Below are 56742 nucleotides of genomic sequence, written 5' to 3'. Positions count from 1 at the left end.
CTTCTGCTATTGCAGCTGATAGCGCAAGGCTTGTAATCCGGGTGGTTCCGCGAGCCCCGCGTTTGTGACCGAGAAGGCACCGCCACATTGGCCGACATGACCGAAATTGCCGCCTCCGACTTTCGCCCTTCGCAGAGGCATATCCGCCTGGACACGATCCTGCGGTTGCGCTGGCTGGCGGTGCTCGGGCAGCTCGCCGCGATCTTCATCGTGGCGCAGGGGCTGGAGTTCAACGTCGAGATCGTCCCCTGCGTCAGCATCATCGCCCTGTCGGCCGCGCTCAATCTGGCACTGCAAACCGTTTCCAATCCGATGCAGCGGCTGGAGCCGATGCAGGCGGCCGGACTGCTCGCGCTGAACATCGTGGAGCTGGCCGGCCTGCTGTTCTTCACCGGCGGGCTGCAGAACCCGTTCTCGTTCCTGTTTCTCGCACCCGTGCTGATCTCGGCCACCGCGCTGCCGGCCCGCTTCACCTTCGGCCTCGGCGTGCTCGCCGTGGCCTGCGCTTCCGCCCTGTTCTTCTTCCATCTGCCGCTGCCCTGGGATTCCGACGATCCGCTGGTGCTGCCGCCGATCTATCTCGTCGGCGTCTGGCTCTCGATCGTGCTCGCGATCGGCGTCACCAGCCTTTATTCGTTCCAGGTGACCGAGGAGGCGCGCAAGCTTGCGGACGCGCTGGCGGCGACCGAGCTGGTGCTGACGCGCGAGCAGCATCTGACCCAGCTCGACGGCCTGGCCGCGGCGGCCGCGCACGAGCTCGGCACGCCGCTCGCGACCATCTTCCTGATCTCGCGCGAGCTGCAAAACACGGTGAAGGACCCGGTCTTTGCCGCCGACCTGAAAACCTTGCGCGAGCAGACGCAACGCTGCCGCGACATCTTGAGCAAGATCACCCAGCTTTCCTCCACCGGCGCGCCGTTCGACCGCATGAAGCTGTCGGAGCTGATCGAGGAAGTGGTGGCGCCGCATCGCGATTTCGGCGTCGACATCAAGGTGCGGATCGCGGTCGCAATCGTGGCCGAGCCGGTCGGCTCGCGCAATCCGGCGATCCTCTACGGCGTCGGCAACATCGTCGAGAACGCGGTCGATTTCGCCCGCACCACAGTCGAGGTGAATGCATGGTGGAACAAGGACACGATCGAGCTCGTGATCTCCGACGACGGCCCCGGCATTCCGCCGGATATCCTTAACCGGATCGGCGAGCCCTATCTGTCGCGGCGGCGCAACCTGGACGACGGCGGCGGCGAGCGGCGCGGCCTCGGGCTTGGCGTGTTCATCGCACGCACCTTGCTCGAACGCACCGGCGCCAAGGTCTCGTTTACCAACCGGACCTTTCCGGAACACGGCGCCGTGGTCCAGATCAGTTGGCCGCGAGAGCGTTTTGAGGCTATCGAGACCTTCGAGGAAACAATAGGATAGGCCGCGACCTTGCGTCGCACGGGCGGGCCGATCGACTATTGGCGGCCTTGGCACCGCCCGATTGCGACGCCATATGTAGATGTGCAGGACAAAGGACAACACCTTGAACGCCATCGCCGAACTGAACGAACAGACCGACCGCTCGCTTCTCATCGTGGAGGACGACAAGCCGTTCCTTGAGCGGCTGTCGCGTGCCATGGAGACGCGCGGCTTTGCGGTGACGTCGTGCGACACGGTTTCCGATGGTCTTGCGCAAATCGGCAAGGCCGCGCCCGCATTCGCCGTAGTGGATCTGCGGCTCGGCGACGGCAACGGCCTCGACGTGGTCTCGGCGCTGAAGAAGAAGCGTCCCGACGCCCGCGCGATCGTGCTGACCGGTTACGGCAACATCGCCACCGCCGTCACGGCGGTGAAGATGGGCGCGATCGATTATCTCTCCAAGCCCGCGGACGCCGACGACGTCGTCGCCGCGCTGCTGTCGACGAGCGCGGAGAAATCCGAGCTGCCGACCAATCCGATGTCCGCCGACCGCGTCCGCTGGGAGCACATTCAGCGCATCTACGAGATGTGCAACCGCAACGTCTCGGAAACGGCACGCCGGCTCAACATGCACCGCCGGACGCTGCAGCGAATTCTGGCGAAGCGCGCACCGCGGTAACGGTCTCGCAGGGTGGGCAAAGGCGCGTAGCGCCGTGCCCACCACCTCTGCTTCCATCTCGAGCGGCTTGAATGGTGGGCGCGCTTTCGCTTTGCCCACACTACGACTTCATTCCCAAAAATCCGCATGCCCTTGCGGATCGACCAGGCGGTTGATCCGCAACGCTGCCGCCATCGCGAAACGCACGGTCATCTGCTTGCGCGTGGCCGCAGCGATCTTGTGCTCGGGCGCCTCGCACTGCATGTGCGCGCCATAGGGGTCGGCGATGATCAGGCCGGTGCCTTCAGGAAAGATCTCGCACGGCAGGTCCTGCGTGAAGGCAAAGAACAGCCGATCGCAATGGGCGCGGTACTCGTGCCATTTCTGGTCCGCGCGCAGATCCTCGACCGACGACTTGATCTCGACGATCCAGATCTCGCCGCGCTCGTTGAGCGCCACGAGATCGGCGCGCCGGCCCGACGGCAGCGGCAATTCGCTGATGCAGGAGAAGCCGAGCGAGCGCAGCAACCGTGCCGTGCCGCGCGCGATCGCCAGCGCCGTCTCGGACTGACGGCGATCCGGCGGCGGCACCAGGGCGATGTTACGGGCGGGGTTGTCCATGGGGCAAGTTTAGCCGATTCCATCCACCGTGTCGTCCCGGCCCTCGCCGGGGCGGGAACCTCCCTCCTTCCTCGCACTTATCACGCAGCCGCCGCACCTCGGCGGGGACCATCGAGGCTGCGGCGCATGATCGACGATCTCTGGTACAAGAACGGCGTGATCTATTGCCTGTCCGTCGGCACCTACATGGATGCCGACGGCGACGGCGTCGGTGACTTCAAGGGGTTGCTGCGCCGGCTCGACTATCTGCACGGGCTCGGCATCACCACGATCTGGCTGATGCCGTTCCAGAATTCGCCGGGCCGCGACGACGGCTACGACATCGCCGACTATTACAGCGTCGATCCCCGCTACGGCACGCTCGGCGATTTCGTCGAGTTCGCCCACGGCTGCAAGCAGCGCGGCATCCGAATCATCATCGACCTCGTCGTCAACCACACCTCCGACCAGCATCACTGGTTCAAGGAGGCGCGGCGCGACAGGAACTCGCCCTATCGCGACTGGTATGTATGGTCGGACAAGAAGCCGGCCAACGCCAACAAGGGCATGGTGTTTCCCGGCGTGCAGAAATCGACCTGGACGCGCGACAAGGAAGCGGGTGCGTATTATTTTCACCGCTTCTACGACTTCCAGCCCGACCTCAACACCTCGAACCCGCACGTGCAGGCCGAGATCCTCAAGATCATGGGCTTCTGGATCCAGCTCGGCGTCTCCGGCTTCCGCATGGACGCCGTGCCGTTCGTGATCGCGACCAAGGGCGCCAAGGTGAAGAAGCCGGTCGAGCAATACGACATGCTGCGCGCGTTCCGCGAATTCCTGCAATGGCGGAAGGGCGACGCCATCATCCTCGCCGAGGCCAACGTGCTGCCGGAAACCGACATGGAATATTTCGGCCGCGATGGCGACCGCATGCACATGATGTTCAACTTCCACGTCAACCAGCATCTGTTCTATGCGTTGGCGTCCGGCGACGCGCGACCGCTGGCGAAGGCGCTGAAGGCGACCAAGCCGCGGCCGGCCGCCGCGCAATGGGGCCTGTTCCTGCGCAATCATGACGAGCTCGATCTCGGGCGGTTGACCAAGGCGCAGCGCGATCTCGTCTTCAAGCGCTTCGGCCCCGACAAGGACATGCAGCTCTACGACCGCGGCATTCGCCGCCGCTTCGCGCCGATGATCGGCGGGGACCGCAGGCGGCTCGAGCTCGCCTACAGCCTGATGTGCACGCTGCCGGGAACGCCCGTGATCCGCTACGGCGACGAGATCGCGATGGGCGATGATCTGTCGCTGCCCGAACGCAATTGCGCGCGCACGCCGATGCAATGGTCGACCGAGCCCCACGGCGGCTTCACCAAGAGCGACAAGCCGGCATGCCCCGTCATCGACAAGGGCCCCTACGGCTACCAGCACGTCAATGTCGCCAAGCAGCGTCGCGATCCCAATTCCATGCTGAACTGGACCGAGCGCATCGTCCGTATGCGCAAGGAGGTACCGGAGATCGGCTGGGGCGATTTCGCGATCATCGCGACGCGCGATCCCGCCGTGTTCATCATGCGCTACGACTGGCGCAACAACTCCGTGCTGTTCGTGCACAATCTCGGCGACAAGCCGCGCGAGATCGCGTTCTCGGCGGGGCTGCCTGGTGATGCCGGCGCGCACCTCATCAACCTGCTCGCGGAGGACCACAGCCACGCCGACAAGCGCGGCCAGCATCGCGTCGTGCTGGAGCCTTACGGCTATCGCTGGTATCGCGTCGGCGGGCTGGATTATCTGCTGAAGCGGAGTGATATCGACGAGAATAGTGCGGGCAACAAGCATCCGGGATAATTTCGAGATGCTGGAGTTTGCTCCGCTGCTTCCACGATCGTCATTGCGAGCGCAGCGAAGCAATGACGGGGAGATGGCGGCGGCTACCGCTCTGATTTTGCGGGACGACCGCTAGGGCGGCGCCACGATCACACCCTCATTGCCGCGCAGATCCAGTACGCCTTCGAGCTTCTCGCCTTCGCGGTCCAGAAACGTCGACAGCAGGATCTCGCTGCCGAAACGGATCGCGCTGGTAGTCACCGCGATCGGTTCGGGGCCGAGATTGAGCGCCACGATGACCGCCCTGCCCGCGGCCTCGCGGCGATAGACCAGGAGATCGCCTTGCGCCGCGATCGGATGATAGTCGCCCGAAACCAGCGGCGGAGAGGCCTTTCGCAGCGCGATCAGGCGCTTGTACAGGCCGAGGAGCGAGCGCGCATCGGCTTCGAAATTGACGACGTTCTCGCGGATATGATCCTCGGGCAGCGGCAGCCACGGCCTGACCTCCGAGAAGCCGGCGAAGTTGGAGGAATCCCACTGCATCGGCGTGCGGCAGCCGTCGCGCCCGACGCCGATGCCGGGGACGTTCTTCTCGAAGGGATCGCGCACGTCCGCAGGCGCGAGTGCGAGCTGGTGCATGCCGATCTCGTCGCCGTAATAGAGCGTCGGCGTGCCGCGCAACGTCAGCAACAGCATGGCGGCGACGCGGGCCTGCTCCGGGCCGACGCGGCTGGCGACGCGCGGCCGGTCGTGATTGCCGAGCACCCAGTTCGGCCAGGCGCCTCTCGGCAGCGCCTTCTCGTAATCCTCGATGATCTTCTCGATCGAGCGCGCGCTCCAGAACGTCGAGAGCAGCGCGAAATTGAACGGCATCTGCGCGCCGGTGAGGTCGTTGCCGTAATAGGCCACCAGCCGGTGCAGCGGCAGATAGATCTCGCCGATCAGCACGCGGGCGCGATACGCGTCGGTGACGCGCCGCATCTGCGCGATCACATCATGCACCTCCGCCTGGTCGGTGGAATATTGCGTCAGGATCCTTTCGTTCGGCGGCCGGCCCTCGACGTAATGCGGGTTTGGCGGATTGTCGCGGAATTCGGCGTCCTTGATCAGGTGCCAGATCACGTCGACGCGAAAGCCGTCGACGCCCTTTTCCAGCCAGAACCGCATCACATCGTAGATCGCGGCGCGGACGTCCGGATTGCGCCAGTTGAGGTCCGGCTGCTGGGCGAGGAAGGCGTGGTAGTAATATTGACCCGTCGTCTCGTCGAACTGCCACGCGCTGCCGCCGAACTCGGACACCCAGTTGTTGGGCGCACCGCCGCCCGGCGCCGGGTCGCGCCACACGTACCAGTCGCGCTTGGGGTTGTCGCGCGAGGAGCGGCTCTCGACGAACCAGGGATGCTGGTCCGAGGTGTGGTTCGGCACGAGATCGAGGATCAGCTTCAGGCCGCTGTCGTGCACGGCGCCGAGCAGCGCATCGAAATCCGCCATCGTGCCGAACAGCGGCTCGATGCCGGTATAGTCGGAGATGTCGTAGCCGAAATCGGCCATCGGCGAGGGAAAGATCGGCGACAGCCAGATCGCATCGACGCCGAGAGACTTCACATAAGGCAGCCGCTGGAGGATGCCGGCGAGATCGCCGACGCCGTCACCATTCGAGTCCTGAAACGAGCGCGGATAGACCTGATAGAAAATGCCGTCGCGCCACCAATTGTCATCGCCCTGAGCCATGCCGGAAAACCCACCCGAAAATCTGACTTGATCATCTTGCCTGCGCGAGAGAACGCGTGAGCAGCGCCGCGGGTTCAAACCAGCGGGCGAATTGGGACGGCCGTGTGACGGCCGGGGCGGCTGTTCCCGGTCCGGGCCACGAATCTTTTGCTTGGCCATAGGCCAAAAATCGGCATTGTGGCGCCATGACCGAGCAAAATGACACCCAAAAATCCTCGCAAGAGTCCTCGCAAGCCAAGGCCGGCGCGATCATCGTCCCCGTGACGCTGTTCGAGCAGAACTGCACCATCATCTGGGACGAGCCTTCCAAGAAGGCCGTGGTGATCGATCCCGGCGGGGACGTGCCGAAGATTCTGGAGGCGATCAAGCAGACCGGCGTCACCGTGGAGAAGATCTGGCTGACCCACGGCCATATCGACCATGTCGGCGGTGCAGCCGAATTGCGCGACGCGCTGAAGGTGCCGATCGAGGGCCCGCATGAAGCGGACAAGTTCCTGCTCGACAACGTGGTCGAGAGCGGCGCGCGCTTCGGCATGACCGGTGTGCGCAATTTCGCGCCGGACCGCTGGCTGGCGGAAGGCGACAGCGTGGCGATCGGCGGCCTGACGTTCGACATTTTTCACTGCCCCGGCCACTCTCCCGGCAGCGTGGTGTTCTTCAACAAGGACTTGCGTTTCGCCCACGTCGGCGACGTCCTGTTCGCAGGCTCGGTCGGCCGCACCGATCTGCCGGGCGGCAGTCACGCCACGCTGATCAACTCGATTCTGACCAAGCTGTTGCCGCTCGGCGACGACGTCGGCTTCATCTGCGGCCACGGCGCCGGCTCGAGCATCGGCCAGGAGCGGATGACCAATCCGTTCATCACCGGCGAGATGTAAGCGTTACTCGGCGGCGTCCACGAGCGCCGCGGATTCGCCGAGGTTACGATCGCCCCATTGCCGGATCGCGGCGACGACCGGGACGAAACTCTTGCCCTTGCGCGTGAGGCGATACTCGACCTTCGGCGGCACTTCGCCAAAATCCTTGCGGTCGATCAGGCCGCTCTCGGTCAGCGCCTTCAATTCGCGGCTGAGCACGCGCGGGGTGATCTCTGCGCTGCCTTCCATGCCACGCAGCAGGCCGCTTCTGATCTCGCCGTAGCGGCGCGGGCCGTCCTTGAGGTCCCAGACGATGCGCAGCTTGTACTTGCCGCTGATCATTTTTTGAAACGCCGCGACCGGACAGCTGCGCGCCGGAGCCGCTCTCGCCTTCGCCATGTCGTCTCCTCCCTGCGCCAGCCTTGTCCGCCAGCCTTGCCCTTGCAGCCTTGTCTTTCCAGCCTTGCCGCCGAGGATAGGAGCGACGCCGAAAAAGTCCATACTATCAATTTTGTCCATACTTGCAGGATCGCATCCAGCGCGCAGATGATGACGCACAATGCGAACAGGGAGCGTCACATGAAGCACTTCATGATCAGATACGAGTTCAAGGATGGTACGACGGAGGCCTGGCACCAGCAGATCGGCCGCTTCATCAAGGCGATCGACGCCGATCCGGAGCTCAAGGGACGGATCGGCTATCGCGTCCTGAAGAATCGCGACGATAATAGCTATTTCCACCTCGCCAGCGTCGCCGACGATGCCGCGCAAAAAACGCTGCAATCGCGCGACTTCTTCAAGGCCTATCAGGAGATGACGCGGAAGGTCGCCCGCGGCGAGGTGACGGCAACGCCGATCGAGATGATCGACGCGACGGCGTAGATTACTTCATCAATCCCGCGGCGGTAAGCGCGCGCGTGATGATCTGGCCGAGATCGAGACCGCGAGCCTGCTCGCGCTTCGGCTCGGCCGGTGCTTCGGCGACCGCCGCGCGGATCGAGCGGGCGAGGTGCGGCGCGGGCGAGCGGACCGGCGTCGGCTTTGGCTCCGCCTTCGTCTTGGACGCGTCGGGAATCCAGCCGGTCAGGCCGAAGAATTTTGCGATGTGGTAGGACGAGGAAATGCCGGCCTCGATCAGGAAGGCGCCTTCGATGCCATAGCGCTGGTCGTTGTCGGCGAGGCCGAGCGGCGTGCCGTGCGCCATGTCGGTGATGGCGTAGGACTCGACCAGCGTCTCGCCGTCCTTATTCCACCAGGTCTGGCGCGGATAGCCGTCGACATCGGTTTCCGCCATCGGCATGTCAGGCAGATCGTGCAGATCGAGCCATTGCTTGACGATCTCGTTGGCATTGCCGGGATTGACGGTGCGGTCGGCGCTGCCGTGCCACACCGAAATCTTCGGCCAGGGCCCGCTATGCTGCGAGGCGCCGCGCACGAGATCGCCGAGCTCGCGCGCGGGACGCGCCGGGGAATGGAACATGCCGTCCAGCGCTTCGCGCAGGTTCGAGGCGATGCCGTAGGGCAGCCCGGCAATGACGGCCCCGGCCGAAAAGACCTCAGGATAGGTCGCGAGCATCACCGACGTCATGCCGCCGCCGGCGGAGAGGCCCGTGATGAAGATGCGCCCGGGATCGATGCGATGCGCCTGAACCATATGCGCGATCATCTCGCGAATCGAACGCGGCTCGCCGCTGTCGCGCGCGGTGTCTTCCGGACTGAACCAGTTGAAGCAAGTGTTGCCGTTGTTGACCCGCTGCTGCTCGGGCATCAGCAGCGCGAAGCCGTAGTGCTCCGCCAGCGTCGACCATCCCGCGCCGAGGTCGTAACTTGCTGCGGTCTGGCCGCAGCCGTGCAGCACGACGACGAGCGCGCGCGGCTTCTGCAGCTGCGCCGGCACGAACGCGAACATGCGCAAGGCCCCGGGATTGTCGCCAAAATTGGTGACCTCTACCAAAGGACTGGGCGCATCCGCGCTCCGGCCGAAATCGGCAAAGCGCAGTCCGTCCAGCCTTGGCAGACGTTTCAAGAGATCGACATTTCTGGCGAGCGACACGGCAACTCCTGGCAGGCGACGTACAACGTCAGCCAAACCAGATAGTTGCTGCGTTGCAAAATAAAAAGACCGTGCGCTGTCAATCCGGTGAAAATCGAGGGAAATCCGCGGGAAAACTGCAGGAATCCGCACGCATTAACAGCAGTGCCTCAACTTCGTGCAGATGCGCGGCGCATCCACGCCAGAAATGCGGCGCAGATCATGATTAATGCCGCAAACAACGCGAGCGAGACGAGAAAGCCTGCGCGCGGCGATTGCAAGGCTTCGATCGTGAAGAAGACGGCGCCGATTGCGGCCACTCCGGCCGCATTTCCGATCTGCGCCGTCGTGCCGTACATGCCGGAGGCTGAGCCTGCGGCGACGGGTTTGACTGTCGAAAGCACCGCGCCGGAGAGCGGCGCCATGACGAGCCCCTGGCCGTAGCCGAAAATGATCATGGTGAGCGCGAGCAGGAGCGCAGACGGCGCATCGACAGAGAACGCGACAAGCGCCAGCCCAGCGAGACCCGCGAGCTGAAGCGCGCAGCCTTCGATCAGGACCTTGGTACCGCGATGGCGCGCTCGCGCGCCGCTGTGACGCGAGGCCACGACGAAAGCGAGCGCGAGCGGAATGAACGCCATGCCGGCTGCGAGCGGCGGGATCTTCAGCCCCCGCTGCATGAACAGAGTCATGACGAGATAGAACGAGAGGTTGGCGGCGAAGAAGAAGAAGGCCGCGCCAAGCCCGCGCAGAAAGGCCGCATCCGCCAGCAGCGTGAGATCGATCAGCGGCATGCCGCCGCCGCGCGCCACCGCGCGCTCGAGCCTTGGGAATGCTGCGAGGATGGCGCCGCCGCTTCCCATCACCGCCCACAGCCACGGCGCCCAGCCGACATCGTGGCCGAACAGCAACGGCCCGATCAGGCACAACAGGCCTGCGAACAGCACGACGCTGCCCTTGATATCGAGCTTTGTGCCGGCGCGACGCGGCACCGACGGCATGATGCGCCAGGCAGCGGACGCGATGACGAGGCCGCAGGGCACGTTGACGAAAAACACCGAGCGCCAGCCGGTACCGGCGAGATCGATCGTGATCAGGAGGCCGCCGAGCAGGAAGCCGGCGGCGCCTGCGAGCCCGAGCACGATGCCATAGATGGCGAAGGCGCGGCCGCGCTGCTCATCCGTGAACAACAGATGCAGCGTCGCCAGCACCTGCGGCACCATCAGCGCCGCCGTCGCGCCCTGCGCCAGCCGCGCGACGATCAGCTCCGCGCCTGACCGCGCGAGACCGCACCAGAGCGAGGTCAGGGTGAATCCGAGCACGCCGGCCAGAAAGACGTTCCTGGTGCCGTGGATGTCGCCGAGGCGGCCGCCGGTGACCACCAGCGTGGCATAGGCGATCAGATAGATCGCGATGACGGATTCGATCTGCGCCGGCGTCGCTTGCAGCTCGACCGCGATGGTGGGGATGGCGACGTTGACCACGAAGGCGTCGACACCGAACATGAACTGGGCGGCGACGACGATCGCCAGCACCCACCAGCGGCGCGACGAATCGATCTGCTTTGTGACGATTTGATGCATCGGCGCGCAAACCTCTCGGGATTTATTTGCGCGCGATGCTCCCAGATCGACGTCGTCCGCGCGATTACCTCCGAGGTAGGCCTTGCTGTCCTCTTGCCGCGCCCTTGCTCCCTTGGCCCGATTGCTGCATGTCGGTTTCCGCTGGTCTCGCGGGGTTCGGAAGTCTTCCGATGTACGACTACGACATGGTGGTGATCGGCTCGGGCCCGTCAGGGCGCCGGGCCGCGGTGCAATGTGCCAAGCTCGGCAAGGCCGTGCTGGTGGTGGAGAAGGGCCGGCGCGTCGGCGGTGTCTCCGTTCACACCGGCACCATCCCCTCGAAGACACTGCGCGAAACCGTGCTGAACCTGTCCGGCTGGCGCGAGCGCGGCTTCTACGGCCGCTCCTACCGCGTGAAGCAGGACATCGCGGCGAGCGATCTGATGACCCGGCTCCAGAAGACGCTCGACCACGAGGTCGAGGTCCTCGAGCATCAGTTCAGCCGCAATCTCGTCCGCACCGCCAATGGCGAGGCGCGGCTGGTCTCGCCGCACGAGGTAGAGATCACCAGCGCCATCGGCGAGACCAAGACGGTGTCGGCCGCCTTCATCCTGCTCGCCTGCGGCACGCGTCCGTTCCGGCCGGACTATGTACCTTTCGACGGCACGACGGTGCTCGACAGCGACGAGATCATCGAGCTGCCGAAGCTGCCGCGCAGCCTCGCCGTGATAGGCGCCGGCGTGATCGGTGTCGAATACGCCACCATCTTCAGCGCGCTCGACGTGCCCGTGACCCTGATCGAGCCGCGGCCGACCTTCCTCGATTTCATCGACAAGGAATTGATCGACGAGTTCATGCACGAATTGCGCGACCGCAACGTCGCGCTGCGGCTCGGCTCGAAGGTCAACTCGATCGAGAAGAATGCGCAGGGGAGCATCGTCACGCATTTGTCCGACGGGCGGCATGTCACCACCGACATGCTGCTGTTCGCGGCGGGGCGCGTCGGTGCCACCGACCGGCTCAACCTGGAAGCCGCCGGCATCGTGATCGACCATCGCGGCCGCATCTCGGTCGATCCCGTGACCTTGCAGACCAGCGTGCCGCACATCTACGCCGCCGGCGACGTGATCGGCTTTCCGAGCCTGGCCTCGACCTCGATGGAGCAGGGCCGCGTCGCCGCCTGCCACGCGCTCGGCATGGAGCCGATGGCACCGCCGGAGTTCTTCCCCTACGGCATCTATTCGGTGCCGGAGATCTCGACCGCAGGCCTCACCGAGGAAGAGGTGCGCACGCGCGGCATTCCCTACGAGGTCGGCATCGCGCGCTTCCGCGAGACCTCGCGCGGCCATATCATGGGGCTGAACAGCGGCATGATGAAGATGATCTTCTCGACCAAGACGCGCCGCCTGCTCGGCGTGCACATTCTCGGCGAAGGCGCCACCGAGCTGATCCATATCGGCCAGGCCGTGCTCAACCTCAAAGGCACGATCGACTATTTCATCCAGAACACGTTCAACTATCCGACACTGGCCGAGGCGTACAAGATTGCCGGGCTCGATGCGTGGAACAGGATGACAAGGTGATCTTCCTTCACCTCTCCCCGACTGCGGGGAGAGGTCGAAATTCAAACGCAGTTTGAATTCCGGGTGAGGGGGTACAGGTCTCACGACGATCTCATCTGCGGAGAGAGCCCCTCACCCCAACCCTCTCCCGGTAAGAACGGGGAGAGGGAGACGAAGCACCTCGCCTCATCATTGCATGCCTGCATTCCGCCATGCGGGACATCGTGCGATTGCCTTCGCTGTCTTCAGCAACTAGCCTCACCGTCTCAACAAACAAAAAATCCAGCCGGAGAGAACGCCATGGCGCGCCTGAAGTTCGGAGCCTTTCTTGCCCCGCATCACCCGATCGGGGAGCATCCGATGCTGCAGTTCCGGCGCGATCTCGACCTGGTCGAGCAGCTGGATAGCCTCGGCTATGACGAGTTCTGGTGCGGCGAGCATCATTCCTCGGGCTGGGAGATGATCGCCTCGCCCGAGATGTTTCTGGCCGCGGCCGGCGAGCGCACCAAGCGGATCAAGCTCGGCACCGGCGTGGTGTCGCTGCCCTACCACCATCCCTACAACGTCGCGCAGCGCATGGTGCAGCTCGACCACATGACCGGCGGCCGCGCCATCTTCGGCTCCGGTCCCGGCGCGCTCGCCTCCGACGCGCATACGCTCGGCATCGACCCGATGACACAGCGCGATCGCCAGGACGAGGCGATCGGCGTGATCCGTCGGCTCTTCAACGGCGAGCGCGTCACCGCCAAGAGCGACTGGTTCACCATGAACGACGCCGCTCTGCAAATCCTGCCGCTACAGGAAGAGATGCCGTTCGTCGTGGCCTCGCAGATATCGCCCTCGGGCATGACGCTCGCCGGCAAATACGGCATCGGCATCATCTCGCTGGGCTCGATGACGACGCAGGGGCTGATGTCGCTGCAGCAGCAATGGCAGTTTGCCGAGGACGCGGCAAAAAAGCACGGCACCAGCGTCAACCGCGCCGACTGGCGCGTGCTCCTGACCTTTCACATCGCCGAGACCCGCGAGCAGGCGCGCAAGGAGGCCGGGGCCGGGCTGATGCGCTGGCACAACGAATATAATGTCGGCACACTGCAGCGACCGGGCCTCACCGCCTTCGCCTCGCCCGACGAGGCCGTGGACAAGACCGCTTTCGTCGAGGGCGCAGCCTCCACCATCGGCACGCCCGACGATCTCGTCAAAACCATCAAGAACGTGATGCAGGTCTCGGGCGGCGTCGGCGCAATCATCGGCTTCGTGCACGACTGGGCCAATCCGGAAGCCACCCGCCGGAGCTGGGACATGGTGGCGCGCTATGTGGTTCCGGAGATCAACGGCTATATCGACGGCCTGCGCCGGTCGCAAAAATTCGTGATCGAGAACCGCGCGATCTTCGAGCGCGCGGGCCAGGCGGTGATGGCCAAGATCATGGAGAACGAGAAGGCCGCCGAGGCACTGAAGGTGACCGGCCCCGGCCGCGTCGCCATTCCCGCCGTCAACGCCCCGGATCTGCAGAAGGAAGCCGCCAAGCGGTAAGCCTCGTCGAACTGACACGCAACGATCACGAGCAGGAGATGCCGGCCTGTGCTAGGTTGATGCGGTCAACGCGGCGCGGGCCGCCATAATGCCGCGGTCGCGCGATGTCCGTTCGGTCAGCCAACCGGAGCAATCGTCATGTCGATGCAGAATGTCGCTTCGCCCGCGCTCGGCTTCACCGCGCCCAAGCGCAACGAGCTGACGCACATCCCCGGCGACGAAGGCTGGCCGATCATCGGCAAGACTTTCCAGGTGCTGGCCGATCCCAAGGGCCATATCGAGGCGAACGCCGCCAGATATGGCCTGGTCTACCGCACGCATTTTTTCGGCGAGACCAATGTCGTGCTGCTCGGGCCGGAAGCCAACGAGCTCGTGATGTTCGACCAGCAAAAGCTGTTCTCGTCGACGCATGGCTGGAACAAGGTGCTGGGCCTGTTGTTTCCGCGCGGATTGATGCTGCTCGATTTCGACGAGCACCGGCTGCATCGCAAGGCGCTCTCGGTCGCGTTCAAGTCCGGACCGATGAAGTCCTATCTCGGCGATCTCGACCGCGGCATTGCGGCGCGGGTCGCGCAGTGGAAGGGCCAGCCGGGCGAGATGCAGCTTTATCCGGCCATGAAGCAGCTCACGCTCGATCTCGCCGCGGCCTCGTTCCTCGGCGCCGACATCGGGCCGGAGGTCGACGAGATCAACCGCGCCTTCGTCGACATGGTCGCCGCCGCAGTCGCCCCGATCCGCCGCCCTCTGCCCGGCACCCAGATGGCGGCCGGCGTGAGGGGACGCAAGCGCATCGTCGCCTATTTCCGCGAGCAGATTCCGCTGCGACGCGGCAATCAGGGCGGCGATGATCTGTTCTCGCAGCTCTGCCGCGCCACCCATGAAGACGGCGCGCTGCTCTCGGAGCAGGACATCATCGACCACATGAGCTTCTTGATGATGGCCGCGCACGACACGCTGACCTCGTCGCTGACGTCTTTCATCGGCGAGCTCGCCGCAAATCCCGACTGGCAGGACCGACTGCGCGCGGAAGTCCTGGCGCTGGGGCTCGCGCCCGATGCGCCGAGCAGCTTCGACGACCTCGAAAAAATGCCGCTGTCGGAGATGGCGTTCAAGGAAGCGCTGCGGATCAAGCCGCCGGTGCCCTCGATGCCGCGCCGCGCCATGCGCGATTTCACCTTCAAGGGCTTCACCATTCCCGCCGGCACCGCAATCGGCGTCAATCCGCTCTACACGCACCACATGAAGGACATCTGGCCGGAGCCGGATCGCTTCGATCCACTGCGCTTCGGCGAAGAAGCCCAGCGCAACCGCCACCGCTTCGCCTTCGTGCCGTTCGGCGGCGGCGCGCATATGTGCCTCGGCCTGCACTTCGCCTACATGCAGGCCAAGTGCTTCGCGCGGCACTTCTTGCAGAACATCGAGGTGTCACTGGAGCCCGGTTACAAGCCGGACTGGCAGATGTGGCCGATCCCGAAGCCCCGGGATGGCTTGCGGGTGCGGATGAAGGCGGTTTAGCCACAGCCGCCATTGCGAGCGAAGCGAAGCAATCCAGAATCTTTCCGCTGAGGGATTCTGGATTGCTTCGTCGCAAGGGCTCCTCGCAATGACGGCGCGCGAAGAGCGCGCCTTTGCCCATCCTGCGGCGCTGCGTCCGGGGTACGAGACCTACCCCGCCCCCTGATCGAACGCCTTGCGCAAGGCCACGTAGCCCTGCTGCTGCTGGCTCCAGTTGCGGCCGCCGGTCATTGCGCCGTCGATGACGAGGTCGTGGCCGTTGATGAAGCTGGACTCGTCGCTGGCCAGGAACACCGCGGCATGGGCGATATCGTCCGGCAGGCCCGCACGCGGGATCGGCTGCGCGGTCTTGTAGACATCGCGCATCACCGCCGGCGTCTTCTCGGCAGCCTCCGTCGACAGGCCGAGCGCCTTGCCAAAGATGCCGGTCGCGATCGCACCGGGCGAGATCGAGTTGACGCGGACATTGGACTCGCCGAGCTCCATTGCCACGCATTTAGTGAGATGGATCACCGCCGCCTTGGCCGCACCATAGACCATCGAGGACGAGAAGCCGGCGAGGCGGCCGGCGATGCTGCCATTGTTGATGATGCTGCCGGACCCCTGCCTCTTCATGATGGGCGCAGCGTGCTTCATGCCAAGCATGACGCTGCGCACCAGCGTCGCCATCGCCGCGTCGAAGCGCTCGACCTCGAGGGCTTCGACGCCGCCGGTCTGCGCCGGACCGCCGGCATTGTTGAACAGGCAGTCGATCCGGCCGAACTTCTCCACCGCGAGCGCGATCAGCGCCTGCATCTGCGCTTCGACCGTCACATCGGTCTGGCGGAAGACGCAAGTCGCCCCGAGTTGCTTCGCCAGCGCCTCGCCCTCCGGTATACGCCGCCCCGCGATCACAATTTTGGCACCTTCGGCAACGAAGACTTCTGCGGTGCGCAATCCGATCCCGCTCGTCGCGCCCGTGATCACCGCGACCTTGCCATCCAGCCTGCCCATGGAATGTTCCTGTTTTCGAACCATTTGACGCCAAATGGCGGACACCGATCGATGACGGCGCCGCGACAGTCGGCGCCGCAGCAGCCACTATTCCTGCCGGCTTCCGACATGGCAAGCTTTGCTTGCGCCGGCCACATGCGTAACATTCATGGCGACCGCTCGATTTTCGAACGCATATCGCAACCGGGCTGTGCATGGGGAAGCTGATCGACGAATTCCGCAAAGGCTGGCAGGGCGTGGCCCCGCCATCGCTCGGTCTGAGCCTTGCGTTTGCGGTCGCCTGCCTGCTGGTTGCGACGCTGGCGCGCTGGGCCCTCGCCCATGTGCGGCCCGACGTCTACTTCACGCCATATTTCCCGGCCGTGTTCTTTGCGGCCGCGTTCGGCGGCTTTCGCATCGGCGTCATCACGGCGCTGGCCGGCGGCATGCTCGGCGTCGTCGTGAATTTCGGCGATGCCTTCGCCGATCGCGCGCGCTTTGCCCTGCTGGCGCTCTATTGGGCGGTCTGCGCGCTCACCATCTGGGGCGTCGAGCATTATCGCTCGCTCCTCGTCGAGCAACGCCGGATCTCCAGACGCCTTATCGAGGAAGAAGACTATCGCAAGCTACTGGTCGACGAGCTGCAGCACCGGCTGAAGAACAAGCTGTCGACGGTCCATGCCGTGCTGCATCAGGTGCTGCACGACCAGCCGCAAGTCTGGGCCCGGATCGATCCGCGGCTGCGGTCGCTGGCTGCCACCGACGATCTGATCTCGCGGATCGACAAGGCCGGCTGCGACATCCGCGATCTCCTGATCTCCGAGCTCGGGCCGTACGGGCATGTCCGTTTCACCCTCAACGGCGACCGGCTGTTCCTGCCGCCGAAGCTTGCGGTCACGCTGTCACTGATGTTTCACGAGCTCGCCACCAACGCCGGCAAGTACGGCGCGTTCTCCGCGCCGCGCGGATTGTTGCAGGTGTCATGGACCGTCAGCGACGACCGCCTGACCGTCACCTGGGATGAAACCGAGGGCCCGAGCGTCGACAAGGTCTCCGAGCCGGGTTTCGGCACCAAGCTGCTGAAGTCGGCGCTGTCAGCCTTCGACGGCAAGGCCGAGGTGTCGTATCTCAGGACAGGGCTTCATTGCATCATGCAATGCCGTATCCCCCAGGGCGGCTAGACACAGCGCGGGCGAAAACCGATCGCGCGGTCTGCTCGCGGTTTCGCACGCGCCGTTGACGCTCTGTTAATGACGATGGACTGCGCGCGTCGCATCGCCGCAAAACACCCCCGTATTTCTCCGGACCCCTTAACCAAACCTAAGAGGGAACCGCGCAAGATCGCGCTCATTGCAAAGGCGCGCTGAAACAACAAGATTCATGACTTCTATGAACGACAACAGATCTTCCGGCGCGAGCGAAGCCGAACTCGGATTTCTCAAGGAAATCGTTAGAATGCTGCCTGCCGGCCTGACCGTGCAGGACGCGCAAGGCGAACTTCTCCTGGTCAACGATGTCGCCGCCGCCCAGCTCGGCATGGACGGCAGCCGTCCCTCACCCGACCTCGCGCCGCGCCGGGAGGCCTGCCGCCAGGCCCTGAACTCCGGCCGGCCGGTCGTCTCCGAGGAAGCGCTCCACGACGGGACCGCACGCCAGGTGCTGCTGACCACCCATCGTCCGGTCCGCCTCGACGGACGCGAGCTCTTGATCTCGGCCTCCTCCGACATCACCGAGCAGAAGAATTTCGAGGACCAGCTGTTCCGCTCGGCCTATTTCGACGAGCTGACCGGCCTGCCCTCGCGGCGCGTGATCGAACATCGCGCCGCCAGCCTGCTCGCGCAGAGTCGCGGCGGCGAACGCTTTGCGCTCGCCTTCCTCGACGTCGACAATTTCAAGCACATCAACGACTATTACGGCCATGCCGTCGGCGACGCGCTGCTGGTCGAGCTGTCGAAGCGGCTCGGGCGCGACTTGCGCGATTCGGATATGCTGTCGCGCATCTCCGGCGACGAATTCCTGCTGCTGCTCTCCCCGATCCAGAGCCAGGAGGAAGTCGCCGAATTCATGCAGTCGACGCTGGAGCGGCTGACGGCGCCGTTCTTCATCGACAATTCGGAAGTCTTCGCCTCCACCTCCGTCGGCGTCAGCCTGTATCCCGATCACGGACGCAGCTTCGAGACGCTGCGCCAGAATGCGGACATCGCGATGTACCGCATCAAGAACAACGGCAAGGGAACGGCGGCCTTCTTCGATTCCGGCATGGAGCGCGAGGCGCTGGCGCGAACGAAGATCGAGCAGTCGCTGCGGCTCGCGATCCTCGAGAAGCGCTTCTGCTGCGCCTTCCAGACCAAGGTCGACATCCGCACCCAGGCCGTGAAGGGCATCGAGGCCCTGGTGCGGCTGCGCGACGACGAGGGCGTGATCCAGGCGCCCGGCTCGTTCATCAATCTTGCGGGCGAGCTCGGGCTGATCGACGAGCTGACCCATCTCGTGCTCGCCGAGATCGTCAAATCGGTCGACCTGATCAACGAGAGCTTCGGCGCGGAAGCGACCATCAGCATCAACGTCGCGGCCAAGCAGGCCGGCAACCCCGAATTCATGCGCAGCTTTGCGCAGGCGCTGGACGACACCGGCTTTCCGCAACGCTTCATGATCGAGGTGACGGAAGATGCCTTCGTCGCCAAGAATCATTTCCAGGCCGAGATCCTGCCGATGTTCCGCAAGCTCGGCGTCGGCATCTCGATCGACGATTTCGGCACCGGCTATTCGTCGCTCTCGGCGCTCGCCGACATCACCGCCGACGAGATCAAGATCGACCGCTCCTTCATCACCGACATCCATCAACGCCCGCGCAGCCAGGGCATCTTGCGCGCGATCGAATCCCTGAGCGAAGCGCTCGGGATGACCGTGATCGCCGAAGGCATCGAATCCTACGAGGAACTCGCCTATCTCCAGGCCGCAACCAAGATCCGCTACGCCCAGGGCTATTACTTCGCCCGGCCGATCTTCCTGGAGGAGTTGAAGCTCGCAACGCCCGTCTCGAGCGAGGCGCGCGCGAGCGTCGCAAGCCGGCCGCACCAGCACAACCGCCAGGGCTATTCGCGGGCGAGCGGGTATCGGCGGTAACCTCCCGGGCCTTCACCGTTGCGGCGCCGACAAGAGCGGCGCTATTCATTTTAAACCGCTGTTGATGATGCAATGCAGCGGCGCGCTGGATAAGACCGTGATCGCGCAACGAGATTAATGCTTAGGTAACTGGTTTTGCTAAGGTTTGCGCCATTTGTGCGGTGTATTCCTGTCCCTCCAGGGAGGGGGGAATGCGCCAGGTCATTGCAGGCATTGCAGCCGGAATATTCCTAGCCGCGAGGAACGGCTGGGAGGCCGTCATTCGGCGCGGACCGGTGCTGTGGCTGACCCTGTGCGGCGTGTTGCTGGTCGCGGGGATCTTCGCCGTGACCGCCATGGCGGTCGGCGAATTTCGCGAACGAACCCTCGCCAACCGCGAGCGCGAGCTGGAAAACACCGTGCAGCTGATCGCGCGGCACTTTGATCAGCAATTCGAAGATTCCGACGTCGTCGCCGCCGATGTGATCGGGCAGATGAACCTGCCGGAGATCACCTCGCCCGGGATGTTCCGTGAGCGCATGTCCGGACCGGTGACGAACCAGATGCTGCGCAGCAAGATCAGCTCCGTGTCCTATCTCGGCGACATCGCGATCTACGATGCCGACGGCGAGCTGATCAACTGGTCGCGGGCCCAGCCGCTGCCCAAGATCAACATCTCCTCGCGCGCCTATTTTCAGACGTTCAAATCGAATCCGATGGCCGAACCGGTGGTGCTGGAGTCGGTCCGCAGCTTCATCATCGGCAAATGGACCACGGTCGTCGCGCGCCGGCTGAACGGCGCGGACGGCACCTTCTTCGGCGCGATGGTCAGACGGATCGATCCGGACAGCTACCAGAACTACTTCGCATCCGTGGCGCTTGCCGAAGGCACGGCGATCTCGCTGTTCGACCGCGAAGGCAAGATGCTGGCGCGCTACCCGCATGTCGAGGAGCTGATCGGCAGGAACTTCAAGGACGCGCCGTTGATGCGCAAGATGCTGGCCGAAGGCGGCCGGCACACGCTGCGCGTCAAGGGTCCGATCGACGGCGAGGATCGCCTCGGCTCGGGGGCGTCGCTTTCGCATTTCCCGCTGGTCATCGTCGCGACCAGCACCACGAGCGCCGCGTTGGCCGACTGGCGGCAGCAGACCGGCTTCATGATCACCACAGCGACGCTTTCGGCGGCCGCGATCGCGCTGATCCTGTTCCTGATCATCCGTCAGATCAACCGGCAGAACCGCGAGGCCCAGCGGCGGCTGGAGGCGGAGCGGCAGTGGCTCGACACTGCGCTGAACAATATGTCCCAGGGGCTGATCCTGTACGATGCCGATGGGTACATCGTCACCTGCAATCGCCGCTATGCCGACATGTTCGGCCTCTCCCACGACGTCATCAAACCCGGCTGCCACATCCACGAAGCGATGCACCACCGCAAGGAGTGCAATGCGTTCAGCGGCAACGTCGAGGAATTTTGCGCCGAGGTCATGAGCGGCGTCGCCGAAGGCAAGGTCGCCACCCGGACCCATCAATTGCCCAACGGCCGCGCCTTCCAGGTCATCAACACCCCGCTTGCGCAGGGCGGATGGGTCGCGACGATCGAGGAGATCACCGAGCGGCGCAATCTGGAGCAGGAACGCGACCGCAACTACACGTTCCTGCGCGAGATCGTCGACCATATCCCCTCACAGATCACGGTGAAGGACGCCCGGACGCGGCAATATCTGCTGATCAACCGGACCGCCGAAGAGCAATTCGGCCAGTCGCGGGAAACCGTGGTCGGCAAGACGCCCTTCGACGTCTACCCGGAGGAGACGGCAAGACGCGTCACCGATGACGACAGCGACGCGTTGCAAGCCACCGACACTGGATTGTTCAAGGACGAGCATCCCTGGCCGAGCCTGACCAAGGGGATGCGCTATATCACCTCGACGCGGATCAGCATCCGCGATGGGTCCGGCGAGCCGCAGTATCTCATCAGCGTCGTCGACGACGTCACCGAGCGCCGTCGCGCCGACGAGAAGATCGCGCATATGGCGCACTACGATGCGCTGACCGACCTGCCCAACCGCACGCTGTTCCGCGAGCAGATCGAGCGCGAGCTGGCGAAGGTCCCCGGCGGCGGACAGTTCGCGCTGCTCTATATCGACGTCGACGAGTTCAAGGGCATCAACGATTCGCTTGGCCATCACGTCGGCGATGAGCTGTTGAAGGCGATCGCGGGCCGCCTCCGCGGCTGCCTCAAGAGGGGCGACCTGATCGCACGGCTCGGCGGCGACGAATTCGCGGTGATCCAGACCGGGATCGAATCGTCTGCCGATGTGCTGTCGTTCGTGACGCGGATCTACGAGGCGATCCGCCGGCCCTATCATTGCTTCGGCCATCAGCTCTCCACCGATGCCAGCATCGGCATCGCGCTGGCGCCGCAGGATGGCAACGATCTCGACCAGCTCATCAAGAATGCCGACCTCGCGATGTACGGCGCCAAGGCCGAAGGGCGCCGCACCCACCGCTTCTTCGAGCCGGAGATGGATGCGTGCGCCAAGGCGCGCCTCTCTCTAGAGCAGGATTTGCGCCAGGCCCTGGTCGACGGCGGTTTCGAGATCCACTACCAGCCGCTGGTCGACCTGCGCTCGGGCGAAGTCGCCGGCTGCGAGGCGCTGCTGCGCTGGCGGCATCCCGAGCGCGGCATGGTATCGCCGGCGGAGTTCATTCCGATCGCCGAGGACACCGGCCTGATCAACGAGCTCGGCGACTGGGTGCTGCGCATGGCCTGCAACGAGGCCGCGACCTGGCCGGGGCATGTGCGCGTCGCGGTCAACGTCTCGCCGGTACAGCTCAAATGCGACACGCTGGCGCTGCGGATCGCCGGCGCGCTCGCCGCCTCGGGGCTCGCCCCGTCCCGGCTCGAGCTCGAAATCACCGAAGCCGTGCTGATCCGCGACGACGAGGCGGCGCTTTCGATCCTGCACCAGCTCCGCGCGATCGGCGTGCGCATCGCGCTCGACGATTTCGGCACCGGTTACTCCTCGCTGAGCTATTTGAAGCGTTTCCCGTTCGACAAGATCAAGATCGACCGCTGCTTCGTCGCCGACATCGCGGAGACGAGCGGCGCGCCCGTGATCGTGCAGGCGGTGGTGAACATCGCCGCCGCCAGCAACATGACCACGGTCGCCGAGGGCGTCGAGACCGAGGCCCAACGCGATATTCTGCGCGCGCTCGGCTGCACCCAGATGCAGGGCTATCTGTTCAGCAAACCGAAGCCGGCCAACGAGGTGCGAAAACTGTTCGGCCCGGGCGATGCTTTGCCCGTGGCGGCGGTGGCCTGAGATGGCGAAGCCGAGCAAAACTTCAGCCCAGACCGTCGACGTTGCGGATTCCTATGCCGTGCGGCTGATGCAGCATCTGGTGGTGCCGACTTTCGTGATCGATCCGAAGCGCCGCGTCGTGATCTGGAACCGGGCCTGCGAGCGGCTGACCGGGGTCGCCGCCTCCGAGGTGATCGGCACGACGAAACACTGGCAGGCCTTCTACGAGACCAGGCGCCCTTGCCTCGCCGATCTCGTCGCGCTCGACCGTCCCGAACAACTTCCCGAGTTCTATTCGGAATATGCGGCGCGCGGCCATAACGGACTCGGCTTCAGCGCCGAGAACTGGTGCGTGATGCCCAAGCTCGGCAGCCAGCTCTATCTCGCCATCGACGCCGGCCCAATCCACGACGAGGCCGGCCACCTGATCGCCGTGGTGGAGACGCTGCGCGACCTCACCGACCAGAAGCGCGCCGAGATGACGTTGAAGGAGCTTGCCACCAAGGACGGGCTGACCGGCCTGTCGAACCGCCGCTCGTTCGACCAGATGCTGATGAGCGAATGGGCCCGCGCCCAGCGGACGCAGAAGCCGATGGCGCTGCTGTTCGTCGATGTCGATCATTTCAAGCTGTTCAACGACCGGCACGGCCACCAGAGCGGCGACGAATGCCTGCGCGCGGTCGCCGCCGTCGTCAGCCGCCATGCCGTGCGCCCGCTCGACCTCGCCAGCCGCTATGGCGGGGAGGAATTCGCGCTGATCCTGCCGGACATGGATTGCGACGCCGCCTGCACCATCGCCGACGAGATCCGAAGCGCCGTCATGGCCTTGCGGATCGCCCACGGCGCCGAGGGGGCCGCCGACCACGTCACCCTCAGCGTCGGCGTCGCCAGCCACATTCCGGGCGAATCCGACGGCGGCCCCGACCGACTGCTGGGCGCGGCCGACGAGGCGCTCTATGCGGCCAAACGGCTCGGGCGCAACCGTGTCATCTGCGCCGAACGCGTGCTCGCCGAATTCGCCGGCCTCGGGCGGGATCCCGCGGCGGTTCCGGCGCCTTTCCGGCGCAAAACGGCCTAGCGGGGTGCAGCGGGAAGCGGTTGCCCGCCCCTCGCCAATCGGCTACATGAAGCCTCGTTGCACCCGTAGCTCAGCTGGATAGAGCGTTGCCCTCCGAAGGCAAAGGTCACACGTTCGAATCGTGTCGGGTGCGCCAGTCTCTTCCGTTGCGCGCTGGAGGCACCCTCACCCGAGTTGTCCTTGTGATAGCTCGCGTTGGAGGCATCGTCTGCTCAGCCGAGGACACGCTCAGGTCAGCATCGAGATGATCGCCTGGATCTGGTCGGAAGCCGACGTCACCAGTCCGTCGTACGACGTCTGACCGTGTGCGGCCGCCTTCAGGATGCATTCGGCTACGGCCGCTTTCAGGCCGAAGACCGATTGATCAGAGGGCACGCTCGCCATCACGGCCTCTAGCGCCCGACGCATGGTCTGAATGAACTCGGAGCTGTATTGCATTGGCTGTCCTCCGCAGATTCATATTAGATCGCGTGCCCATGCTTGCCACTCACAAGCCTGAGATTGCTCTTTGATGCATCCAACATGGATGGTCGGGAACCTCAATTCAACGGAGCCGCAGCCGACGTTCGGCATCTGGGCCGAACCGACGGGACTCTCGGCGAATGCAGAAAGCCGCACAGCGCGCTCGCTGTGCGAAGGGACGGTGGCGGGATTTTCAGACTCGCCACCGAAGGTCGATCCGCCGAGCCGATCAATGCCTCATGTGCCCGAACACGACGATCACGCCGGTCGGCTCGGGTTCGTGCGCCATCAGGCGCGTCAGGTCGGAATCGCCCCAGTCGGCGAGGCTGACGACTTCGCCGCTCTCGCGGTCGGCACCGGGCGACGCCGCGGGCTCGAGGACCTTCAGTCCCATCTCGTCGACGAAGAAGGTGTGCTCGCCGAACATGCTGTTGAGCTGCGGCATGGCGGGATGCTCGTCGGGCAGCACCTGAGCGCCGAGCTGGTTGACGGTCTGCTTCACCTGTTCGGATGTGAGCTTCATGAGCTGCTCCGTTTCTGTCATGTCGGTTTCATTGAGCCGAGCCAGAGCGGGTGTTCCCTGCGCCGATGTTCGCCTGGCTCAAGCTCCCGAACGGGTGCTGCGCACAAATGTTCCGACAGAAATGCATTTCGTGATCGCGCGCCGCATCTGCCGCGCGCGCGGCACGAGATCGCCACAGGATGCACAAGATCTGCGCGGGGACGGCGCTAGTCGACGGCTTCTACGATCCGGATGTCGCGGTCGGCACCGTCTCCGAGCAGGTCGTGAGCGGCCTGATAGGCCGGACTCGCATAGGCAGCCCTGGCGCTCTCGACGCTGTCGAACTCGATGAGAACGACGCGTTCCATCTGACCGAGCTCGAAGGCCGCGGCCGGCATCCCGCGTGCCAGCACACGGCCGCCGGCCGCCTCGATCGCCGGACGCGACAATTTGGCATAGGCCGCCATGGCGTCGGGGTTCTTGATCGCACGGTAGGCGGCGATCCAATAGGCTTTGGCCATTCCTGTTCTCCTGATTTCCAGTGACCCGCTACTCGCTTCGGTTCTCGCCCACCGACAGCGCGCAGATACGTGACAGATATGTGTAGGACAGACCGGTCTCCTCGGCCCAGGCGTTGAACTGCGCCTGGACCTTGGCTAGATCGCCCTTCGATTTCACCTCTTCGGCAATGTCGAGACCCGCATCGCGCAGGCAGGCCACCACGTCCTTCGAGGTGACGAAACCGTCCCAGCCGACGAAGCGCAGCAGCATCTGGCCGGTGTTGCCGCCGAGACGGCTGCCGCGCCTGGTGAGGAGATCGAGCAGGCCGATCTCGTCGGACGGCGACCATTTCGCCAGAAATCTGCCGAAGCTGCCGTGCTCTTTCGCGATCGCCTGCACGAAGGCGGCATTGTCGCGCACCGACATGATCTTGGCGCCGTTGCGCACGATGCGCGCGTCGCGCAGCAGGCCCTCCCAATAATCCTCGGGCTGGAAGGTAAGCTCGGCCGGCTGGAAGCGCAGGAACGCGTCCTCAAAGCCGTCCCATTTCGTCTCGATCACGCTCCAGGCAAAGCCCGCGCAAAACACGCGCCTCGTCATCTCGGCGAGGATGCGGTCGTCGCCAAGCTTCGCCAGCCCCTTCAGGTCGGGCTTGTCGGGCATCAGCCTGTCCAGCGCCTTGGGTCCGCCCTTGCGCTTCTCGGCGCGGGCACGGATGGTCTTGAAAGAGGTCATGCGGACACGAGCGGGTGAGGGTGCGCCAAGACTTCAGACACGACATCAGAATTCGACGAACCGGTCCAGCCCCGCGATTGACGGGAGGCGGCGGCCGTGCTGGTCTGCTTCTTGCCTTACGACATTTTGCAATTCCCAGACATTTTCAATCTCGCAAACGGATTTTCAATGCGCTGCCTGGTCGTGGCCGACCTGCACTATTCACTGCCGCAGCTCGACTGGCTGGTCAGCGCGGCTCCGCAATTCGACCTCGTGATCTTCGCCGGCGATGCGCTCGACATCGGCTCGATGGTGGATTTCCGCGCGCAGATCGTGGTGGTGAAGAAGTACCTGACGCTTCTTGCCGACACCACCCGCGTCATCCTCTGCTCCGGCAATCACGACCTCGACGAGCGCAATGCGGAGGGCGAGAAGATCTCGCGCTGGATCTCGGAGGTGCGCGAGCTGGGCATTGCCTGCGACGGCGACGACCTCACCCTCGGCGACACGCTGTTCACGGTGTGCCCGTGGTGGGATGGGCCGATGGTCAAGCAGCGCCTCGCCGACCAGTTGCGCGACGCCGCCGTCAGCCGGCCGCAGCGTTGGATCTGGGTGCATCATGCGCCGCCGGCGAATTCACCGACGAGCTGGGGCGGCAAGCGTTTCTTCGGCGATGTCGAGCTGGTGCAATGGATCATGCAGTACCAGCCCTCGATGGTGATCTCGGGCCACGTGCATCAGTCGCCCTTCATCCCCGACGGTTCGTGGTTCGACCGGCTGGGGCAGACCTGGGTGTTCAATACCGGCCTGCAACCGGGCCGGCCGCCGACGCATATCGTGCTGGACCTCGATGCGAACAAGGCATTCTGGCTGGCGGCGGGCGAAGCGCAGTGGATCGATCTCGCCGCGCCGCTGAAGCGACCGGCTTGCCATGTCGCGGAGCCGCCGGACTGGCTCACATCCTTGGATCGGATTGTCGATCCGAGCCTGGCGAGACCTCAAGCGGTGGCAGGTTGATCATGCTCTGAAGCACCTCGCTGACCATCGCGAGGTGAGTGCCATGACCGGCATATTGCCGCTTCAGATCGGCAAGATAGGTGTTGGCGACGTTGAGCCGCTGGGCCAGCGTGCGCGCGAGCAGCAGCGCCACCTCCGGCTTCTCTATGAGGAATGACGCCGCGTCCTCGAACTCGTAGATGACCGAATCCGTGGCGGCGCGCACCGTTGCGGTATGTGGCAGCCCGAGCAGCACGGACATTTCACCGAACACCGCGCCGGGCTCGACGATGGTCGCGACCACCGTGTCGCCCTTGAGCACTTCGAGCCTGCCTTCCACGAGCACGTAGAGGTGACCGCTGCTGGTGCCGCCCTCGGTGACGACGAGCGTGCCGGCCGCGACCGGCCGCTCCGTTCCGCCGGTGCAATGATCCAGAACTGCGCGCATCTTGCGAAAGCTCCCATCGCCGGGGATACCCGGCGATACCAGAGCACATACTAGAGCACGATCCGTGCCACGCGGCAAATCAACGCGGCTATGGCACCCGCGACAGGCGCTTGGCGAGATGGACCGACTGCCAGTCACCGAGGCCGGTATCGGCGAAGCCCGCTTTTTTCGCAAGACCCCGCATTTCGGCATTGGCCCGCGCAGTCTCGGCCGCAATCATCTCGTGACCGAGATCGCTCGCGCGCCGCTCCATTGCGGTCATCATTTGGAGGCCAAGGCCCTTGCGCTGGAAGGCGTCGGCGATCGAGATGGCAAACTCGCCGTGCCGCGCGGTCGCATCGTAGGCGTAGAGCGCTTCGCCGATGATTGCGCTCTGCCCCTCCTGCGTGAACTCGGCGAGCAGCGTAAAATGATCGGGACCGCTGGTCTTTGTCAGGCACTCGGCCGCGACCACGGCAAAGTCCGCCCGCGCGCCCATGAAGCGCCTGTTGCGCGTTGTCGCGGAAAGGCCCGTGAAATAGATCGAGAGGCTTTCAACATCGGAGGCATTGGCGACCCTGATGCAGAGTGCATCTCTCGTCTCATTCGGCTCGACAGCGGCATCCAGAGATAGCTGTGACATGCGCGAGGCTCTCGGCAGGTTGCGTCGAATGCACACCTAGCCGAGACCGCGCACTTGCCGCTTGGACGGTGCTGCCAATCTTGCGGCCGAAAACGAACAATACGTTGCCCTGGGCCGTGCGTCACATACGGGCCGCGCTCACGCGGCCTCGCGCCCCGCGCTGCGTCACGCCCGAGAGAGTGAAGGCACCTCTTCCGGCATGATCGCCTGGAGGCCGCCGAAGCGGCGTTCGCGGCCATGGAAGGAGGCCAGGGCCGCGGCGAGATCGGCCGCGTCGAATTCGGGCCACATCCGCTCGGTGAAGTGCAGCTCGGCATAGGCGCCTTCCCAGAGCAGGAAGTCCGATAGCCGTTTCTCGCCCGAGGTGCGGATGATGAGATCGACGTCGCGCAAACCCGCCTCGCCGGTGACGAGCTGCGAGAAGGCTTCGCGGGTGAGGCTCGTCAGCGCCGCCGCCTTCGCCGCCGCGGCGAGGATGGCGTCGCGCGCGGAATAGTCGACCGCGATGCGCAAGTGCAGCGTGCTGCCTTGCACAGTGGCGTCTTCCGCGCGTGCGATCGCATTGGCGATGCCGTCGGGCAGGCGGTCGCGGCGGCCGATCACGGTGAGACGCACGCCGTTCTTCACCAGACTCTGCACCTCGTTGGCGAGATAGAAGCGCAAGAGCGTCATCAGCGCGGCGACTTCGGCCTTCGGCCGGCGCCAATTGTCGGTGGAGAACGCATAGAGCGTCAGCGTGCCGATGCCCTGCTTGGGCGCGGCCTCGACGATGCGGCGGATCGTCTCGACGCCGGCCTCGTGGCCGCGTACGCGCGACAGGTTGCGGCGTGTCGCCCATCGTCCGTTGCCGTCCATGATGATACCGACGTGAAGCTTTTCGTCGCAGGACATAGCGCCACTTTGCATCGCAAAGTCTCCGGTCAAAAAAAGGGGGATCAGGTCGAAATGATGCCGAGACGGCCGAGCGGCGGCGCCTCGCGGCCTGCGGCTTTCGCCGCGTCGCGCACCAGGCGCTCGAGCACGGCGAGATAGTCGAGGAAGCGGCGGCGGCCGGCCTTGGTGAGGCGGCAGGTCGTGTGCGGACGATTGCCCTCGTAACCCTTGGTCACCTCGACGAGGCCGGCTTCCTGGAGCACGCCGAGATGCCGGCTGAGATTGCCGTCGGTGAGGCCGCAGAGCTGCTTGAGGTCGGCGAACGCCAGACCCTTAGGATGCGCCATCAGCGAGGTCAGAAGGCCGAGCCTCGCCTTCTCGTGGATCACGCGATCCAGTCCCTCGTAAGAGAAGGGTGCGCTGTCAATCTTCGACATCATGGTCTCCGGACGCGAAATACAGAATGCCCGCCATCATCGACTGCCCGATCACGAAGGGCAGTCCCATGGTCCATGGTGACAGCGTATGGGTTCGGCTCGCCAGCACCACCACCACAAAGCCTGATACGAAATACCAGGCGCCGGCCAGCGCGACGGTGCGCGGCAGCGAGCGGACGGAAGCGAAGATGCCGAGCGACACCAGGATCTGCCACAGGCCCGGCAGCAGCCACAGCGTCTCGCCTGCGAACTTCCACACCACCACCGCAAGCAGCACGCCGGCAACGCCTGCGGGCAGGAACTGCTCGACCGCCTGGTGGATCATGGCATCGGCAAGGCCGGAATGATGCCGGCGGGAGCGCGCGCGCATCTCGATGCCGATCACCAGGACGGAGAGCACGGCGGCAATGAACCAGCCGAGAAAGAAGCCGAGCGGCTCGCCGGTGGGATCGCCGAGCAGCCAGAATTGCAGGATCGCGGTGAGAAGCGCGACCGCGCCGGTCGCGGCCATCGTCGCCGGGCCGTAGCCGCGGAACGCCGTGCCCGCCGCGATCTGGCTGCGGATCGCCACGATGTCGGCCAGTGCCTTGTCGAGATCGCGCATTGGCAACGCCAAGCCCCACTCCGCCCACGCTTTTCGGGACCGCTGATCCCCTCACTTTGTATTGCAAAGTATACGGCAAGGCAAAGTAAATGCAAGCCCGAAACTCGCGGCAAGGAGACTGCGCCCGAACAGACAACTGGCGGTTGCGTGGCACCACCTCCCACGGATAAGATGGAGGCAAAAGCATTTCCGGGGGGCTGGCATGTGGCTTAAGTCATTCGTCGTCGCGTCTTCGTTGCAATTGGCCGTCGTCAGCTTGGCGCATGCGGCGGGGCCGTTCGGCTCCATCCACGTCGGCAACCTGGAACGGCGGCGCCTTTTCCAATGATTCGACCGGCGCATTCTCACACTGCGCTGCAAGCACACCTTACGCCAACGGCGTCACTTTGCTTGTTGGCCAGGATGCAAACAACTCCTGGCTGCTCGGCTTTGCCAATCCGGCATTTCGCTTCAAGAAGGGCGAGAACCTGACGATCGACGTAACCTTCGATGGCCAGACCGAGGCGAGGCTCTTCGGGACGGCGTTTTCCGAGGTCATGGTCTCCGCAGTTCTGCCCGCCAACGTCGCTCGCGCCCTCCAGAAGGCGAGCCTGATGGTAGCCGTGGCGAGGGGGACACCCTTTCAATTCAGCCTGACATCAACTGCGCCTTTGGTGGCCGCGGTGACCAATTGTGTCACCAGAGTTAAAGTCGACGGACTGGACAAGGCCGGCGACTTTACAAGGATTGCCGCCAAGCCGCAGGCCGCGCCGGACAAGCAGGCATCACCGGCAACCGGCAGCAAGTCTGCTCGAACCAAGAGCGGCACAGGCTTTGTCGTCAGCTCCAACGGGCACGTCGTCACCAACAATCATGTGGTTGACGGCTGCGTGGGCGACATCAAGGGCAATCGCACCGGCGAAGCGGCGATGGTGCTGCGCGTGGTGTCGAGCGATGCCAACAACGATCTCGCTCTGCTGCAGGCGCCGTCGGCGACGGCGTTCAAGGACTTCGCCCGGATTCGCGACCGTTCGGTCCGCTCCGGCGATTCCATCGTCGCGATCGGCTTTCCCTTCCACGGGCTGCTGACGTCGGATTTCACCGTGACGACCGGGATCGTCAGCTCGCTCAGCGGCCTGCGCAACGATTCGCGTTTCCTGCAAATCAGCGCGCCCGTGCAGCCCGGCAATAGCGGCGGCCCGCTGTTCGATACCAGCGGACAGATCGTGGGCGTGGTCACGGGCTAGCTCGACGGATTACGGATCGCCGCTGCGACCGGCAACATCCCTGAAAACATCAACTTCGCAATCAAGACCGGTGCGCTGCGCGACTTCCTCGACAACTCCGTGGTGCCCTACCAGACCGCGGAGCCGAAGGGCGAATTCAAGACCACCGACATCGCCGGCAATGCGCGGTCATATACAATGCTGATCTCGTGCAACGGGACCGAGCAGGCCGAGGCGAAGCGGTAAGGCCGGGTTCATGCGCGCCATACAGCTGCGCGTTTCGCCGCGCCGCTTCATTCCGGATCAAGGCGGCAAGGCACGCAAGAAAAAAGCCCTGCCTTGCGGCAGGGCTCCATTCCCGGTCATCGCAACATCGCTAATCGACTTTCAAGCCGGCGAACTCGACCACCTTTTTCCACTTCTCGGTCTCGGCCTTGATCTCCTCGCCGAACGCCTCGGGCGTCTGCACCCGCGGCTCGCCGCCGAGCTCGACCAGGCGCTTGGTCATGTCCGGCTCCTTCATCAGCGCGTTGACCTCGCTGTTGAGCTTGGCGATGATCTCCTTGGGCGTGTTCTTCGGCGCACCCATGCCGAACAGCGCGCTCGCCTCATAGCCCTTCACGGTCTCGCCGATCGTCGGCACGTCGGGCAGTTGTGGCGAGCGCTCCGCGGTGGTGACGGCGATCGCGCGCAAGCTGCCGGAGCGGATGTGCTGGATGATCGAGGGCATGTTGTCGAAGATCACCTGGACCTGGCCGCCGAGCATGTCGGTGATCGCGGGTGCCGCACCGCGATAGGGCACGTGCTGCATCTTGCAGCCGGTCATCGCCATGAACATCTCGCCGGACAGATGCACCGAAGTGCCGTTGCCGGACGAGGCCATGTTGACCTTGCCGGGATTGGCCTTCACGTATTCGATGAACTCGGCGACGGTCTTGGCCGGCACGTCCTTGTTGACGGTCATCACGTTCGGCACGCGCTGGAACGAGGCGACCGGCGCGATGTCGCGCACGAAATTGAATTTCAGATTGGTATAGAGCGAGGCATTGATGTAGTTGGCCGGATTGACCAGCTGCAGCGTGTAGCCGTCGGGCTCGGCATTGATCACCGATTCGGTGCCGATATTGTTGCCGGCGCCCGGCTTGTTCTCGATCACGAATTGCTGGCCGAGCTTCTCCGACAGCCGCTGGCCGATCAGCCGCGCCAGGATGTCGGTGGCCCCGCCCGGCGGATAGCCGACCACCCATTTCACCGGCCGGGCCGGATAATCGGCGGCAAGAGCCTTCGACAGCGGGCTGGCTGCAAGCGGACTGGCGGCGAGCAGGCTCAGCGCGGTACGGCGAGTGATCATCTCAAGGGTTCTCCCACGTGTTGTTCTTGAAAGCCGGATAGCTTGAAAGAGGCGTCGAGGCAGTTGTAACAAAGCTTGCCGCAGGCGGAAAGTGCACGGGGCATATCACGACGAAAGGATAAGCCATGCCGGTCAAGGTCGAAGCCCTCGATCATCTCGTGATCAACGTCGCCGACGTCGCAGCGACCACTGCGTGGTACGGCAGGATTCTCGGCATGGAAGTCAAGCTGTTCGACCCCGGCGGCGGCAAAGCGCCGCGGACTTCGCTGCAATTCGGTAACCAGAAGATCAACGTCCGGCCGCGTGACGCCGACAAGGTGGAGTGGTTCACCGCCGACCACCCGACCGCCGGCAGCGAGGATCTGTGCTTTCTCACCTCCGCCACGCCCGACGAGGTGGTGGCGCATTTGCAGGCACATGGCGTCGCGATCGAGGAGGGCCCGGCTCCCAAGCAGGGCGCCCGCGGCACGCTGCGCTCGGTCTATTGCCGGGACCCCGATGGGAACCTGATCGAGATTTCGTCGTACGCGGATTAGCGCGTTCGCGGCGTTCGCTGGCGTCCCAAGTACCTTCATTGCGAGCGAAGCAAAGCAATCCAGAAATGCCCCCGCAGCGGCAGACTGGATTGCTTCGTCGCAAGGGCTCCTCGCAATGTCGGCGGAGAGACTGCCCCGATTTGCTCCCGGCGCCATCCGATGGCAGGAAGACGCAATCATCAAAAGGCAGCCGCCATCAAGATGCAGGCTGCACGGGAGGAACCATGCCAATTCAACAAGCCACGGCCGGAATCGTGGGTCCGTTCGACGGGCTCGACGTGCCCTGGCTGCTGAAGCTGCGGGCCGAGGTGCGCAGCTCGCATCCGTTCCTGATCTGGGCGCCGTTCGACGCGCCCGCGCGGCACTGGAGCTATGGCGAGTTTCACGAGCGGGTCGGCGCGCTCGCGGCGGGGCTTGCCAGGCGCGGCATCAGGCCAGGCGAATACGTGCTCATTCACCTGGACAATTGCATCGAGGCGCTGCTGGCCTGGTTCGCCTGCGTCGAACTTGGCGCCATCGCGGTCACCACCAATACCCGCTCGGCACCGGCCGAGATCGACTATTTCGCAGATCATTGCGGCGCGGTCGCCGCGATCACGCAGCCGGCCTATGCGGAGATCGTCGCGCAGAACTGCCGCAACATCCGCTGGATGGCGGTGACCTCGCACGATGCGGGCACGGCACCGGCGCAGGCGATCTCGCGCGGCGACAGTTTCGAATCGCTATTCGCCGACAGCGCCGACCGTCCCAGGCGCGCGACCGATCCGTTCGCGCCGTGCAGCGTGCAATATACCTCGGGCACGACATCGCGCCCCAAGGCGGTGCTGTGGACCCACGCCAACGCATTGTGGGGCGCCAAGGTCAACGCCGCGCACGAGGATTTGCACGCCGGCGACGTGCACCAGGCCTACCTGCCGCTGTTCCATACCAATGCGCTGGCCTATTCGATGCTTGCGACGCCGTGGGTCGGCGCGACTTGCGTGATCCAGCCCCGCTTCTCCGCCAGCCGGTTCTGGCGCGCCGCGCGCGAGCACGGCTCGACCTGGACCTCGACGATTCCGTTCTGCATGAAGGCGCTGCTCGAGCAGGAGATCCCGACGGACCACAAATTCCGGCTGTGGGGCTCGGCGATCAACGAGCCGCCGGCCTTCGCCGCCTTCGGCGTCAAGATCATCGGCTGGTGGGGCATGACCGAGACCATCACCCACGGCATCGTCGGCGAGGTCGATCAGCCCAACATCCCGATGTCGATCGGCCGCGCCGCGAGCGAATACCAGATCCGCATCACCGACGATGACGGGCGGCCGACCGAGGTCGGCGACACCGGCAATCTTTCGATCAAGGGCATCGCTGGCCTGTCGCTGTTCGCCGAATATCTGCACAACGAGAAGGCGACGCGCGAAAGCTTCGACGAGCACGGCTTCTTTCTCACCGGCGATCGCGTGGTGCGGCTTGAGAACGGCTACATCCGCTTCGGGGACCGCAGCAAGGACATGCTCAAAGTCGGCGGCGAGAACGTGGCGGCATCCGAGATCGAGCAGGTGATCGCGCTCGTCCCCGGCGTGCGCGAGGCCGCCGTGGTGGCGAAGACGCATCCGATGCTGGACGAGGTGCCGGTCGTCTTCATCATCCCGCAGGGCGGCGTCGCGGGCGCAGCCCCCGATCTGCATGATCGCGTGATGGCGGCCTGCCGCACCGGCCTTGCCGACTTCAAGGTGCCGCGCGAGATCAGGCTGGTCGACGACATGCCGCGCTCGACGCTGGAGAAGGTCGCGAAGGCGGAACTGAGGAAGATGGTGGGGTGAGGATGTCATCCCGGCCTGGTGCGCAATTGCGCACGAGGGCCGGGACGACAAAACTCAGAACGACCCCAGCGCCACCGGACGAAACGCCTGCAACAGCTGCTGATCCAGCTTGCCGCCCATGCCTTCCATCATCGCGAACGCACGCGAATGGGTGAATGGCATGCGGTAGGCGCGCTTTTCCACCAGCGCGGCGTAGATGTCGACGATGGTGGTGACCCGCACGATATCGCTGATCTGGTTCGACGACAGGCCGTTGGGATAGCCGGAGCCGTCGAGGAATTCGTGGTGATGCAGCACGACGTCGAGCATCTCCGGCGGAAAGCCGCCCTGGGCGGCGAGCGCGTCATAGCCGCGGCGCGGATGCTGGCGGACTTCGGTCATCTCCTCGTCGGTGAGCTTGCCGGGCTTGTCGAGCAGCGCGGAGGGAACGAAGGCCTTGCCGACGTCGTGCAGCAGCGCGGCGCGGGTCAGCCGGCGCTGGTCGTCCTCGCGCATGCCGAGGTGCTGCGCGAAGGAGACCGCAAAGCCGGTCACGAACAGGCAGTGCCGGTAGCTGCCGACGTGGTGGCAGCCCACCGTGGTGAGCCACTCGCGCAGCGAGGAGTGCTTGATCGCCTTCAGGATCTTGGTCTCGGCGGCGATGACGTCGTCGAAGGTCAGGGGCACGCCGAGCGGTAGCTTATCGAACATCTTCTTCAGCACCGCATGCGCCGCCTCGACGCCGCGGTTGAGCGTCTTGCCGCGATCGGTCGCGTCGTAGACGGCGGTGTCGGGGAAGGCGGCGCGGATGCGCTGCAGGATCGCGTCGGGCTGAAGCGGCCGCGAGATCGTGTCGGTGGCGCCCAGCGCCCAGGCCTGCATGGTGCCGTGATGCAGGGCATCGGCGAGCACGAACAGCCGCGGCATCGAACGATAGGCATCGCCGCGCAGCTTGTTGCGCACCCGCTGCACGCTTTCGGGAGAGCGCAGGTTGATGTCGACCACGAGGCCGGAGAGATCGCGCGAGGGCTGCTCGGGAATCTCCTGCGTCGTCACCGTCGAGACCTCGCCGACCGCCTTCAGTATGCTGGCGAGCTCGGTGCTCTCGTCGCTCCGGTCGGAGGCGAGCAGAAGCCGGCGTTTGGCGGCGGATTTGGCTGGCGCGTTCATGGCTTCCCCAAAAGCACGGGACTGGATTTGGCGTCAGCCTAAGCCAGATCAGGTTCTCCGGCCCTTAAGAGGCGTGCTCAATGGAGCCTTCCGGAATTGCACGCAATTTTACGGATCCGGTTCCGCAAGGGGGCCCATCGAAAATGACGGAAAACAACCCCATGCACAGTAGCCTTCTCCTTGGAATGACTGGGGTTTCCTTTCACGAAAAATCCGCCGGGAGGTGCCCCCCGGCGGATCATCTCGCGTTACAAAATTGCAGGCCCGCCTTACGCCTTCATCGCACCCTTCACGGCCTCGGCCGTGATCGGCAGGGCCCGGACCCGGGCTCCGGAGGCGTTGAAGATGGCGTTGCCGATGGCGGGAGCCACCACCGTCACCGCGGGCTCGCCGACGCCGGTGGCCTTCTCGCCATTGGCGATCACGGCGACCGCGACCTCGGGCATCTGGCTCATGCGCAAGGGCGTGTAGCTATCGAAATTGGTCTGCTCGATGCCACCGTCCTTGAGCGTCGCCTTCTCGTACATCGCCAGCGACAGGCCCCACAGCGCCGCGCCCTCGACCTGGGCGCGGATGTTGTCGGGATGCACCTGGGTGCCGACGTCGGTTGCGACCGTGAGCTTCTTCACGGTCACCTCGCCCGACGGCGCCACCGCGACATGGGCGACACAGGCCGTCCAGCTCGCGGTTGCGCGTTCCTGCGACGACACGCAGGCGACGCCCATCCCCTCGCCTTTCGGCAGTTGCCTCGTGCCGTAGCCGGACAGCCCCATCGCGGCGAGCAGCGTGTTGCGCAGCCGCTGCGCGCCGCCGTCGTTCTTGCCCTTGCCGTCGAGCAGCGCGATGCGGAACTGCGCCGGATCCTTGCCGGTGGCGGCCGCGATCTCGTCGATCATGCTTTCGACCGCCCAGAAGGTCCAGCCCGGCGCCACCGAGCGGAGCTGGCCGGACGGCGTGGCGTTGTGCGCGAGCTCGTTCTTGATCGCGCGCACATGATGGTTCGGCACGGTGTAGAAGAAATCGGCGCCGTTCACCGTGAAGCTGTCAAGCGGGCCCTTCTTGTCGACCGAGGGCGTCAGGAAATCGGGGATTCCCCAGCGCTCGGTCGGCCAGGCCGAGACCACGTCGTGGCTGAGCGCGACGAGCTTGCCGTCGCCGTCCACGCCGGCCTTCACTTTCTGGTAGGTGAGCGGACGCGAGAAATCCATCGTCATGTCGTTCTCGCGCGTATAGATCACCTTCACCGGCTTGCCGATGGCCTTCGCCGCCTGCACCGCCGGCACCATCATGTCGGCATCGAGCCTGCGGCCAAAGCCGCCGCCGAGCCACATCTGGTGCATGACGACGAACTTCGGATCGATTCCGGCGGCACCCGCCGCGATCGCACCGGAGCGCGTCGCGAACTGGTTGCCGGAATAGATGTGCAGGATGTCGCCCTTGAACTCCGCGGTGGCGTTCATCGGCTCCATCGGCGCGTGGATGTTGATGCTGGTGGTGTACTCCGCCTCCAGCACCTTGGCCGCCGAGCCGAAGGCAGCTGCGGGATCGCCGTCCTTGACGAAGAATTGCCCGGAATCCTCCTGCTTCTGAAGCCGCATCGCCTCGTCGAGCAGCGACTGGCTCGAGACCTTCGCATTCGGACCGCCGTCATAGGCGATCTTGAGCGCCTGCGCCGCCTTCTTGGCGTTGGCATAGGTGGCGGCGACCGCGACGACCCAGCCCGAGGTCGTTCCGGTCTTGTCGTCGAGGGTGACGGCCTTGATGAAGCCCGGCACCTTCTTCGCAGCCGAGTCGTCGACCGATTTGACCGTGGCGCCGAAGCGCACCGGCGGTGTCACCACCGCGCCATAGGCCATGCCCGGCAGCATCACGTCGATGCCGTACTTGGCCGTGCCGTTGGTCTTGGAGGGAATGTCGAGCTGCGGCACCGACACGCCTATCATGGTGTACTGATCCGGTGTCTTCAGCTTGATCGCCTTGAGCTCGTCCGGCGTGAAGGTTTTTGTCGCCTTGCCGCTCTTGACGACATCGGCGAACGACATCTGCTTCTTCGACTTCGGATGCGAGATCACGGAATCGCGTACCACGAGCTCCGAAGCAGGCACGCCCATGGAAGCTGCCGCCCCTTCCGTCAGCGCCATGCGACCGGCCGCACCGGCGCGGCTCATGGCTTCGAAGTTCATCATGGTCGACCAGCTTCCGCCGGTGATCTGCGCCCCCAGCACGGGGTCGTTGAATTTTGGATCGTTGGAGGCGAGGTTGACCCGCATGTCGCTCCACTTCGCGCCCAGCTCTTCGGCCACGATCTGCGCCATGGTGGAGGCGATGTGCTGGCCCATATCGGCCTTGCCGCAAGTCACGGTGACCAGACCATCGGGCGCGATCGCGTACCAGACGCTCGGCTCGAAGGTCGACGGCGCAGCGAGCGCCTCACCGATGCCGGGCACGCCGGCATAGCCGAGCACGAGGCCGGTCGCGGCGGTGCCGACGAGGAACGAGCGGCGGCTGAGATCGGTCGTCTCGGGTGTGACCGCCTTGATGTGCTTATTCATGTGGGCCTCCGTTCGTTGCCGGAGGCGGACGCGGTGCGCATCTCGGTGGCAGCCCGCATGATCGCCTTCTGGATCCGCGAATAGGTCATGCAACGGCAGAGATTGCCGTCCATGTGCGCCACGACCTCTTCCTTGGTCGGATTGGGATTCTTCGCGAGCAGCGAGGCCGCCTGCATGATCTGCCCGGACTGGCAGTAGCCGCACTGCGGAACCTGTTCGGCGATCCACGCCTTCTGCAAGGGATGATCGCCCTTGGCGGCAAGACCTTCGATCGTGGTGATCTTCTTGCCGGCGACATCGCCGACCATGGTCTGGCACGAGCGCACCGCTTCGCCGTTGACGTGCACGGTGCAGGCACCGCACAGGCCGGCACCGCAGCCGAACTTGGTGCCGGTCATCTGCAATTGCTCGCGGATCGCCCAGAGGAGCGGCGTGTCGTTCGCCGCATCCACGGACATACTCCGCCCGTTGATGGTGAGAGTTGGCATAGGCGTCTTCCCCTGCCGGTGCATGAAGCCGCTTACGGCGGCAACTTGAAATGGCGGACGCCCACCGGGCCGGCGCCAGCCTTGACGCAAGAATGATCGGGTTCGCGTGCCGAGGCAAATGCAATTTGGAATCGATCGAAGCAAAGCCGGCGTTTGCGCGTTGTGCGTCGCGACAACGGCGCCGGTGCAGCGCCTGAACGCAACAGAGTGCGCGTCAGGCATGCAAGCTATCGCGGCATTGGCGGTTTCTTCCAGGTAACTTGGCGGGCTAGGGTATGACGCAGCGAGGAGTTAGCCACCGAATTGGATGTCCCTTGTGGGAGAAGGTGCAGCGTGATCGCGGCTGCAATGAACAAGAAGCGAGAAAGGGCGGAAGCAATGCCAAGGATCGACCGGGACGGCGTCGGAATCTACTACGAGGTTCATGGCGAAGGGGCGCCGCTGCTGCTCACCCACGGCTATTCCTCGACCTCGGCGATGTGGCATGGACAGGTCGATGCGCTTGCGAAGGACCACAGGCTGATCCTGTGGGACATGCGCGGCCACGGCCAGTCGGATTATCCGGATGATCCCGGCGCTTACAGCGAAGCGCTCACCGTCGGCGACATGGCTGCGATCCTCGATGCGACCGGGACTGAACGCGCCATCATCGGCGGGCTCTCGCTCGGCGGCTACATGTCGCTCGCTTTCCATCGCGCACATCCGCAAGCCGCCCGCGCGCTGCTGATCATCGACACCGGTCCCGGCTTCAAGAAGGACGACGCGCGCGAGGCCTGGAACGCCCGGGCGTTCGGCACCGCCGACAGGCTCGATCGCGAAGGTCTCGACGTGCTCAAATCGGCGACGCGCGAGCGCGCCACCGCGAGCCACCGCAACGCCAGGGGATTGGCGCTCGCCGCGCGCGGCATGCTGACCCAGCGCGATGCGCGCGTGATCGAATCGTTGCCCGACATCAACGTGCCGTCGCTGATCGTGGTCGGCGCCGACGACACGCCGTTCCTCGCCGCGTCCGATTACATGGCGGCAAAAATTCCCGGCGCACAAAAAGTCGTGATCCCCGCGGCCGGACACGCCGTCAACATCGATCAGCCACAGGCTTTTGTTGACGCCGTGCTGGCTTTCCTGAAGAACTTGCCTGAAGAACTTGCAGGCCCAGGACGGCTGGACGAGGACGCGAGGCCATGAAGCGAGCGATGTTGGCTGCGGGCGCGGTGTTGCTATCGTTATCCGCGCAGGCCGAGCCATTCGGCGGGCCACCGCCCCGCCTGCCTTTCGTCGCGACCCTGTCGAACAACACGCCGCTCGCCTTCGGCATGGATGCCGGAGAGACCGCACGCGCGCTCGGGCAACCCCTGCAATACGTGCGGGGACGCCCCGGCAACGAGATCTATCTCGCCCTTCGCAACATCGGTGGCAGCGGACTGATCCCCTACCGTCACCGCCTGTTCCTGCAGTTCCGTCATGGACGGTTGGCGGGATGGAAGGAAGATTACGGCGAGAACTGGATGTGGGAGTGAGGTGCGCGCGCGACTGCCTCCCCTCATCCCGAGGAGCTTGCGAAGCAGGCGTCTCGCAGGATGAAGGCCCCGCTGAAGCGTCACGGGCCTTTCATCCTTCGAGACGCGCGCGAAGGGCGCGTTCCTCAGGATGAGGGGAGAGACTAGAGTTCGTAATAACCAAGAAGGACAACCCGCGTGGGACAAGACATCAAGCTGACGGCCTCCGACAATTTTCAGCTCGGCGCCTATCGCGCTGATCCCTCAGGCACGCCTAAGGGCGCGGTGGTGGTGATTCAGGAGATTTTCGGCGTCAATCATCACATCCGCTCGGTCTGCGACCGCCTCGCCGGTGAAGGCTATGCCGCGATCGCGCCGTCGATCTTCGACCGGACGTCCCCGAACTTCCAGTCGGGCTATTCGCCCGACGAGATCGCGGAAGCGCGCAAGTTCGTCGCCAATCCGGACTGGGCCGCGATGCTGCGCGATACGCAGGCAGCAATCGATGCTGTGAGGAGCGTCGGGCCGGTCGGCATCATCGGCTTCTGCCTGGGCGGTAGCATCGCCTTCGTCGCGGCGACGCGGCTGTCGGGCCTGAAGGCCGCGATCGGTTACTATGGCGGCGCCGTCGTGCGCTTTGCCGACGAGACGCCGAAAGTGCCGACGCAGCTGCATTTCGGCGAGAAGGATGCCGGCATTCCCCTGACCGACGTCGAGACCGTCAAGGCGAAGCGGCCCGACGTGGAGGTCTTCATCTATCCTGGCGCGCAGCACGGCTTCCATTGCGACGAGCGGGCGAGCTACGACAAGGCCAGCGCCGACATCGCCTGGCCGCGCAGCATGGCGTTTTTCGCCAAGCATTTGAAATAGCCGCCCGTCATGCGCGGGCTTGACCCGCGCATCCATCAAGCGAAGCTTTTTCGTCAGGTCGATGGATTGCCGGGTCGAGCCCGGCAATGACACCTCAAGCAGGAAACGGGTGGCTGCATCATGGCGCGCGGCGATAGAGCTGGCTGATCAAGCCAGCTCTATCGCCGGGAGATCACCATGCAACAGGCCAATACGAACGTCGTCATCCGCAATCCGTTCGGCACTATGGACGTGCCCGAGCCGAACGATCGTGAGGTCATGGACTATGCCTCCATCGCCATGCTCGCCGGCGATGCCGCCGACGGCAACGCGGCGCATTGGGCATCGATGCCGACGTCCTCCGATCAGCTCGAGGGGGTCTGGGCGAGCCGCTGGAATGGCGGCGCCGATCCGACCATTGCCGGCGATACGCCGGAGCAGTGGAAAGTGGGGCGCGCGGAGGTGCGGGTCGCAGGCGAGCGCATCTATCTTCGCTTCGACTGGGACCATGGCCGCCGGCACGGGCTGATCGATGCGGCCCGCCAGGGCGCGGATCGTCTCGTCGGGAAATATATCAACCTGACCAACCCGGCCATCATGCGGCCATGGGTCGGGCTCGTGGTCGATGCCGTCAGGATCGATGGATGTTTCCCGAACGGGCGACTGGATTTCAGGCGGTGAGCTAGAACCAGCGCTCGCCGACGAACACGGTGTCGCCCGGTGCCAATGGCGTGCCGAGCGGAACCACGGCGCGCATCGAGCCGCCGGCTTCGGTGTGGGTGACGGTGACCACGTCGCGCTTGGCGCGCGGCGAGAATCCGCCGGCAATCGCGACCGCGCTTTCGACCGTCATGTTCGGCACGTAGGGATATTGTCCGGGCGCGGAGACTTCGCCGAGGATGAAGAACGGCCGATAGGATTCGACCTCGACGGCGACCGAGGGCTCGCGGATATAGCCGTTGCGCAGCCGCGCGGCGATTTCACCGGCGAGTCCTGCCGGAGTGCGACCGCGTGCGGGCACTCCGCCGATCAGCGGCATGGTGATGGAGCCGCCGGCGTCGATGGCGTAGCTGTTGGTGAGGCCTTCCTGGCCGTACACCACGACGCGCAGCTTGTCGCCGGCGTCGAGATGGTAGGAGGCGTCGTAGCGGACCGGCGCCGCCATCGGTGCGGCATAGCCGACCGGCATGGCCGCGGGCGAAGAGGCAAAGGACGTGCGCAGCGCGCCGATGGCGCCGCCGCCATCGGCGACGACGACCGGCTGCGGCGCGCCGTAGGGCTGGCCATAGGCCATGGAGTCGAGATCGGCACGCGGCTGCATCACCGCGACGGGACCGGCGGTCTGCATGCAGCCGCCAAGCGCAAGCGCGGCGAACGCTACCAAGGACGCTGCCGAGATCGACCATCGAAACGCGCGTGCAACTGGCACCGGACCTATCCCTCGAAACGAGACAGCTCCACTGATGCACCGGTTATGGTTAATAAAGCGTTGAGCGGGGCTTCAACCCTCCCCTGGAGGGGGAGGGTCGATCGCGCGAAGCGCGAGCGGGGTGGGGTGATCTCTCCGCTCGGGCAGTGTGGACGTGGAGAGATCTTCACCCCACCCCGTCTCACATCTTCGCTGCGCTCAATGTGAGCCGACCCTCCCCCTCCAGGGGAGGGTAAGCACATCACCGCTTCAACGTTTACGCTTACGCGCTCACACCCACGCCGATCGGGCAGGACACGCCGGTGCCGCCGAGGCCGCAATAGCCGGCGGGATTCTTCGCCAGATATTGCTGATGATAATCCTCGGCGAAATAGAACTCGCCGGCCGGTGCGATCTCGGTGGTGATGGCCCCGAGACCCTTTGCGGCGAGCGCCTTCTGATAGAGCGCCTTCGATTGGTCGGCCGCTGTCTTCTGCGCGCCTGAATAGGTGTAGATCGCGCTTCGGTATTGCGTGCCGACGTCGTTGCCCTGACGCATGCCCTGCGTCGGGTTGTGGCTCTCCCAGAACGTCTTCAACAATTTCTCGTAGGAGATCTTCTTCGGATCGAACACGACCAGCACCACTTCGGTGTGGCCGGTGCGGCCCGAGCAGGTCTCCTCATAGGTCGGGTTCGGCGTGTGGCCGCCGGCATAGCCGACGGCGGTGGCGTAGACGCCCTCGCCGAGCTCCCAGAACTTGCGCTCTGCGCCCCAGAAGCAGCCGAGCCCGAACACCGCCTGTTCGAGGCCCGCGGGATAAGGCGGCGCGAGCTTGGCACCGTTGACGAAATGGGTGGTCGCGGTCGGAATGGCTTGCGCACGGCCCGGCAGCGCTTCCTTGGCGCTCGGCAATGCGGCGGTCTTGCGCGTGAACAGCATGGACGGATCTCCGGGAAATGAGCTGTCGGTCCTGGGCCAGCTCGAGAGGTCGAGTGCTCAGGCGGCGTGCTCGCGATCAGTTGGGAATATAGGTATCTACGCAGCAAGGGGCAGCCTTGTTACGCGGCCGCCAGCGCGAGGCTCAATCGCGGGACTTGAAAGCCCTCAATCCCGGGAATTGAAAGTTCAATCCCGGGAATAGCCGATCAGCGGCTTGCGCGGGCGGAACAGGATCATCAGGAGGATGCCCGAAATGCCGAGGACGGCGAACACCGGCTGATCCAGCACCAGGCGGATCACCGAGGTCCAGAGCCACGGCGCCTTGGCCTCGACCCAGGTCCGGAACGCCGTCTGGCTGGCCTGATTGATGTCGTTCCAGAACTGGCCGAAGCGGGTGAACTTGAGGGTCTGATCGGCGACCCAGCGGGCGCCGTCATAGACCATGAAGATGAACCCGCCGGCGAGCAGCAACAGCCCAATCAGTCGGAAAAAGCCGCGGATCATGCCTCACCTTATATGGTCGTCCGATCGGACGACCCCCTGAACGCCGCCAGCCAATACAAGGGAGACGGCAGAAATTCAACCACTTCAGGGCGTTACGGCACCCATTCGGGCCGCATGGGGCCGGTTTTCCAGTCCGGGAAAGCGTTGACGGTGCCAAAGACCCTCTCTATAAGGGCGCCAACTGGCGGCGGGCGCAATCCTGCCGCCGCTGTTCTTTGAGCAGTTGAAGGCTCCTTGAGCTTACAGGCTCTTTGGGCCTCAGAGACAGCCGCAAGGCCGTCGCTCATGTTCCGGGAACAGCCAGCAACCGAACACCCTAAATCCGAGCGTCGATTACGCGGTCAAGCAAGCCGGCGCTACCCGACCAAGACGCGACCGGTACCCGCAAAGGATATTGAGACCATGGCCAATACCACTTCCGCCAAGAAAGCGACGCGCAAGATCGCCCGCCGCACCGCCGTCAACAAGTCGCGCCGCACCCAGATGCGCGGCGCCGTGCGCAACGTCGAAGAAGCCATCGCGACCGGCGATCGCGCCGCTGCCGTGCAGGCGCTGGCGAATGCCGAGCCGGCTCTGATGCGCGCCGCCCAGCGCAACATCATTCACAAGAACAATGCCAGCCGCAAAGTCTCGCGGCTCACCGCGCAGATCGCCAAGCTCGCCAAGTAATCCGGCAGGCGATCCGACAGACCGTCCGGTCGAGTTCGATCGGGCGATCAGATCGCACATCGCACGCGTCAAACAGCCCGGCATCGCGCCGGGCTTTTTTGTTGCCTGTCATAAACAAGCAAGCCGTCACGCGACGACCGATCTTCGACTGGAAGACCTCCATCGTCGCACCATGATGCGGTCCGTAGTTTTACCTGCGGGTGATTTTGCAACAGTGGAAACTTCCACCGCGGTGCAAAAAGTCCCTGCGAGGCGGGCTCAAGTTGAATTCGCGTGCCTGCGAGTTCTGCACACCGTAGATTCACCGGATCGAATCTACCGCTGGAGTTACCCTGTGAAACGAGACTCAAAAAACGATGTCTCGCTAATCACTTATCGACATAGTGACCTCAAGCGTTTGGAAAATTCGCCCGCGCGTCGCGCGCGTGACGCTTTTGTAAAAATTTTTTGGCGGTGACCGAGAATTGTCACATGAGGCGCGGCATCTTCGATTCTGTGCACGAATCCAAAAACTTGCTCTGGAGCCTGTGCACAAGTCGCGCGCGGCGTTAACCGAGGTCAAGTTTTTTGATGCCTAAAGTGTGAATCAATTCCGTTGCGAGTCTTTCCGCATAGTGTATTCCTTAAGACGTCAGCGGCGCCCACGATCTTGAGACCAGCGCGGTATCGGAAAACGGGGCGAGCGTGCAAATCGGCGGCGGTGTGCACGTAGGCGACGCTTCAACAAGCGATTGTCGGTTCAAAACCCACAGCAATGTGGGAACGGTAGCTCTTTGTCTGAATGTCTCCAAGCGGGATTTTTTCGCTCGCATATGAGAGACGTCGTGAAAGCTGCCCCGACAGGCATGATGGCGAAGCCGAGCGGACGACTAGGACACGGGCAGGCATCCGCGGCAGGAGTACGACGCGGTTGCCGTTTAGACACGCAGGACCTTGTCGTGAGCAATCACGGCAGGACGGGGAGGTATCATGTCTTACGGACTCAACGCGGTATTGAAACACACCTCGACTTTCAACTATGCCGTTTTAGATTCGTCGGACATCAAGCCTCCCGCGTGCAACGGAGCGCCGAGTACGCGCTGACCTCGCGACCCCTCCATCTCTGACATTGCTGATCGGACGCGGCGTTTCCGCCGAACGGTCGAGCCATGTCTGCAGGTGAAATCGCTTGAGGTCGCGCCATGGCAGAAACCCTGATGGCAGGAACTCTGCATGGCGCTCACCACGCAACCTTATCTCTCAAGAAAAGTTCTCACATGATGACAACACCGGAACAGGATCGCTGGTCGCGCGTGAAGAGTCGGCTGCGCTCGAACGTCGGCGAGGACGTCTACACCAGCTGGTTTGCGCGGATGGATCTGGAAGGCGTGCAGGACGAGAGCGTGCGTCTGTCGGTGCCGACCCGCTTCCTGAAGAGCTGGATCCAGGCCCATTATGCCGAGCGCGTGTTGTCGTGCTGGCAGGCCGAGATGCCGGAAGTGCATCGCATCGATCTCACCGTTCGCTCGGCCGTGCGTCCGGTCGTTCAGCAGAAGGAAGCGCCCGCGCCGGTCGAAACACGCCGCACGCCTGCGCCGGAGCTGCGCTCGACCGCGACCGCGCCGGTCTCGGCCAATCACGATGCGCTCGGCGGCTCGCCGCTCGATCCGCGCCTGACCTTCGCAAGCTTCGTCGTCGGCCGCTCCAACACGCTGGCGCATGCGGCGGCGCGCCAGGTCGCGGAAGGTCGCAGAGGCGACCCCGTGATGTTCAACCCGCTCTACATCCATGCCGGTGTCGGCCTCGGCAAGACGCATCTGCTGCAGGCTGTGACCTGGGCCGGTAATTCCGGCAACGAGCGCAAGGTGCTGTATCTCACGGCTGAAAAGTTCATGTACGGCTTCGTCGCCGCGCTGAAGACGCAGACGGCGCTCGCCTTCAAGGAAGCGCTGCGCGGCATCGACGTGCTCGTGATCGACGATCTCCAGTTCCTGCAGGGCAAGTCGACCCAGGCCGAATTCTGTCACACGCTGAACGCGCTTATCGACGCCGGCCGCCAGGTCGTGATCGCAGCCGACCGGCCGCCGTCCGATCTCGAAAGCCTCGATGACCGCGTGCGCTCGCGGCTGGCCGGCGGCCTCGTGGTCGAGATGGGCTCGCTCGGCGAGGAGCTGCGGCACGGCATTCTCAAGTCGCGCGTCGCCGCCGCCCGCGCCCATCATGCGACTTTCGAGGTGCCCGAGGAGGTGCTGACCTATCTGGCCCGCGCCATAACCCATAACGGCAGGGATCTCGAAGGCGCGATCAACCGTCTGCTCGCGCACTCGAAACTCAACAACCGGCCGGTGACGCTGGAGATGGCGGAGCACGAAGTGCGCGACCTGATCCGGCCGCAGGAACCCAAGCGGATCAAGATCGAGGACATTCAGCGCGTGGTGGCGCGGCAGTATAATGTCAGCCGCTCCGACCTCCTGTCCTCGCGCCGGACCGCCAACGTGGTCCGTCCGCGCCAAGTGGCGATGTACCTCGCCAAGACGCTGACCTTGCGCTCGCTGCCGGAAATCGGCCGCCGCTTCGGCGGGCGCGACCACACCACGGTATTGCACGCGGTGCGCAAGATCGAGGCCCTGGTGTCCAAGGACACGGCGCTATCGGACGAGGTCGAATCGCTCAAGCGCCAGCTTCAGGAATAAACGCCTAGGCCCTGCCCCTTCCAACCTGCCGCCGCCTCGGCCATGCCGGGGCGGCGGTCTTCGTCTTGCCTGGGCGGCGGGCCCTCGTTTTTGCCTGTAAATCGTGGGGAACTACCTCGCAATCCCTTGAATCCGGGGGCCATCCGCGCCACCTTGCGCGACCCTGACGGCTTTGGTCATATCGGCTGGATGATCCGGCTTTCCGGGGTCTTCGGTGCCGTGGCGCGCGTCCCGCCGCCCGGCTTTTCCAGATTTGGTTTCCTTGGGGATCGGGCGAGTAGTGCAATGAAGGTTACGGTCGAACGCGCGCAACTCCTGAAGTCGCTGGGCCATGTCCACCGCGTGGTCGAGCGCCGCAACACGATTCCGATCCTCGGCAACGTGCTGGTCCGGGCCGAGAATGCGAAATTGTCGCTGAAGGCGACCGACCTCGACCTCGAGGTGACGGAAACGCTGCCCGCGGAAACCGCGACCGCGGGCTCCACCACCGTGCCGGCGCACATGTTCTACGACATCGTGCGCAAGCTGCCGGACGGGTCGCAGATCGTGCTGGAGGCCGACGGCGACCGCGCCGTGCTGGCGATCCGCGCCGGCCGCTCGCGCTTCACGCTGCAGACCCTGCCGGAGAACGATTTCCCGGATCTGGCCGCCGGCGACATGTCGCACTCGTTCTCGCTCGCCGCCAAGGACGTCAAGCGGCTGATCGACCGCACCCAGTTCGCGATCTCCACCGAGGAGACGCGCTATTATCTCAACGGCATCTATCTGCATGCCGCAGGCTCCGCGAAGGCCGCAACCCTGCGCGGCGTCGCCACCGACGGCCACCGCCTCGCCCAGCTCGACCTGGTGCAGCCCAAGGGCGCCGACGGCATGCCCGGCGTGATCGTGCCGCGCAAGACCGTCGGCGAGGTGCAGCGCCTGATCGAGGACGCCGACGCCGAGATGACAATCGAGCTGTCGCAGGCCAAGATCCGCTTCACCATCGGCAACGTGGTGCTGACCTCGAAGCTGATCGACGGCACCTTCCCCGATTACGGCCGCGTCATCCCGCAGGGCAACGACAAGGAGCTCGTCGTCGACAAGAAGGATTTCGAGAACGCGGTCGATCGCGTCTCGACGATCTCGAGCGAGCGCGGGCGCGCGGTGAAACTGTCGCTGTCGCCGGGCAAGCTGGTGCTGTCGGTGACCAATCCGGATTCCGGCAGCGCGACAGAAGAGCTCGAGGTCGAATACGCCTCCGACGCCCTCGATATCGGCTTCAACTCGCGCTACCTGCTCGACATCGCTGCCCAGATCGAAGGCGACGTTGCAACCCTGAGGCTCGCCGATCCCGGCTCGCCGACGCTGGTGCAGGACCGCGACGACAAGAGCGCGTTGTACGTGCTGATGCCGATGCGGGTGTGAGGGAGGTGCTCCTCCCTCGCCGACAGGCCCTTCTTTCAGAGCCTAGCGCGATGCACGTTGCTGCGCCCTCTCCCCTTGTGGGAGAGGGCTACTCCGCTGGCGGATACACACTCAGTCGGGTGAGGGGTTAGTGCCGCAGGAGCCATCCCATCGGCCGGTCCCCAAGCGTCTCCGCCAATTCGCGAAGAACATGCGGCACGAGCCGACGGATGCAGAGGCCGCGATGTGGCGCCTGCTCAGGGATCGTCGATTGTCCGCCTTCAAGCTTCGCCGACAGGTTCCGTTCAAAAGCTACATTCTCGACTTCGTCTGCTTCGAGAAACGCCTTGTGATCGAGATCGACGGCGGTCAGCACGCAGTATCACGAACCGATGCAGCGCGTGATGCGGCTCTCTCGGCGGAAGGTTTCTCGATAGCGCGTTACTGGAACAATGACGTGCTGCAGCAGCCAGCTTCTGTATTGGAGGATCTCCTTGCAAAGCTTGCCGGGCGGTAAGATACCCCTCACCCGTCGCCTCACTTCGTGAGGCGCCACCCTCTCCCACAAGGGGAGAGGGTGAGCAGAGCGTGCCACTGTTCCAACATGACCCCCTCCCGCATTCATCGCCTGACGCTGACGCATTTTCGCAATTATCGGGCGGCGGGGCTCGCGACGGCGGCTGACATGGTGGCGCTGGTCGGGCCGAACGGGGCAGGCAAGACCAATTGCATCGAGGCGATCTCGTTCCTGTCGCCGGGACGCGGCTTGCGGCGCGCCACGCTGGAAGACGTCGCCGACAACCAGGGCGACGGCTCCTGGGCGGTCTCGGCCCAGGTCGAGGGCGCGCTGGGGCTCGCCACACTCGGCACCGGCATCGATGCGCCGCGCGCCGACAGCTCCGTGAGCCGGCGCTGCCGCATCGACCGCGAGCCGGTCAATTCCGCCACGGCCTTCGGCGACCATATCCGCATGGTGTGGCTGACGCCGGCGATGGACGGGCTGTTCATGGGCGCGGCCTCCGAGCGGCGGCGCTTCTTCGACCGCCTGGTGCTGGCAATCGACAGCGAGCATTCCAGCCGCATCTCCGCGCTCGAACGCTCGCTGCGCTCGCGCAACCGCCTGCTCGAGACGCGCAATTACGACGACCATTGGTGCGACGCGATCGAGCGCGAGACCGCGGAGCTTGCGGTCGCCGTCGCCGCAACCCGCGGCCAGACCGCGGCGCGGCTCACCGGCATGCTGAATGCGCGCGCGCAGGCCTCGGCCTTTCCCTCGGCGCACATCGCGCTCGACGGCTGGATGGAGAATGCGCTGCTGAGCGAGACCGCAACGTCGGTCGAGGACCGCTACCGGCAGATCCTGCGCGACAACCGCCCGCGCGACGCCATCGCCGGCCGCACCACGGATGGTCCGCATCTCACCGATCTGCAGGTGATCTATGCGCCGAAAGGCATGCCGGCACGCGACGCCTCGACCGGCGAGCAGAAGGCGCTGCTGATCGGGCTGGTGCTGGCGCATGCGACGCTGGTCGCCGAGATGACCGGCATCGTGCCGCTGCTGCTGCTCGACGAGATCGTCGCCCATCTCGATCCGAACCGGCGCGCGGCGCTGTTCGACGAGCTGCGCAAGCTCGGCGCGCAGGTCTGGCTGACCGGCGCGGACCCGGCCGCCTTCGCCGAGATTGGCGCCGGCGGCGAGGTGTTTGACGTCGAGAGCGGACAGGTCAGCGCACGCCCGTGAGCCGCCGCATTGAACCCACGCGGTTGCGTCGGCGACTAGCTGTCTGAGGCCGCGCCGACGGTGTCGCAGCCCATTTTGCCATCGCGCGATGACATCACGCGCGATACCCCTGGAGCGTGAGATGCGGACGGCAAGGACCGGGGCTCGGGCCTCGGGACGATGGCAGGCGTTTGCGTGCGGCCTTGTCCTGCTCGCGATCTGCATGATCGCGGCAAGCGCCGGCGCCTGGGTGCCGCGTCTGTCGCCGCTGTTCTCGGCCGAGCTGACGCCGGATCCCGATACCAAGCTGCCCGCGCCGACCCGTTACAGCTACCGGGGAATTCACACCACCGTCGTCAGGGGCGTTGAAACGCCGCTCCGTACCAGGCTGGAGGCGACCGTGCCCGCCGAACTCGGCGACGTCCTCGCCTTCTACCGCACCGAGCTCGGCAAGCTCGGCTGGCAGGAGCAGCACGATGGCGCGGTGGTCTCCGCCGATCACGTCCAGCTCGCCTTCGCCTCGCCGCTCGGACCCGGCATGCTCGCGCTCGACCGCAAGGACAGCAGCACCAGGGTCAACCTCGTGCAGAAGAACGCATCCGTTGCGACCGATGCGAACGTCATGCCCGAGCCCGGCCAGGCGATGCTGGTGTTCTCCAATATCAGCGATACGGACGCCACGCTCACGATCAACGACCGCACCATCAAGCACGCCGCCGGCGCCCGCGCGATGTCGCTGGATCTGCGGCCCGGCAAATATTCCTACGAGGTGAACGTGCCGGGCCATCCAGCCACCACGCAGATCCTCAGCTTCACGGCCGGCGATACCTGGGAGCTCACGGTCGGGCGCGACGGAGAGGCATGGTCGCCGCTCCTGCTGTATTGAACCTCACGGGTTCCTGCCGCGACTAGTCGTCTGAGGCCGCGCCGACGGTGTCGCAGCCTGCAATTGCGCGAGGGATGAAGACCGCGCGAAATCCAGGAGTCTTGACAATGTCGACGATCCCGCGCGGGACGCAAGTCCCGGTACGCTGGCGGCTGCTTGCGTGCGGCCTCTTCCTGATGGCGAGTTGCTCGATCGCGGCCGCCGCCGATGCAGGTATCGTCGACGTCCACGCGCTGCCGCAGCTCGAGGGCGCGGTGGAAGACACCTCGCGCCCCGATCCCTACCGCGTCGAATATCGGATGCCGACGCCGGAAGCCGTGACATCGCCGGCGGTGAAAAAACTCCTCAGCGGCGAAGGCTGGGTGCCTTATGTACGGCCGCTGGAGGAGAAGAGCACCACGCTGAACTTCAAAAAGGGGCGGCAGGGCCTTTCGGTCTATCTCACCCAAGCCCTCGGCCGGCCCGACCAGTCAATGGTCCACTACTCGACCGACCGCATCTATTCGAACGTGCCGTTTCCCGACGGCGCGAGCGACATCATGTTCGATGGCACAAGGCCCTATCTCGGCTGCATTGCGTCCAGCGCGCTCGATGCGACGTCGAATTTCTACAGCAACGAGATGGCTGCGATCGGCTGGCAGAAGCTCACGCCGGAAACGGCCGCACGCTGGGCGACCAGCCTGGACGAGACCGTTCCCAACGGCCTGCGTGCGTTCTACGTGCACCCGGACAGCAAGGACACCGGCTTCTACCAGCAGAAGCCGGTCATGCTGACGCTGACGCGCCGCGACGATGGCCGCACCAATGTCGATATCCGGGTCGCGCCCTTCGCCTTGCCGAGCGAGCTCAAGGCCGACGACGATCTTGCCGGCCTGCCGCGGCCGAACCCGACCAAGACGGCGAGGAGCCTCGGCAGTGCCGATTCCAACAAGCGTGAGATGTCAGCGGCCGCGATGGCCGAGCTGCCGGCCGTGCTCGCCTTCTATCATCGCGAGCTCGCCGCGCGCGGCTGGCAGGAAGACGGCAGCGCGCCGCTCGCGCCCGGCGACGAGGTCGCGATCAAGGTCTCCAATGCCGAGGAAACCGGCGTGCTCCGGCTCGGCCGCAAGTATGATTTCACCATGATCAGCCTGAACGTGCAGGTGAAGGAGTCGGCGCTGGCCGCCCGCGCCAGGGCGAAGAAGGAAGCCGATCAGAAGTTTCTTGGTGATGCGCTAGGTGCGGCCAAGCAACTCATCGCCGCCGACGAAGCGAGGCGCAAGGTGCAGGCCGCCGCGCTGTCCGACACGCCGCTCAATGCGCTCGCCGACAGCAAGACGCCGGTGCCGCTGCCCGAAACCGCCGAGGGCGTGAAGTTCGAGGGCGGCGACGGCCGGCTCGAATTCTCCTCCAATTCGAGCGTGAAGGCGCTCGGCGCCTTCTACCGCGCATCGCTGAAGAACGCGGGCTGGAAGGAGCAGCCCTCCGTCATCAACCAACCCAACATGGCGGTGTTGGAATTCTCCAAGTCCGGCAAGTCGATCTCGATGACCGTGATGCAGATGGGTCCGAAGGTGAATGTCAGCGCCACCGGCTCCGGCCTGGTCGTGGCTGCGGCGAAGCCGGCCGAGACCAAATCGGCACAATCCAAACCGACGGAATCCAAGACGGTGCAGGCCAAATCGACCGAGCCGCTGAAGGCAGATCCCGATGGCGCGCTGCCCGTGCCGACGCAGCGCAGTTCGAGCGGGATCAGCTCGACGAAATTCCCCGGCAGCGACCAGTCGTTCCGCAAGGAGCTCGAGGCCAGCATTCCTGCCGAACTCTCGGATGTCCTCGCCTTCTATCGCACGGAGCTGACCAAGCGCGGCTGGCAGGAAAAGGCCGACGGCGCGACCGTTACGGCCGACCGGGCGGAGTTGGCGTTCACCTCGCCGGACGGACCGGCCATGCTGAAGCTCGGCCGCGCCAGGGACGAGACCACGGTCAGCCTGGTGCAACGGAATCCGCAGGCCGCAGCCAAGGCCGACATCATGCCCAAGGCGGGACAGGCCCGGGTGATGCTCGGCAACATGGGGCCGAAGGAAGCGTCGCTGACGATCAACAATCGAACGGTGAAGATCGCAGCCGGCGCCGGCGGCCCGCAATCGCCGAAAGGCCCGATGCTCGATCTGCCGCCTGGCAAGTACCAGTACGCCCTGCGCGTGCCTGGACGCCCTGCCCGCAGCGAAACCCTGACCGTGGCCGCCGGCGACGCCTGGGGCCTTCTGGTGGGGCCGAACGGCGACGTGCTGCCGCTGCAGATGTATTGAGGCTGCTATGTAGCAGGTGCGCTCCCTCTCCCGCTTGCGGGAGAGGTTGCGGCGAGCCCGCAGGCCGACCAACTTTACCCAGGACCAATGCTCTAACGGCACCTCGGAACACACCTCCCAGGCCCGCAAAAGCCCCGCCTTTGCGAGGCCTCAAAAACCCCTCCGAATCGCGCTTTTTGCGAGCCCCAGAATCAGCCTTCGCGAGCCTTGAAAACCGGCTAAAAATCCCTATTTCATCAAAGGGTTGCCGGGAGATACTTTGCGCTAGGCGCAAGCTGTCTTTCATGGCACAAATAGCCTGCAAATCAGCGCCTTTTGCGCGGCTGATTCGGGCGACATTTCGAAGGCCTCTCATGACAGAACCTGCTCGGCAGACGCCTGCCGAAAACGAGCCCTCAAATCCAAGCGATTACGGGGCGGAATCGATCCGCGTGCTCAAGGGTCTCGACGCCGTCCGCAAGCGCCCGGGCATGTATATCGGCGACACCGACGACGGCTCGGGCCTGCACCACATGGTCTACGAGGTCGTCGACAACGCGATCGACGAGGCGCTTGCGGGCCACGCCACGCGCGTCGACGTGATCCTCAATGCCGACAATTCCGTCACCGTGCGCGACGACGGCCGCGGCATTCCCGTCGACATCCACAAGGGCGAAGGCATCTCGGCGGCCGAGGTCATCATGACCCAGCTCCATGCCGGCGGTAAGTTCGACCAGAATTCCTACAAGGTCTCCGGCGGCCTGCACGGCGTCGGCGTCTCCGTCGTCAACGCGCTGTCGAGCAAGCTCGGCCTGCGCATCTGGCGCGACAACAAGGAGCACTACATCGAGTTCGCCCATGGCGATGCGGTCGCACCGCTCGTGGTCGTCGGCGATGCGCCCGGCAGGCGCGGCACCGAGGTGACGTTTCAGGCCTCGACCGAAACCTTCAAGAACATCGAATATGATTTCGCGACGCTCGAGCACCGGCTGCGCGAGCTCGCCTTCCTCAATTCCGGCGTCAACATCGCGCTCTCGGACATGCGTCACGCGGTCGAGAAGCGCGAGGAGATGCACTATTCCGGCGGCGTCGAGGAATTCGTCAAATATCTCGACCGCAACAAGAAGGCGATCGTGCCGGCACCGATCATGGTGCGCGCGGAAGCCAACGGCATCGGCGTCGAGGCCGCGCTGTGGTGGAACGACAGCTACCACGAGAACGTGCTGTGCTTCACCAACAACATCCCGCAGCGCGACGGCGGCACGCATCTGGCCGGCTTCCGCGGCGCGCTGACGCGCCAGGTCAACGGCTATGCCGAGGGCAATGCGAAGAAGGAAAAGATCGCGCTGACCGGCGACGATTGCCGCGAAGGCCTCACCGCCGTGCTTTCGGTGAAGGTGCCCGATCCGAAATTCTCGTCGCAGACCAAGGACAAGCTGGTGTCCTCGGAAGTGCGGCCCGTGGTCGAGAACGTGCTCAACGAAGCGCTCCAGGCCTGGTTCGAGGAGCATCCGAGCGAAGCCAAGATGATCGTCGGCAAGGTGATCCAGGCCGCTGCCGCCCGCGAAGCCGCGCGAAAGGCGCGCGAACTGACCCGCAAGAGCCCCCTCTCGGTGTCCTCGCTGCCCGGCAAGCTCGCCGACTGCCAGGAAAAGGACCCGGCGAAATCCGAGCTCTTCATCGTCGAGGGTGACTCGGCAGGTGGCAGCGCCAAGCAGGGCCGCAACCGCGAATTCCAGGCGGTGCTGCCGCTGCGCGGCAAGATCCTCAACGTGGAGCGCGTCCGCCCCGACAAGATGCTGGGCAGCGAGCAGATCGGCACGCTGATCACCGCGCTCGGCACCGGCATCAGCGACGAGTTCTCGATCGAGAAGCTGCGCTATCACAAGATCATCGTGATGACGGACGCCGACGTCGACGGCGCCCACATCCGCACGCTGCTGCTCACCTTCTTCTACCGGCAGATGCGCGACATCATCGACGGCGGCTATCTCTATATCGCCCAGCCGCCGCTGTATAAGGTCAACCGCGGCAAGTCGGAGCAGTATCTGAAGGACGAGCGGGCGCTGGAAGATTATCTGATCGACACCGGGCTCGACGACTGCGTCTACATTCCGGGCACCGGCGGCGATCGCACCGGCCGCGATCTGCGTTCGCTGATCGACGACGCCCGCGCCGTCCGCGGCATCCTGCGCAGCCTGCACACCCGCTACAATCGCAAGGTGATCGAGCAGGCCGCCATCACGGGCGTGCTGAACAAGGCGATCTATGGCGACCCGGAGAAAGCCGCCGCAGCCGCGCAATACATCGCCGCCCGCCTCGACACGCTCGCTGACGAGGTCGAACGCGGCTGGGTCGGCCAGTACGTCGAAGGCCAGGGTTTCCAGTTCGAGCGCACGGTGCGCGGCGTCAAGGAAGCCGCTGTGATCGACGATGCCTTCCTGGGCTCGGTCGAAGCCCGCAAGCTCGACGAGTACACGGTGAAGCTCCAGGACGTTTATGCCCGGCCCGGCAAGCTGCGGCGCAAGGACGTCGAGCACATGGTCTACGGGCCGGTCGACCTGTTCGAGGCCGTCACCGACGCCGGCCGCAAGGGCGTCACGCTGCAGCGCTACAAAGGGCTGGGCGAGATGAACCCGGAACAGCTCTGGGAGACGACGCTGGATATCAATGCGCGTTCGCTGCTCCAGGTGAAGGTCAAGGAGGTCGACGAGGCCGACGACATCTTCACCAAGCTGATGGGCGACGTGGTCGAGCCGCGCCGCGACTTCATCCAGGAACACTCGCTGAGCGCAACGATCGATATCTGAGGCCGGTTGTCTTTGGGTTTGATCTGCCAGCCAGGCGCTCGCTGCAACCTCTCCCGCTTGCAGGCAGGGCCATCGGATATGACCGCGGGAGGTTGCGAATGAGCTCGGCCTGCATGGTTCGAGACGCCCGCTTTGGCGGGCTCCTCACCATGAGG

At 64.8% G+C, this 56742-nt stretch carries 49 protein-coding genes, 1 tRNA gene and 1 pseudogene; 29 read left to right on the top strand and 22 right to left on the bottom strand.

The features are described 5' to 3' along the window. Window positions 1-96: 96 nt before the first annotated feature. Window positions 97-1419 carry an ActS/PrrB/RegB family redox-sensitive histidine kinase gene (locus tag NR187_RS29260; RefSeq protein ID WP_211383983.1) on the top strand — a complete coding sequence of 441 codons (1323 nt, stop codon included), beginning with the start codon at window positions 97-99 and terminating at the stop codon, window positions 1417-1419. A gap of 103 nt (window positions 1420-1522) precedes the next feature. Then, window positions 1523-2077, top strand: coding sequence for an ActR/PrrA/RegA family redox response regulator transcription factor (locus tag NR187_RS29255; RefSeq protein WP_008141807.1), 555 nt, complete (start codon window positions 1523-1525; stop codon window positions 2075-2077). 108 nt (window positions 2078-2185) lie between these two features. Here NR187_RS29255 and NR187_RS29250 read toward each other — a convergent pair whose 3' ends face one another. Beyond that, window positions 2186-2677 carry an MmcB family DNA repair protein gene (locus NR187_RS29250; RefSeq protein ID WP_256808559.1) on the bottom strand — a complete coding sequence of 164 codons (492 nt, stop codon included), beginning with the start codon at window positions 2675-2677 and terminating at the stop codon, window positions 2186-2188. Between the two features lie 126 nt (window positions 2678-2803). On the opposite strand from NR187_RS29250, the gene NR187_RS29245 reads away from it, so the two are divergent. Further along, window positions 2804-4501 carry an alpha-amylase family protein gene (locus tag NR187_RS29245; protein ID WP_211383980.1) on the top strand — a complete coding sequence of 566 codons (1698 nt, stop codon included), beginning with the start codon at window positions 2804-2806 and terminating at the stop codon, window positions 4499-4501. A 111-nt stretch (window positions 4502-4612) separates the two neighbouring features. On the opposite strand, the gene NR187_RS29240 is transcribed toward NR187_RS29245, so the two are convergent. Beyond that, window positions 4613-6211, bottom strand: a complete 1599-nt coding sequence (locus NR187_RS29240; RefSeq protein WP_256808558.1) for an alpha-amylase family glycosyl hydrolase — start codon at window positions 6209-6211, stop codon at window positions 4613-4615. A gap of 185 nt (window positions 6212-6396) precedes the next feature. On the opposite strand from NR187_RS29240, the gene NR187_RS29235 reads away from it, so the two are divergent. Then, the gene (locus tag NR187_RS29235) at window positions 6397-7089 is read left to right on the top strand and encodes an MBL fold metallo-hydrolase (RefSeq protein ID WP_211383978.1); all 693 of its coding nucleotides are present in this window, start codon (window positions 6397-6399) and stop codon (window positions 7087-7089) included. Window positions 7090-7092: 3 nt separating this feature from the next. On the opposite strand, the gene NR187_RS29230 is transcribed toward NR187_RS29235, so the two are convergent. Continuing rightward, window positions 7093-7467: a helix-turn-helix domain-containing protein gene (locus tag NR187_RS29230; RefSeq protein WP_211383977.1), complete on the bottom strand. Its 375-nt coding sequence runs from the start codon at window positions 7465-7467 to the stop codon at window positions 7093-7095. 180 nt (window positions 7468-7647) lie between these two features. Here NR187_RS29230 and NR187_RS29225 point away from each other — a divergent pair, with 180 nt between their 5' ends. Beyond that, window positions 7648-7950: a hypothetical protein gene (locus NR187_RS29225; protein ID WP_249129072.1), complete on the top strand. Its 303-nt coding sequence runs from the start codon at window positions 7648-7650 to the stop codon at window positions 7948-7950. 1 nt (window position 7951) lies between these two features. Here NR187_RS29225 and NR187_RS29220 read toward each other — a convergent pair whose 3' ends face one another. Together NR187_RS29220 and NR187_RS29215 are read right to left on the bottom strand one after the other, a co-directional pair. Then, complete coding sequence (locus NR187_RS29220; protein WP_211383975.1) at window positions 7952-9121, bottom strand: PHB depolymerase family esterase; 1170 nt, start codon at window positions 9119-9121, stop codon at window positions 7952-7954. 149 nt (window positions 9122-9270) lie between these two features. Beyond that, window positions 9271-10683 carry an MFS transporter gene (locus tag NR187_RS29215; RefSeq protein ID WP_211383974.1) on the bottom strand — a complete coding sequence of 471 codons (1413 nt, stop codon included), beginning with the start codon at window positions 10681-10683 and terminating at the stop codon, window positions 9271-9273. A gap of 170 nt (window positions 10684-10853) precedes the next feature. On the opposite strand from NR187_RS29215, the gene sthA reads away from it, so the two are divergent. The 3 genes from sthA to NR187_RS29200 all read left to right on the top strand — a co-directional run bounded on the left by sthA (window position 10854) and on the right by NR187_RS29200 (window position 15275). Continuing rightward, entirely contained in the window at window positions 10854-12245 is a 1392-nt protein-coding gene (sthA, locus tag NR187_RS29210; RefSeq protein ID WP_256808556.1) for a Si-specific NAD(P)(+) transhydrogenase, read from the top strand. 279 nt (window positions 12246-12524) lie between these two features. After that, a complete protein-coding gene (locus NR187_RS29205; protein WP_256808555.1) occupies window positions 12525-13760 on the top strand; it encodes an LLM class flavin-dependent oxidoreductase in 1236 nt (411 codons plus the stop codon). A gap of 138 nt (window positions 13761-13898) precedes the next feature. Continuing rightward, complete coding sequence (locus NR187_RS29200; protein ID WP_211383971.1) at window positions 13899-15275, top strand: cytochrome P450; 1377 nt, start codon at window positions 13899-13901, stop codon at window positions 15273-15275. 150 nt (window positions 15276-15425) lie between these two features. Here NR187_RS29200 and NR187_RS29195 read toward each other — a convergent pair whose 3' ends face one another. Further along, complete coding sequence (locus NR187_RS29195; RefSeq protein WP_256808554.1) at window positions 15426-16268, bottom strand: SDR family NAD(P)-dependent oxidoreductase; 843 nt, start codon at window positions 16266-16268, stop codon at window positions 15426-15428. 194 nt (window positions 16269-16462) lie between these two features. Between NR187_RS29195 and NR187_RS29190 the strand changes: the two genes are divergently transcribed. From NR187_RS29190 to NR187_RS29170, 5 genes are all read left to right on the top strand, one after another. Then, entirely contained in the window at window positions 16463-17428 is a 966-nt protein-coding gene (locus NR187_RS29190) for a sensor histidine kinase (protein ID WP_211383969.1), read from the top strand. Window positions 17429-17636: 208 nt separating this feature from the next. Continuing rightward, entirely contained in the window at window positions 17637-19373 is a 1737-nt protein-coding gene (locus NR187_RS29185; protein ID WP_211383968.1) for a bifunctional diguanylate cyclase/phosphodiesterase, read from the top strand. Window positions 19374-19564: 191 nt separating this feature from the next. Next, the gene (locus NR187_RS29180) at window positions 19565-22678 is read left to right on the top strand and encodes an EAL domain-containing protein (RefSeq protein WP_256808553.1); all 3114 of its coding nucleotides are present in this window, start codon (window positions 19565-19567) and stop codon (window positions 22676-22678) included. 1 nt (window position 22679) lies between these two features. Continuing rightward, window positions 22680-23735 (top strand): diguanylate cyclase, encoded by a 1056-nt coding sequence (locus tag NR187_RS29175; protein WP_256808550.1) that lies wholly within the window; start codon window positions 22680-22682, stop codon window positions 23733-23735. Window positions 23736-23794: 59 nt separating this feature from the next. Continuing rightward, window positions 23795-23871: transfer RNA gene (locus NR187_RS29170), tRNA-Arg, on the top strand. A 92-nt stretch (window positions 23872-23963) separates the two neighbouring features. Here the strand turns inward: NR187_RS29170 and NR187_RS29165 are convergent. From NR187_RS29165 to NR187_RS29150, 4 genes are all read right to left on the bottom strand, one after another. Beyond that, complete coding sequence (locus NR187_RS29165) at window positions 23964-24173, bottom strand: hypothetical protein (protein WP_211383965.1); 210 nt, start codon at window positions 24171-24173, stop codon at window positions 23964-23966. A gap of 253 nt (window positions 24174-24426) precedes the next feature. Beyond that, window positions 24427-24720, bottom strand: coding sequence for a hypothetical protein (locus tag NR187_RS29160; protein ID WP_211383964.1), 294 nt, complete (start codon window positions 24718-24720; stop codon window positions 24427-24429). 206 nt (window positions 24721-24926) lie between these two features. Then, window positions 24927-25220, bottom strand: coding sequence for a DUF1330 domain-containing protein (locus NR187_RS29155; protein ID WP_211383963.1), 294 nt, complete (start codon window positions 25218-25220; stop codon window positions 24927-24929). Between the two features lie 28 nt (window positions 25221-25248). Further along, entirely contained in the window at window positions 25249-25935 is a 687-nt protein-coding gene (locus tag NR187_RS29150) for a DNA-3-methyladenine glycosylase I (RefSeq protein WP_256808549.1), read from the bottom strand. 168 nt (window positions 25936-26103) lie between these two features. On the opposite strand from NR187_RS29150, the gene NR187_RS29145 reads away from it, so the two are divergent. Then, window positions 26104-26931: a metallophosphoesterase gene (locus NR187_RS29145; protein WP_256808548.1), complete on the top strand. Its 828-nt coding sequence runs from the start codon at window positions 26104-26106 to the stop codon at window positions 26929-26931. On the opposite strand, the gene NR187_RS29140 is transcribed toward NR187_RS29145, so the two are convergent. The 5 genes from NR187_RS29140 to NR187_RS29120 form a co-directional block, all read right to left on the bottom strand. Then, window positions 26870-27358, bottom strand: a complete 489-nt coding sequence (locus NR187_RS29140) for a Crp/Fnr family transcriptional regulator (protein WP_256808547.1) — start codon at window positions 27356-27358, stop codon at window positions 26870-26872. The two genes, NR187_RS29145 and NR187_RS29140, sit on opposite strands and share 62 nt — an antisense overlap. Window positions 27359-27446: 88 nt before the next feature. After that, window positions 27447-27980 carry a GNAT family N-acetyltransferase gene (locus NR187_RS29135; protein ID WP_256808546.1) on the bottom strand — a complete coding sequence of 178 codons (534 nt, stop codon included), beginning with the start codon at window positions 27978-27980 and terminating at the stop codon, window positions 27447-27449. Between the two features lie 165 nt (window positions 27981-28145). Continuing rightward, on the bottom strand, window positions 28146-28886 hold the full coding sequence (locus tag NR187_RS29130) for a di-trans,poly-cis-decaprenylcistransferase (protein WP_211383958.1): 741 nt from the start codon (window positions 28884-28886) through the stop codon (window positions 28146-28148). Between the two features lie 29 nt (window positions 28887-28915). Then, window positions 28916-29290, bottom strand: a complete 375-nt coding sequence (locus tag NR187_RS29125; protein WP_211383957.1) for a transcriptional regulator — start codon at window positions 29288-29290, stop codon at window positions 28916-28918. Further along, the gene (locus NR187_RS29120) at window positions 29277-29894 is read right to left on the bottom strand and encodes a hypothetical protein (protein ID WP_211383956.1); all 618 of its coding nucleotides are present in this window, start codon (window positions 29892-29894) and stop codon (window positions 29277-29279) included. Before NR187_RS29120 ends, NR187_RS29125 begins: the two co-directional genes overlap by 14 nt. A 202-nt stretch (window positions 29895-30096) precedes the next feature. On the opposite strand from NR187_RS29120, the pseudogene NR187_RS29115 reads away from it, so the two are divergent. Beyond that, window positions 30097-31345: pseudogene (locus NR187_RS29115) on the top strand (S1C family serine protease). A gap of 130 nt (window positions 31346-31475) precedes the next feature. Here NR187_RS29115 and NR187_RS29110 read toward each other — a convergent pair. Further along, window positions 31476-32450 carry a tripartite tricarboxylate transporter substrate binding protein gene (locus NR187_RS29110; RefSeq protein WP_211383955.1) on the bottom strand — a complete coding sequence of 325 codons (975 nt, stop codon included), beginning with the start codon at window positions 32448-32450 and terminating at the stop codon, window positions 31476-31478. A gap of 125 nt (window positions 32451-32575) precedes the next feature. Here NR187_RS29110 and NR187_RS29105 point away from each other — a divergent pair, with 125 nt between their 5' ends. Then, a complete protein-coding gene (locus NR187_RS29105) occupies window positions 32576-32986 on the top strand; it encodes a VOC family protein (RefSeq protein ID WP_256808543.1) in 411 nt (136 codons plus the stop codon). A gap of 224 nt (window positions 32987-33210) precedes the next feature. Continuing rightward, window positions 33211-34791: an AMP-binding protein gene (locus NR187_RS29100; RefSeq protein WP_256808541.1), complete on the top strand. Its 1581-nt coding sequence runs from the start codon at window positions 33211-33213 to the stop codon at window positions 34789-34791. Between the two features lie 54 nt (window positions 34792-34845). On the opposite strand, the gene NR187_RS29095 is transcribed toward NR187_RS29100, so the two are convergent. From NR187_RS29095 to NR187_RS29085, 3 genes are all read right to left on the bottom strand, one after another. Further along, entirely contained in the window at window positions 34846-35940 is a 1095-nt protein-coding gene (locus NR187_RS29095) for an HD-GYP domain-containing protein (protein ID WP_211383952.1), read from the bottom strand. Window positions 35941-36209: 269 nt separating this feature from the next. After that, the gene (locus tag NR187_RS29090; protein ID WP_211383951.1) at window positions 36210-38492 is read right to left on the bottom strand and encodes a molybdopterin cofactor-binding domain-containing protein; all 2283 of its coding nucleotides are present in this window, start codon (window positions 38490-38492) and stop codon (window positions 36210-36212) included. Continuing rightward, entirely contained in the window at window positions 38489-38980 is a 492-nt protein-coding gene (locus tag NR187_RS29085) for a (2Fe-2S)-binding protein (protein WP_027514647.1), read from the bottom strand. The genes NR187_RS29090 and NR187_RS29085 overlap by 4 nt, the downstream gene beginning before the upstream one ends. A 378-nt stretch (window positions 38981-39358) precedes the next feature. Between NR187_RS29085 and NR187_RS29080 the strand changes: the two genes are divergently transcribed. The 4 genes from NR187_RS29080 (at window position 39359) to NR187_RS29065 (ending at window position 42006) form a co-directional block, all read left to right on the top strand. Then, window positions 39359-40165, top strand: coding sequence for an alpha/beta fold hydrolase (locus NR187_RS29080; protein ID WP_256808540.1), 807 nt, complete (start codon window positions 39359-39361; stop codon window positions 40163-40165). Continuing rightward, window positions 40162-40497, top strand: coding sequence for a hypothetical protein (locus NR187_RS29075; RefSeq protein ID WP_256808539.1), 336 nt, complete (start codon window positions 40162-40164; stop codon window positions 40495-40497). The genes NR187_RS29080 and NR187_RS29075 overlap by 4 nt, the downstream gene beginning before the upstream one ends. Before the next feature lie 177 nt (window positions 40498-40674). After that, window positions 40675-41346 (top strand): dienelactone hydrolase family protein, encoded by a 672-nt coding sequence (locus NR187_RS29070; RefSeq protein ID WP_211383948.1) that lies wholly within the window; start codon window positions 40675-40677, stop codon window positions 41344-41346. 177 nt (window positions 41347-41523) lie between these two features. After that, a complete protein-coding gene (locus NR187_RS29065) occupies window positions 41524-42006 on the top strand; it encodes a hypothetical protein (RefSeq protein ID WP_211383947.1) in 483 nt (160 codons plus the stop codon). A gap of 1 nt (window position 42007) precedes the next feature. Here the strand turns inward: NR187_RS29065 and NR187_RS29060 are convergent, their stop codons facing one another. The 3 genes from NR187_RS29060 to NR187_RS29050 all read right to left on the bottom strand — a co-directional run bounded on the left by NR187_RS29060 (window position 42008) and on the right by NR187_RS29050 (window position 44177). Next, window positions 42008-42754 (bottom strand): polysaccharide biosynthesis/export family protein, encoded by a 747-nt coding sequence (locus NR187_RS29060; protein ID WP_256808538.1) that lies wholly within the window; start codon window positions 42752-42754, stop codon window positions 42008-42010. Window positions 42755-43016: 262 nt separating this feature from the next. Then, window positions 43017-43673, bottom strand: coding sequence for a peptide-methionine (S)-S-oxide reductase MsrA (gene msrA, locus NR187_RS29055; RefSeq protein ID WP_256808537.1), 657 nt, complete (start codon window positions 43671-43673; stop codon window positions 43017-43019). A gap of 186 nt (window positions 43674-43859) precedes the next feature. Then, window positions 43860-44177 carry a hypothetical protein gene (locus NR187_RS29050; protein ID WP_211383944.1) on the bottom strand — a complete coding sequence of 106 codons (318 nt, stop codon included), beginning with the start codon at window positions 44175-44177 and terminating at the stop codon, window positions 43860-43862. 402 nt (window positions 44178-44579) lie between these two features. Here NR187_RS29050 and rpsT point away from each other — a divergent pair, with 402 nt between their 5' ends. The 8 genes from rpsT (at window position 44580) to gyrB (ending at window position 56587) form a co-directional block, all read left to right on the top strand. Beyond that, complete coding sequence (gene rpsT, locus NR187_RS29045) at window positions 44580-44846, top strand: 30S ribosomal protein S20 (RefSeq protein WP_211383943.1); 267 nt, start codon at window positions 44580-44582, stop codon at window positions 44844-44846. A 1259-nt stretch (window positions 44847-46105) separates the two neighbouring features. Next, a complete protein-coding gene (gene dnaA / locus NR187_RS29040) occupies window positions 46106-47518 on the top strand; it encodes a chromosomal replication initiator protein DnaA (protein ID WP_249129102.1) in 1413 nt (470 codons plus the stop codon). 285 nt (window positions 47519-47803) lie between these two features. Then, on the top strand, window positions 47804-48922 hold the full coding sequence (gene dnaN / locus NR187_RS29035; protein WP_211383941.1) for a DNA polymerase III subunit beta: 1119 nt from the start codon (window positions 47804-47806) through the stop codon (window positions 48920-48922). Between the two features lie 130 nt (window positions 48923-49052). Beyond that, the gene (locus NR187_RS29030; protein WP_211383940.1) at window positions 49053-49418 is read left to right on the top strand and encodes an endonuclease domain-containing protein; all 366 of its coding nucleotides are present in this window, start codon (window positions 49053-49055) and stop codon (window positions 49416-49418) included. 87 nt (window positions 49419-49505) lie between these two features. Then, window positions 49506-50642 carry a DNA replication/repair protein RecF gene (recF, locus tag NR187_RS29025; RefSeq protein WP_211383939.1) on the top strand — a complete coding sequence of 379 codons (1137 nt, stop codon included), beginning with the start codon at window positions 49506-49508 and terminating at the stop codon, window positions 50640-50642. 121 nt (window positions 50643-50763) lie between these two features. Next, the gene (locus NR187_RS29020; protein WP_211383938.1) at window positions 50764-51507 is read left to right on the top strand and encodes a hypothetical protein; all 744 of its coding nucleotides are present in this window, start codon (window positions 50764-50766) and stop codon (window positions 51505-51507) included. A gap of 107 nt (window positions 51508-51614) precedes the next feature. After that, window positions 51615-53798, top strand: a complete 2184-nt coding sequence (locus tag NR187_RS29015) for a hypothetical protein (protein WP_256808534.1) — start codon at window positions 51615-51617, stop codon at window positions 53796-53798. A gap of 353 nt (window positions 53799-54151) precedes the next feature. Next, on the top strand, window positions 54152-56587 hold the full coding sequence (gyrB, locus tag NR187_RS29010) for a DNA topoisomerase (ATP-hydrolyzing) subunit B (RefSeq protein ID WP_211383936.1): 2436 nt from the start codon (window positions 54152-54154) through the stop codon (window positions 56585-56587). The last annotated feature ends 155 nt before the right edge of the window (window positions 56588-56742 follow it).

Origin of the sequence: Bradyrhizobium sp. Bra64 (genome assembly GCF_024519875.1) — a bacterium.
Taxonomy (GTDB): domain Bacteria; phylum Pseudomonadota; class Alphaproteobacteria; order Rhizobiales; family Xanthobacteraceae; genus Bradyrhizobium; species Bradyrhizobium japonicum_G.
The sequence above is the reverse complement of the archived record's forward strand: the minus strand, read 5'-3'. Positions and strand labels throughout refer to the sequence as shown.

What these genes read in the sequence shown, in the direction of transcription:
- gyrB (WP_211383936.1), top strand. Translation starts at nt 54,152, where the DNA reads ATGACAGAACCTGCTCGGCAGACGCCTGCCGAAAACGAGCCCTCAAAT.
- NR187_RS29110 (WP_211383955.1), bottom strand. Translation starts at nt 32,450, where the DNA reads ATGATCACTCGCCGTACCGCGCTGAGCCTGCTCGCCGCCAGTCCGCTT.
- NR187_RS29225 (WP_249129072.1), top strand. Translation starts at nt 7,648, where the DNA reads ATGAAGCACTTCATGATCAGATACGAGTTCAAGGATGGTACGACGGAG.
- NR187_RS29120 (WP_211383956.1), bottom strand. Translation starts at nt 29,894, where the DNA reads ATGCGCGATCTCGACAAGGCACTGGCCGACATCGTGGCGATCCGCAGC.
- NR187_RS29195 (WP_256808554.1), bottom strand. Translation starts at nt 16,268, where the DNA reads ATGGGCAGGCTGGATGGCAAGGTCGCGGTGATCACGGGCGCGACGAGC.
- NR187_RS29165 (WP_211383965.1), bottom strand. Translation starts at nt 24,173, where the DNA reads ATGCAATACAGCTCCGAGTTCATTCAGACCATGCGTCGGGCGCTAGAG.
- NR187_RS29215 (WP_211383974.1), bottom strand. Translation starts at nt 10,683, where the DNA reads ATGCATCAAATCGTCACAAAGCAGATCGATTCGTCGCGCCGCTGGTGG.
- NR187_RS29075 (WP_256808539.1), top strand. Translation starts at nt 40,162, where the DNA reads ATGAAGCGAGCGATGTTGGCTGCGGGCGCGGTGTTGCTATCGTTATCC.
- NR187_RS29080 (WP_256808540.1), top strand. Translation starts at nt 39,359, where the DNA reads ATGCCAAGGATCGACCGGGACGGCGTCGGAATCTACTACGAGGTTCAT.
- NR187_RS29260 (WP_211383983.1), top strand. Translation starts at nt 97, where the DNA reads ATGACCGAAATTGCCGCCTCCGACTTTCGCCCTTCGCAGAGGCATATC.
- NR187_RS29175 (WP_256808550.1), top strand. Translation starts at nt 22,680, where the DNA reads ATGGCGAAGCCGAGCAAAACTTCAGCCCAGACCGTCGACGTTGCGGAT.
- NR187_RS29180 (WP_256808553.1), top strand. Translation starts at nt 19,565, where the DNA reads ATGCGCCAGGTCATTGCAGGCATTGCAGCCGGAATATTCCTAGCCGCG.
- dnaA (WP_249129102.1), top strand. Translation starts at nt 46,106, where the DNA reads ATGACAACACCGGAACAGGATCGCTGGTCGCGCGTGAAGAGTCGGCTG.
- NR187_RS29085 (WP_027514647.1), bottom strand. Translation starts at nt 38,980, where the DNA reads ATGCCAACTCTCACCATCAACGGGCGGAGTATGTCCGTGGATGCGGCG.
- NR187_RS29140 (WP_256808547.1), bottom strand. Translation starts at nt 27,358, where the DNA reads ATGCGCGCAGTTCTGGATCATTGCACCGGCGGAACGGAGCGGCCGGTC.
- NR187_RS29095 (WP_211383952.1), bottom strand. Translation starts at nt 35,940, where the DNA reads ATGAACGCGCCAGCCAAATCCGCCGCCAAACGCCGGCTTCTGCTCGCC.
- NR187_RS29240 (WP_256808558.1), bottom strand. Translation starts at nt 6,211, where the DNA reads ATGGCTCAGGGCGATGACAATTGGTGGCGCGACGGCATTTTCTATCAG.
- rpsT (WP_211383943.1), top strand. Translation starts at nt 44,580, where the DNA reads ATGGCCAATACCACTTCCGCCAAGAAAGCGACGCGCAAGATCGCCCGC.
- msrA (WP_256808537.1), bottom strand. Translation starts at nt 43,673, where the DNA reads ATGCTGTTCACGCGCAAGACCGCCGCATTGCCGAGCGCCAAGGAAGCG.
- NR187_RS29200 (WP_211383971.1), top strand. Translation starts at nt 13,899, where the DNA reads ATGTCGATGCAGAATGTCGCTTCGCCCGCGCTCGGCTTCACCGCGCCC.
- NR187_RS29160 (WP_211383964.1), bottom strand. Translation starts at nt 24,720, where the DNA reads ATGAAGCTCACATCCGAACAGGTGAAGCAGACCGTCAACCAGCTCGGC.
- NR187_RS29090 (WP_211383951.1), bottom strand. Translation starts at nt 38,492, where the DNA reads ATGAATAAGCACATCAAGGCGGTCACACCCGAGACGACCGATCTCAGC.
- dnaN (WP_211383941.1), top strand. Translation starts at nt 47,804, where the DNA reads ATGAAGGTTACGGTCGAACGCGCGCAACTCCTGAAGTCGCTGGGCCAT.
- recF (WP_211383939.1), top strand. Translation starts at nt 49,506, where the DNA reads ATGACCCCCTCCCGCATTCATCGCCTGACGCTGACGCATTTTCGCAAT.
- NR187_RS29245 (WP_211383980.1), top strand. Translation starts at nt 2,804, where the DNA reads ATGATCGACGATCTCTGGTACAAGAACGGCGTGATCTATTGCCTGTCC.
- NR187_RS29190 (WP_211383969.1), top strand. Translation starts at nt 16,463, where the DNA reads ATGGGGAAGCTGATCGACGAATTCCGCAAAGGCTGGCAGGGCGTGGCC.
- NR187_RS29235 (WP_211383978.1), top strand. Translation starts at nt 6,397, where the DNA reads ATGACCGAGCAAAATGACACCCAAAAATCCTCGCAAGAGTCCTCGCAA.
- NR187_RS29065 (WP_211383947.1), top strand. Translation starts at nt 41,524, where the DNA reads ATGCAACAGGCCAATACGAACGTCGTCATCCGCAATCCGTTCGGCACT.
- NR187_RS29205 (WP_256808555.1), top strand. Translation starts at nt 12,525, where the DNA reads ATGGCGCGCCTGAAGTTCGGAGCCTTTCTTGCCCCGCATCACCCGATC.
- NR187_RS29105 (WP_256808543.1), top strand. Translation starts at nt 32,576, where the DNA reads ATGCCGGTCAAGGTCGAAGCCCTCGATCATCTCGTGATCAACGTCGCC.
- NR187_RS29155 (WP_211383963.1), bottom strand. Translation starts at nt 25,220, where the DNA reads ATGGCCAAAGCCTATTGGATCGCCGCCTACCGTGCGATCAAGAACCCC.
- NR187_RS29150 (WP_256808549.1), bottom strand. Translation starts at nt 25,935, where the DNA reads ATGACCTCTTTCAAGACCATCCGTGCCCGCGCCGAGAAGCGCAAGGGC.
- NR187_RS29130 (WP_211383958.1), bottom strand. Translation starts at nt 28,886, where the DNA reads ATGCAAAGTGGCGCTATGTCCTGCGACGAAAAGCTTCACGTCGGTATC.
- NR187_RS29230 (WP_211383977.1), bottom strand. Translation starts at nt 7,467, where the DNA reads ATGGCGAAGGCGAGAGCGGCTCCGGCGCGCAGCTGTCCGGTCGCGGCG.
- NR187_RS29135 (WP_256808546.1), bottom strand. Translation starts at nt 27,980, where the DNA reads ATGTCACAGCTATCTCTGGATGCCGCTGTCGAGCCGAATGAGACGAGA.
- NR187_RS29100 (WP_256808541.1), top strand. Translation starts at nt 33,211, where the DNA reads ATGCCAATTCAACAAGCCACGGCCGGAATCGTGGGTCCGTTCGACGGG.
- NR187_RS29145 (WP_256808548.1), top strand. Translation starts at nt 26,104, where the DNA reads ATGCGCTGCCTGGTCGTGGCCGACCTGCACTATTCACTGCCGCAGCTC.
- NR187_RS29250 (WP_256808559.1), bottom strand. Translation starts at nt 2,677, where the DNA reads ATGGACAACCCCGCCCGTAACATCGCCCTGGTGCCGCCGCCGGATCGC.
- NR187_RS29050 (WP_211383944.1), bottom strand. Translation starts at nt 44,177, where the DNA reads ATGATCCGCGGCTTTTTCCGACTGATTGGGCTGTTGCTGCTCGCCGGC.
- NR187_RS29125 (WP_211383957.1), bottom strand. Translation starts at nt 29,290, where the DNA reads ATGTCGAAGATTGACAGCGCACCCTTCTCTTACGAGGGACTGGATCGC.
- NR187_RS29185 (WP_211383968.1), top strand. Translation starts at nt 17,637, where the DNA reads ATGAACGACAACAGATCTTCCGGCGCGAGCGAAGCCGAACTCGGATTT.
- NR187_RS29020 (WP_211383938.1), top strand. Translation starts at nt 50,764, where the DNA reads ATGCGGACGGCAAGGACCGGGGCTCGGGCCTCGGGACGATGGCAGGCG.
- NR187_RS29015 (WP_256808534.1), top strand. Translation starts at nt 51,615, where the DNA reads ATGTCGACGATCCCGCGCGGGACGCAAGTCCCGGTACGCTGGCGGCTG.
- sthA (WP_256808556.1), top strand. Translation starts at nt 10,854, where the DNA reads ATGTACGACTACGACATGGTGGTGATCGGCTCGGGCCCGTCAGGGCGC.